The sequence below is a fragment of the Algorimicrobium echini genome, from assembly GCF_900115185.1.
In the GTDB taxonomy this organism is placed as follows: Bacteria; Bacteroidota; Bacteroidia; order Flavobacteriales; family Flavobacteriaceae; genus Algorimicrobium; species Algorimicrobium echini.
The window spans coordinates 24,511-82,181 of the sequence record NZ_FOVN01000003.1 but is presented as its reverse complement, the minus strand read 5'-3'; the positions used below and the strand labels follow the sequence as shown (position 1 = coordinate 82,181).

Genomic DNA, 57,671 nt, shown 5'->3' with positions numbered 1-57,671 from the left:
GTCCCATGGCACCTGTCATACCGGTTTCCTCATCAATTGTAAATAAAGCTTCAATGGCTGGATGTTCAATGTCTGTGCTTTCTAAAATAGCCATAATGGTTGCAACGCCTAAGCCGTTATCAGCACCAAGTGTGGTACCTTTTGCACGAACCCAATCACCATCCACATACATCTCTATACCTTGAGTATCAAAATCGAAATCGGTATCATTATTTTTTTGATGAACCATATCTAAATGCGACTGCATAACGATTGGCGTTCTATCTTCCATACCTTTTGTGGCTGGCTTTTTTATGATGACATTTCCTACGGTATCCTCTATAGTTTCTAGACCCAATTTTTGTCCGAAATCCTTCATAAAGGCAATAACACGTTCTTCTTTTTTTGAAGGTCGTGGTACCGCATTTAAATCGGCAAATTTATTCCATAAGGCTTTTGGTTCTAGTTCTCGTATTGCTTCGTTCATATCTGTATTTTTAAGTTTTACAAAGGTAATTATTATGTACAGAGTAATAAAACAATTCCTTATTTTTGAAATATGCAGAAAAACCCAAAGCTTTTAGTTGCGCTCGCGCTTATTCCACAAATTATACTACTTAATATTTTAGCACAGTTTCCCGAATTTGTAGAAACCTATTATAGCACTGGTATGTATCAATGGATTTCTACTATATCCCGCTTGGTGTTTGGTTGGATACCATTTTCATTTGGGGATATTTTTTATGCAACTGCTATTATTTTTATAATCCGTTGGTTAGTGGTTACTAGAAAACGCATTTTCAAAGATTTTAAAAATTGGGTGATTGATATTTTTGCTACTATTTCTCTCATCTATTTTGCTTTTCATCTGTTTTGGGCTTTTAACTATTATAGGTTACCGCTTCATAAAAACCTAAACCTGAAAGCCAATTATACAACCGAAGAACTCGTAACGGTAACCGAAAAATTGATTAAAAAATCAAATGCACTCCATCTAGGAGTCGCCATTCATGACACCTTAAAAGTAGATCTACCCTACTCCAAAAAAGACATTTTAAGCATGGCACCTTTGGGTTATAAAGAATTACAAAAGCAGTATCCGCATTTGGAGTACCACCCAAAAAGCATTAAAATGTCCTTATTTAGCTTACCACTCACCTATATGGGTTTTAGCGGTTATTTAAACCCACTAACTAATGAAGCACAGGTAGACGAACTCATTCCAATTTATAAATTTCCTACAACGGTATCTCACGAAATTGCACATCAGTTAGGATATGCAGCAGAAAACGAAGCCAATTTTATTGGTAGTTTGGCTGCTATGTCTCATGAAGACATTTATTTTAAATACTGCGGTACAACTTTCGCTTTACGGCATTGTTTGTATGAAGTTTACAGACGAAGCCCGGAAAAATATGACACATTATTGCCAACCATTAATAGGGGTATTTTAAAGAATTATCAAGAAGTTCAAGATTTCTGGAATGGCTATCAAAACATCACCGAACCCGTTTTTAAAGAAACTTACAATTCCTTTTTAAAAGCCAATAACCAACAAGGTGGTATGGAAAGTTATAGCTATGTTGTTGCACTTTATGTAAACTATTTTTTATAATACTAAACAAAATGTTAAAAAACATTCAATTCGTTTAGCACCCATTTCTTATTACTTATATTTAATTTTTAAAATTTAAACCAACCTAAACCCATGAAACAACTCCTTATGCTTTTGTGTTTTGTATGCAGTACATCACTGTTTTCACAAAACTATTTTCCAAAAAATGATGGTGTAAAAACTGAAAGTCATAATTACCATGCTTTCACCAATGCAACCATTCACATTTCTCCAACAGAAACAATTAACAATGCCACACTATTAATTAAAGATGGCAAAGTTATTTCTAGTGGAAAGCAAGTTCAAATTCCAGAAAACACAACGATTATTAATTTGGAAGGCAAACATATTTATCCCTCATTTGTAGATATATATTCTTCGTTTGGAACCAAAAAACCAGAACGTGCAGAAAATTCTAATAGCCCACAATATGATGCCTCTCGAGAAGGTTACTATTGGAACGACCACATAAAACCAGAGCAAAACGCTATTGAGGGTTATGCTTTTGATGCTAAAACAGCAACCGAATTACGCGAAGCTGGTTTTGGAACGGTTAACACACATATTCCAGATGGTATTATTCGTGGAACTGGTAGCTTAATTGCCTTATCACCTACTGGAACAGATGCCTCTCGTATTTTGGCTGATCGTTCTGCACAATATTTATCAACACGCAAAAGCATCACGTCTAACCAAGCCTATCCCACTTCTTTAATGGGAGCTATGGCGCTAATCAGACAAGTAAATTATGATGCGGAATGGTACGCTAAAGGCTTGTCTGAAACAAAAGACCGATCGTTAGAAGCGTTCAATAACAATAAAAATTTGGTTCAAATAATTGATGCAGGAAGTAAAATGAACGACTTGCGCATGGACAAAGTTGGAGACGATGTTAAGACGCAGTATGTTATTGTTGGTGGTGGTGATGAATATGAATTAATTCAAGAAATTAAGGCTACAAATGCGTCATTCATCATCCCTATTAATTTTCCAGATGCATTTGATATGGAAGATCCGATTATGGCAAACACAGCATCTTTAGCCGATATGCGTGAGTGGAATCAGAAACCTAGTAATCCTGCTGTTTTACATAAAAATGGTGTGCCTTTTGCCCTCACCTTACACGATTTAAAGAAACCGTCTGAATTTATGCCAAACCTTCAAAAAGCCATTCAATATGGCTTGGATGACATGGCAGCTTTAGCCGCATTAACAACCGTTCCTGCAAGAATTATTGGAAAAAGTAGCGAAATTGGAACCCTTAAAAATGGGTCATACGCAAATTTTTTAATTACTTCAGGAGCCATTTTCGATACTAAAACAACACTTTATGAAAACTGGGTTCTGGGTAACAGACATGAAATTGTTCCGATGAATACAAAAGATATTCGTGGCGATTATGAATTACAAGTTGCTGGAACCACCTACGATTTAAAAATTTCTGGTGAAATCTCGAAGTTGAAAGCTACTGTAAAAACGGATACACAAACGTTAGGCTCTAAAATAGCAATGACTGATGATTGGATGTCATTAGCATTTTCTAGTATAGATACCACCAAGCAAGATTTCGTAAGGCTTTCAGCTAAAATTTCAAATACAGCAAATTTAAATGGGTCTGCCATTTTACCAAATGGTAATGAAACCACTTTTTACGCTAAAAAACTGGAATCTAAAGATGCTGAAAAATCAGATGATTCTGAAAATGAAGACAACAAGGAGTCTAAATCTGATATAAAGATTTTTCCTGTTACCTATCCAAATGAAGCCTATGGTTTTTCGGAAAGACCAAAACAAAAAACTATATTATTTCAAAATGCAACAGTTTGGACCAATGAAGCTTCAGGTATTTTAAAAAACACCGATGTGCTTGTAAAAGACGGTAAGATTGCAAAAATTGGCAACAATCTGAGCGCTGGAAATGCTATGGTTATTGATGCCACAGGAAAACATATTACATCAGGTATTATTGACGAACACTCGCATATTGCAACAGCAGCAGTTAATGAAGCCGGACAAAATTCTACAGCAGAAGTTACTATTGAAGATGTTGTAGATTCAGACGATATAAATATCTATAGAAACTTAACAGGTGGTGTAACAACCATTCAAATTTTGCATGGTTCTGCCAACCCTATTGGAGGTCGCTCTGCAATTATCAAATTGAAATGGGGCGAATCAGCACAAAACTTAATCTTTCCTAATAGTCCTAAATTCATCAAGTTTGCATTAGGTGAAAACGTAAAGCAATCCAATTGGGGCGATTATTCACGTTCACGTTTCCCACAAACCCGAATGGGTGTGGAACAAGTGTATACCGATTATTTTACGAGAGCAAAAGAATATGAGGCTTTAAAGAAAAGCGGCAAACCGTATCGTAAAGATTTGGAAATGGAAACCCTTTCTGAAATTTTAAACAAAGACCGTTTTATAAGTTGCCATTCTTATGTTCAGAGTGAAATTAATATGTTGATGGAAGTTGCAGAACGTTTTAATTTTAACATCAATACGTTTACACATATTTTAGAGGGTTACAAAGTAGCAGATAAGATGAAAGAACACGGTGTCGGTGCTTCGACTTTTAGTGACTGGTGGGCTTACAAATTTGAAGTGAATGATGCCATTCCATACAATGCCGCTATTCTTCATAACCAGGGAATCGTTACGGCTATTAATAGTGATGACGCTGAAATGTCTAGACGATTAAATCAAGAAGCGGCTAAAGCAATCAAATATGGCGGTATTAGCGAAGAAGATGCTTGGAAAATGGTCACGTTAAATCCAGCAAAGTTATTACATATTGACGATCGTGTTGGAAGTGTTAAAGTAGGAAAAGATGCTGATATGGTTTTATGGAGCGGCCACCCAATGTCTGTATATTCTAAAGCTGAAAAAACACTAATTGAAGGAGCTGTATATTTTGATATCGATCGTGATAAACAAATTCGTAACGCTATGAAACAAGAGAAAAATGAATTAACAACCATGATGTTACAAGCTAAAAACAAAGGCTTGAAAACAAAACCAATTGTTAAAAAAGAAGATGAACTTTTCCATTGTGATACGCTTTAATAACTAAAAAGAAAATAAGATGAAACATAATACAATATATATATTCATTATAGTGCTTTTCATGGGAAACTTCTCATTCGCGCAACAAACACCTGGAACCAAACAAACAAAACCCATTGCAATTATTGGAGCAACGGCACACATTGGAAACGGCCAGGTTATTGAAAATTCTGTGATTGTTTTTGAAAATGGAAAAATCACCTCTGTAAACACCACAAATCCCAACACATCAGGCATGACCGTAATTGATGCTAAAGGTAAACACGTGTACCCTGGGTTTATTGCTGCTAATTCTGCTTTAGGGTTAGTAGAAGTAGATGCTGTTAGAGCATCTGACGACCAAGATGAAGTTGGCTTTATGATTCCACATGTACGTAGTTTAATTGCTTACAATACGGAATCTAAAGTAGTAGAATCCATGCGACCAAATGGTGTTTTAATGGCACAAGTTTCTCCTAAAGGTGGTCGTATTTCAGGAACCTCCTCCATTGTGCAATTAGATGCTTGGAACTGGGAAGATGCCGCTATTAAAACAGATGATGGTATTCATTTAAACTGGCCTAGTGCTTTTTCAAGAGGTAGATGGTGGTTGGGTGAGCCTGCAGGTTTAAAACCAAATAAAGATTATGCAGAGCAAATTAACGAGGTTGTTACCTTTATTAACGACAGTAAAGCCTATTTAAAAGGCGATAAAACTCCTAAAAACCTACCCTTTGAAGCGATGCAAGGTTTATACAATGGCAAGCAAAAACTGTTTATCCATGTCAATGATGAAAAAGGAATTACAGATGCTATTCATTTCGCAAAAGATAATAAAATTGATCAATTGGTAATTGTAGGTGGTGCAGAAGCACATAAAGTAACCGACTTATTAAAACAATACAGCATACCTGTTTTAATTAATACACCACATACATTACCAGCCAGTGATGATCAAGACTACGATATGCCATTTAAATTAGGAAAACTTTTATATGACGCAGATGTTCTTGTAGGCATTCAAGTTGGAAATGCGGAAAACTTCCAAACACGTAATTTACCGTTCTACGCAGGAACTTGCGCAGCGTACGGGATGGATAAAGAAGAAGCTCTAAAATTAATCACATCTAACAACGCTAAAATTTTAGGTATTGATGCCTTTGTTGGTACATTAGAAGCAGGAAAAGACGCCACACTTTTTATTAGTGAAGGTGATGCTTTGGATATGCAAACCAATATATTGACACACGCCTTTATTCAAGGTCGTGAAATAAGTTTAGAAAGTCACCAAACAGAATTATGGAAACGTTATTCTGAAAAGTATAAGAATCAGTAACCCGTTATTACTGGAAATAAAAACGAGTCTTCAAAAGACTCGTTTTTTCTATATTCAAGTTCGTAAAATATTATTTTTACCAGTATGATAAAAAAAATAAGCAGCACACAAAATTCTTACATAAAAGAATTGGTGCTTTTAAAAGAGAAATCTAGAGCGCGAAAAAAGTCTGGATTATTTTTAATTGAAGGGGCTCGGGAAATTGGTTTAGCCCTAAAAGGTGGCTATAATTTAGACACTATTATATTTTATCCAGAATTGTTCTCAGAAGCCCAGATAAATCAGTTTGCTGATGGCTCTATAAATTGCATTGAAGTATCCAAGGACGTGTATCAAAAATTAGCACATCGCGATACAACTGAAGGTGTTTTGGCCGTTGCCAAACATAAAGAGCATGCTTTAGAATCGGTTGTATTACATTCCGAAAACCCATTAATCCTAATTGCAGAAGCACCTGAAAAACCGGGAAACATTGGTGCTATATTACGAACTGCTGATGCCGCAAACGTGGATCTTGTAATTATTGCCAACCCAAAAACGGATTTGTACAATCCAAATATTATTCGCTCTAGTGTTGGTTGTGTATTTACCAACCAAATTGCAATGGGTTCAACAGAAGATATCATTACATTTTTAAAAGAAAAGCAGATTCATATTTACTGTGCAGCTTTGCAAGCATCTGTAGATTATCATACGCAAGATTACACCAAATCAACGGCCTTGATTGTTGGTACAGAAGCCACAGGATTAAGTCAAGAATGGCGCGATGCGGCTACGCAAAATATTATTATTCCCATGCGAGGTGAAATAGATTCTATGAACGTCTCTGTTGCCGCAGGAATTCTTATTTTTGAAGCGGTTCGCCAGAGGTTAATGAGTAATTAACAATTAGCGATTAATAATTACCTTATGAAAGATAATATCATAGCAATCAAGTCCTATAACTTTGCGCTATCTATAGTGTTTTTAAGTAAAAAGTTAGTCGAAAATAAGGAGTATGTGCTATCGAGACAAATTTTAAAATCAGGAACATCCATTGGCGCAAATGTTGAAGGAGCCATTGGAGGTATTTCTAAACGAGATTTTAGAGCTAAAATGTCCATTTCATATAAGGAAGCTAGAGAAACACATTATTGGTTAAGACTTTTAAAGGATTCCAAATATATTACTACTGAAAAATTTAACGCTCTTGAAAATGAACTTTCAAGTGTTTTAAAAAAAATATTTAAGATAATTAAATCCTCCAAAGAAAAATTAATTCATCATTAATTACTCATTGTTAATCATTAATTTTTATGACCTCAACCACCCTATTCTACATCATAATCGCCATCATCATAGTCGATTTTCTTGTTGATAAAATCCTCGATGCTTTAAATGCCAAACAGTTTAACAATCCTATTCCTAATGAAGTAAGTGACGTATATAATGCGGAGGATTATGAAAAATCGCAAGCATATAAAAAAACCAATTATAAATTTGGTCTTATAACATCCAGTTTTTCAATGGTGTTAACAGTTGCCTTTTTAGTATTAGATGGTTTTGAGTTTATTGATACCATAGCAAGAAGTTATTCCGAAAGTCCAATTTTAATTGCCTTGATTTTCTTTGGAATGATTATGATTGGAAGCGATATTTTAACCACACCTTTTTCCTACTATAAAACTTTTGTTATTGAAGAAAAGTTTGGATTTAACAAAACGACTAAAGCCACTTTTTTTCTAGATAAACTTAAAGGATGGCTTATGATGGCTATTTTAGGAGGTGGTATTTTAGCACTAATTATTTGGTTTTATCAAGCTACAGGTAGCCTATTTTGGTTATATGCTTGGGGATTGGTTACATTTTTCACCATTTTCATGAATATGTTTTATGCGCGATTAATAGTACCACTTTTCAATAAGCAAACGCCTTTGGAAGATGGTAAACTTCGTGATAAAATTTCCGCCTATGCAGAAACCGTTGGTTTTACGCTGGATAAAATTTTTGTCATTGATGGTTCCAAACGAAGCACTAAAGCCAATGCTTATTTTTCAGGTTTTGGTAGCGAAAAACGCGTAACATTATACGATACCTTGATTACCGATTTAGAAGATGAAGAAATTGTGGCAGTGTTGGCGCATGAAGTTGGTCATTATAAAAAGAAGCATATTATTTTCAACTTGGTAACTTCGGTTTTATTAACTGGATTAACGCTGTATATTTTATCTGTTTTTATCTCAAATCCGCTGCTATCAAATGCGCTAGGTGTAGAAACACCAAGTTTTCATGTCGGTTTAATTGCCTTCGGATTACTATACAGTCCAATTTCAGAAATCACAGGGTTAGTTATGAATTGGTTTTCCAGAAAGTTTGAATACCAAGCTGATAACTATGCTAAAAACACCTATGCTTCAGAACCTTTGATTACGTCGCTTAAAAAATTATCAAAAAATAGTTTAAGCAATTTAACACCACATAAAGCCTACGTATTTGTGCATTATTCACATCCAACCTTATTGCAACGTATTAAGAACTTAAAAACTTAATGTGACTTTTTCCGTTGTGCTTTTGGAGGCATGGTACCAAATATCTGATCCCAAAAGGTATTGGAAACTCCAAAAGCTTTATTAGGATATTGATAATGGTGCAAACTATGATGATGCCATAATTTTTTAAATCGTTTTGGAGGTCGCATGATATGCGTGGCGCGATGCACAAAAGAATACATAAGATATCCTACGAAAAAACCTGGAAAGAAACCATAAACAAGATTAGTAATACCTAAAATCCAAAAAATTAAATAAAAAAAGCCAAATAATAAGGTCGCCAAAATAAGTCCAGGAACTGGCGGCATAAGTAAACGCTCCTCATCTTTTGGATAATGGTGATGAGCACCATGCATGATAAAATGAAATCGTTGTGACCACTGGGCTTCGGTTACCCAATGAAACACATAGCGATGTAACATATATTCAGCAAAAGTCCAAAAAAATAGTCCAACTACAAATAAACCTATAAATTTAAAAAGACTTAATTCTATTATTTCCAATGCTATATACGCCAAAATTACATTTACAACGCCATAAATAAGTATATTTGAAAGCGGATCTGTTTTTGTTAAACGCTCTAAAAATGGATTTTTAAAAATTTGAGCTTTTCCTTGTTGAAAATCGGTAGTTACCTCTGGTTTCATATTCAGTTTTTTATGGTAAAAATCTAACTACTAAAATATTAAATTTCATATAAAAAGTAAAATTTTCATACAAATTCAAGTAATTTTGGAATCTATTAAGCGACTTAAAATATGCGACTATTAAAACTTATTTGGGATTTTAGAGGACCCGACGCTCTGAAGATAGCCGAACATCATGAAATTCATTTAAAGGAATACATTACACGCGAAAATTTAGACCTTGAAATAACTGGTTTTAAAGCCGAGAATGATCTACATGCTATTGCCTTTTTAGTCGTTCAAGAAGACCAAATGAAACCCATTCGTGATGCCTTAAAACCCCACCGTGGGCAACTTTATACCGAAACATTATGATTTTAACAGCTGCTATATTTATTTTATGTGCCATATTAGTCTACAACTTTAAATTCTACGACTTAATTGCAGGCTTCAACACCATGTCTGATGACGAAAAAGCAACTTATAATATTGAAAAAATAGCACGCTTGTTTGCCATAGTCATGTATAGCATGGCTGCCATTATACTTATAGGCTATGCACTTTCCAAATGGTTAGACAATGAACAAATAGGTGCTTATGGCATTTTAATTGCTACTTTATTGGGTGTGCCTTTTCTCTTGATAAAGGCAAATTCCAAGGCGTATAAAAAGGATTCTGAAAACGATTAGTTATCGCGAGTAATTAGGCGATTCTTTTGTAATAGTAACATCATGTGGATGACTTTCATTAATCCCAGAAGCCGTAATTTTCACAAAACGTCCTGTTTCCTTTAAGGTTTCTACATCTTTAGCACCACAATATCCCATGCCTGCACGTAAACCACCAACAAATTGATGAATACTTTCATTCAATTCCCCTTTATAAGGTACACGGCCTACTATACCTTCTGGTACTAACTTTTTAATATCGTCTTCCACATCTTGGAAGTAACGGTCCTTACTACCTTGTTTCATGGCTTCAACAGAACCCATGCCACGATAAGATTTAAACTTTCGACCTTCGTAAATAATGGTTTCACCTGGCGATTCTTTCGTTCCTGCTAAAAGGGAGCCTAACATAACTGAATCAGCTCCAGCTGCAAGCGCTTTAGGAATATCACCTGTATACCGAATACCGCCATCTGCAATAACGGGAACACCGGAACCTTTTATGGCTGCTGCTACCTCTAGTACGGCTGAAAACTGCGGAAACCCAACACCTGCTACCACACGTGTTGTACAAATGGAACCTGGTCCTATACCTACTTTTACGGCATCTGCACCTGCTTCTACTAAATATTTGGCTGCTTCAGCTGTGGCTATGTTTCCAACAACTACATCTAACTGCGGAAATTTAGCTTTTACTTCCTTTAAAATAGTCACAACGCCTTTAGTGTGTCCATGAGCTGTATCAATAATAATCGCATCTACACCAGCCTCAACCAATGCTTCAGCTCGTTCTAGAGCATCTCCAGTAACACCAATTGCGGCTGCTACGCGCAATCGTCCAAATGAATCTTTATTGGCATTCGGCTTTTGTGTGAGTTTTGTAATATCGCGAAATGTAATTAAACCAATCAGTTTATTGTTTTCATCAACAACCGGTAATTTTTCAATTTTATTTTCTTGTAGAATACCTTCTGCATCTTGCAATGAGGTGCCTTTTCCGGCAGTGACCAAATTTTCAGAAGTCATGACTTCTATAATTGGTCTATCATCTTCTTTTTCAAATCGTAAATCTCTATTGGTAACAATTCCTTTCAACACACCATGGTCATCCACTATTGGAATTCCGCCAATACTATATTCTGCCATGTTCTGTTTGGCATCACGCACGATAGCAGTTAAAGGTAATGTTACTGGATCGATAATCATACCACTCTCGGCACGTTTTACTTTTCGAACTTTAAATGCTTGCGCCTCAATGGTCATATTTTTGTGCAAGACTCCAATACCCCCTTCTTGAGCCATAGCAATAGCCATTTTACTTTCAGTTACCGTATCCATAGCGGCCGATACAATAGGAACATTTAAAGTAATATTTCTTGAAAATTTGGATTGAATGCTAACTTCGCGAGGTAAAACTTCAGAAAATGCAGGAACTAATAAAACGTCGTCGTACGTTAATCCTTCTCCTAAAATTTTGTTGGTGTGTGCTATCATGATGCAATTACAGTTATAATTGCGTGCAAATATACAATTTAAATAAAGAAATTAGTTTTAAGTTGGCGTTAAATTATTTTTTAGATTTCAGTTTCAAGAAATAAGATTTGATATACAGCTTACTAACACCCCTTTTTCTGTATGTCTTAAAAAATAAAAATCTATTTAAATAGAATAAAACATATGGGCTGGGTTTCATTTGATTATGTCAAAACATTATTTATTAATAAATAAAATCCAACTAGAATTACAGAACAAAAACCTCAACTTGTAGATAATTTAATCTAACAAAAACTTAAATCCTACCGAAGCTATATGAGCATAGAGTCCATTACTCCTATCATAATATCCATAGCGAAAATCTATACTTTTTAAACCCAGTTTCCAGATATGAGCGGAAGCAAAAATATCCGTATAACTAAAACCAAAACCATACTGATTACTATTGAATTCAGACAAATCATAATCAGAGGTATAAAACGTTTCCGTTGACAAATGTGCGTTGTATGGAGCAAAATAATCGGCTGCTGTTTGTGTATAATAACGATAAAGTGGATACACGGTAAACTTTTCTGATATCTTGAAAGGTAATTCTATACTTGCTGTATGCGAATTCACCCCCCAATCATCATAATAATAGCGGTAATAAGTTCTAATCGTTAAGCGTTCATTTAAAAAATAATTAAAACGCGCTCCTATTGGCATTTTAAAGCGTGTATCTGGTAAGCGTTCGACGTCATCCGCTAAATGAAAATCGTCAATAAAAAAATCAGGTTGATCTTGAAAATAAACTCGCTGATGTGGTGTAGATAATAATCCATTTTGCTGAACAAGATCTATAAAAACGGACGCCTGAAAGTTTTTAGACAGAATTTGTGAAAAAATAAAGGATATACTGTATGAATTTCGAGACTCATCTGTAAACGCTTCATATTTAAAAGGATCATATATACCTGAACCTATAATATTTGTGTTTGAAAAATCAGGTCGTAATTCAATAGGGTACTGCGGATTCCAAGTATCTAAAAACACATTTGCTTTAATGGTTAATTCCGTATTTTTTTCATTAAACAAATGTGTATAACTTCCTCCAAAACCAATTGAAAAATAATCATATTCAGATGCCACACTTATATGCCCTTCAACAATATTGTTTCGGTCATCCGAACTGTGTGCATAACTAAAATTACCGTTAACCCATACATCTGAAGCCGAAGCACCTGAAGAATCCGAATATGGACTAGCAGGATTTGAAGAATCAAAAGGGTTAATATTGCTTGAAGAAGCTGAAGAATATGCTGAAATTCCAGCGTCAACCGTTAAAACATCGTCGCTATTTAGAGGGATTGCAATTACAAATGTTGGCGTAATATCTGTTAATTCTTCGGTACCAATTCCTCCAGACACGGCAGCATTATTACCATCTTGGGTATAGTAACTCATTAAAAAATCGACTTCAGCTGTTTCTAAAACACGCTTTTTATATGTCGATATACTATCCGTTTTTTTAGACTGCCCAAAAGTTGCTAGACTAAAAACGAATATAAATATGTGAGCTAATTTTCTCATATTAATTACAACCACAGCCACCTCCTGTTTTTCCTCCATTTGCACCAGAAGATGCTTCACGATATAATTGAAAATTAGTTTCAAAACGCTCTATTTTTTTTGCCGAAAGCACCATCTCTGGATCGTTAATATTCACTTTATCATATTCTTTAACGGTTACGCAAGAATTAAATAAACTCCCAAATACCACAAGTACTAAAAGTTTTTTCATTGTTTTGGTTGAATTTTATCAGAATAAAAAATTTCACCTGATTCATTAATTATAATACAATCAATAGTTTCTAGTTGGTTTACAAAGTTGAGACCCACATCTTTACCCATAACAAATATGGAGGTTGCCAACGCATCAGCAAGTTCTGCTTTTGGAGCTAAAACACTCACACTTATGATACCAGTACTTGGATAACCGGTTCTAGGATCAATAATATGAGAATATCGAATGTTATCAAATTTTACAAATTTCTCATAATTTCCAGATGTTACTATAGCACGATTATCAACTGGTAACATAGCAAACACCTTGTCCTTATTTAGCGGATTGGTTATAGCTATTTTCCAAGTTTCACCTGTTGTTTGAAAACCCCAAGTATTCATGTCGCCAGACGCATTTATGATTCCAGCTTTAACACCTCTTTGCTTCAGTAAATCTTTAGTCTTGTCCGCTGCATAGCCTTTTCCTATGGCTCCAAAACCAATTTTCATTCCAGCTAGCTTCAGGAAAACACTAGTCTCTTCTTTATTTAAAATAATGTTTTGATAACCAACTTTTACAACGGATTCTGAAATTTCAGAATCAGTCGGTTTTTCAGTCATACTGCCATCAAATTTCCAAATTTTATCCATAGATGCATACGAAATATCAAAAGCGCCTTGCGTGAGTTTTGATATACCAATTGCACGTTCAATAAGATGATATAATTCTTTATCTACAACTACAGGTTTTATACCTGCATTCCTATTGATTAGCGATGTTTGGGAATTAGCGTCCCAAGAAGATATTAAACGTTCAATCCGTTCAATTTCGCTAACGGCTTGGTCTATAAAACCATCAGCTTGAATTTGCGAATCTGCAATTACAGTAATATCAAAGCGACTTCCCATTAATTTCATGGTGCGCTTATAAGTACCTTGTGCAAAGGTAATTGTTGAGAGTAAAAAAAAACAGTATGCTGTTACAATGACTTTCATTTATTTTACAAATGCTTGAAGCTTATTCACGTAATCTTGTGGTTCAATTTTTTCATAACCTAGTTCACCTAAAACAACACCTTCAGCATTTAGCATTAAAACAAACGGAAAAAAGCCATTTGGGTTATACCTGTCTGCTAGTTTTCTGTTTTGTTCTTGTAGTGTTTTAGATAAGGCATTTTCCTTCTTCCTTGGAAAATCGGCGCGAACTAAAATAGCATTTTCAGTGGCATAAATTTTAAACGTATCAGATTGAAATATTTGTTTATCTAATTTAATACATGGTGAGCACCAATCTGTTCCAGCAAATACAAGAATAATCGGTTTTTTTGATTGCAATGCTTCTTGTTGAGCGGCTTCAAAATTAGTCTTCCAGTTTTGTGAGAAAACACTATTTGAGACAATAACAAATAATATTAGCAATACAGAATTTTTCATAGTGTATAGTTGAAGATTTTATGTAACGATGGATAACGCAAAGTTTGTGTAATTATTGTAATCTGAACGTAACAAATGTTACACAACTGTAAAAAGATCAATGCCTGTTACTTACAGATTTTATTTTTATTTGTTCTAAATAAACTTGCAGAAACCCATTTTTGACTCTATTTTTGCAGCCTGAAAAAAACTATTCATAATAAGTCTAAATAAAAATGAGGATCAAGTTATCACTAATCGCGGCCTTATTCGGTGTATCATTAGTAGCACAGGAAAAAAAAGAGACCGATTCTATTCAAAATTTAAACGAGGTTATTATTTCCACCAATGTCATTTTTGGTAATAAATATGTAGCACAAAACAGGACAGGTTCTGCTTATTATATTTCACCAAAAGAATTAGCTAAATTTAATTACACAGACATAAATCGTGTGTTACGAACCGTACCTGGTGTTAATATTTATGAGGAAGATGGTTTTGGATTAAGACCCAATATTAGTCTTCGAGGCACATCGCCAGAGCGTAGCGCAAAAATATCAATTATGGAAGATGGTGTACTTATTGCACCTGCGCCTTATAGTGCGCCAGCTGCTTATTATTTCCCTTCTATAGCCCGTATGGAGGCAATAGAAATTTTAAAAGGTAGTAGTCAAGTTCAATATGGTCCATTTACTACAGGTGGCGCTATAAATATGGTGTCTTCACAAATACCAGATTCGTTTTATGGTCGCGTTTTTGGTAGTTATGGTTCATTTGACACTGGACAGTTTCAAGCCAAAATTGGAGATAGCAAAGAGAATTTCGGCTATATGGTTGAGTATTTAAATTTCAACTCAGATGGTTTTAAAAACCTATTAGATAATAGGAATACGGGTTTTGACAAAAATGATGTCGTTGCTAAATTCCGAATAAACTCATCTAAAACTGCAAAAATAAGACAAGCCCTAGAAATGAAATTTCAATATTCCGATGAAGTATCAAACGAAACCTATTTAGGTTTAACAGATGCTGATTTTAGTGCCAATCCTTATAACCGCTATGCAGCTTCGCAAGAAGACCAAATGAATGCAGAACATGTTCAATTTACAGCAACACATAAACTTGATTTATCATCAAAATTCAGAATTACCACAACAGGTTATTACAACCGATTTAAGCGAAATTGGTATAAATTAAATGATGTAACTCTAAATGACACTAAAGTTGGGATTGCAGATATTGTTAGTGATCCAATAGTATATTCAAATTATATGGATGTGCTGCGAGGCGAAGTAAATTCTGCTGATAACGCATTAAATGTAAAAGCTAATAATCGTTTATACAACGCTAAAGGCATTCAAACTAAATTAGATTACCACTTTAATGGTGAAAACACATTTCATGATATCGAAATTGGTTTACGTTATCATTATGATGAAGAAGATCGTTTTCAATGGGTTGATAAATTCGCCATTAATTCCAATGGTATCATGACACAAACCGAAGCTGGTATTCCAGGAACAGATGCTAACAGAGTTAGTTCTGCCAAAGCGTTTGCTGCATTTGCTATGTATAAGTTTCGCTATAACAAACTAACCATTACACCAGGTTTACGTTATGAAAACATAGTTTTATTACGAGAAGATTTTGACAAAAATGATGTGTCACGAACCGGAAATGATTTAGCTTCTAGAGAAAATAAAGTAGATGTTTTCATTCCTGGTGTTGGCTTTAATTATAAGTTCAATAATCAGGCTACCATTTTTGGAGGAGTACACAAAGGGTTTTCGCCACCAAGCAATCAACCTGGCCAAGAACCTGAAGAAAGTATAAATTACGAATTAGGCTCACGATTTTCAATTTTTGGAATAAAAGGTGAAGTGGTAGCTTTCTATAACGATTATAGTAATTTATTAGGAAGTGATTTAGCCGCAACTGGCGGAACTGGTTCCTTGGAACAATTTAATGCTGGTGAAGTGGCTGTAAAAGGTATTGAAGCTTTGTTTAATTACGATTTATTAGTATCAAACAACACCTATTCTTTACCTATTTCTTTTGGTTACACATATACAAATACCAAGTTTTTAAATAGTTTTGGAAGTAGTGAGGACCTTTGGGGAACGGTTGAAGCCGGTGATCAACTACCCTATATCCCTGAACATCAGTTCAACCTGATGCTATCTTTAGAACATGAAAAATACGAACTAAATGCCAGCAGTCGTTATTTAGGTGCTTTTAGAACCCAAGCAGGTACAGGAGCCATTCCTGATAATGAAAAAGTAGATTCGAATTTTGTTGTTGATTTTTCAGCTAAATATCATATCAACCAACATTTAAGTCTAACATCAAACATTATTAATGTATTTGATGCTACTTATGCAGTTTCTAGAGTACCAGCAGGATTGAGACCTGGTCATCCGTTTGGAGCTAATTTAGGATTAGAATTTAGGCTTTAGAAATAATTAATCATTCGAGATAATCCAAAAAAACATATTAAAAGAAGAGTCACTTGAAACAAGTGACTTTTTTTGTTAATGATATACAGAGAATAGTTTAGTTGCTTCGTTATAAGCACTTTCAAAACTTAACGCATTTAACCCTGAATGTTTTTTAGTGGTAAAATATGACAGTAATTTTTCGGTTGGCATATTTCCTGTTAAATCGTCTTTAGCCATAGGGCAACCACCAAAACCTTGAATAGCACCATCAAAACGCATACAACCTGCTTGATAGGCTGCATCCACCTTTTCAAACCAAGTTGTTGGTGTGGTATGCAAATGGGCACCGAATTCTATTTGTGGATATTTAGGAATTAAATTAGAGAATAAATAATCAATATTTTCAGGGTCAGACGTTCCAACGGTATCGCTTAAAGAAAGTATTTTAACACCCATGTTGCTTAACGTTTCCGTCCACGCTCCTACTATATCAACATTCCAAGGATCGCCATACGGGTTACCAAAACCCATAGAAATATAAACAACCACTTCTTTTTTATAGGTGTCAGCTATTTCTAAAATTTCCTGTAAGGTTACCACAGACTCAGCAATGGTTTTATGCGTATTTCGCATTTGAAAATTTTCAGAAATTGAAAACGGATAACCCAGATATTGAATGGGTTCATGTTTAGCTGCATCCTGTGCACCACGCGTATTAGCTATTATAGCCAATAACTTACTGGTGGTTTTGCTCAAATCTAACTGCGCTAAAACGTCTGCTGTATCTACCATTTGAGGAATAGCTTTAGGGGAAACAAAACTACCAAAGTCAATGGTATCAAATCCAACTCGTAGTAACGACTGGATATATTGCACCTTTTGTTCCGTTGGAATAAAGGTCTTAATGCCTTGCATGGCATCTCGTGGACACTCAATAATTTTAACTAATTCACTCATGGTTTTCAAAGATACTAAAGAATTGTATCTACAAAAATGTTTTCGTGAAAACTACACTAAAATTAAAACAGCAATACCAATAAAAACAATTATTTGAAGCCATTTTAAGTACAACCCTAAATGCTTATGAGATTTTATATATTCTGAAATGTTACCAGCTAAAACAGCAATAACAGAAAAAATCAGTAAAGATACTGCCATAAATAAAAAGCCTAAAATATAGAATTGCCATATGGTTGATAAGGTTTCGCTAAATAAAAAGCCTGGAAAAAATGCTAAAAAGAAAATACTCACTTTTGGGTTTAAAACATTCATTATAAAACCCTGTTTAAATAATTGTCCTACTGATTTTTTTGGAACCTGTGTTTCCGATAAGGTTAAATCATTAGAACTTTTGAAAACCTGATAAGCTAAATAAACAAGATAGCCTGCACCAAATAATTTAATACCAAAAAACACAGTATCATTATTCTTTATTATAGCCGACACACCAAAAGCTAAAAGGGTTGTATGAATAATACAACCGGAAATTAAGCCAAAAACAGTTGCTAAACCATATTTTTTACCATGTGCAATACTTTGCATCAACACATAAATATTATCAGGTCCTGGTGAAATAGCCAAAGCTGCTGTAGCTAAAATAAACGATATAAGCGTGTCGTAGTTCAGTGTGAGAAATTTTTATTGTCAAAAATAGCTAAAACAAATGGCTTAAATCTATAAAAATGTATTTGCTATAATTTGTATATCTTGCATGTGCTAAACAAATCTCTCAACCTATGAACATTACTACTTTAAACAAATTACTATTATTTCTAACAGTAGCACTGTTTTTTCAATTGCCATTATTTTCTCAAGATAAAAATTGTGGTACAATTGAAACACCAGAATCCTTACGTTTTTTTCAAAATAACAAACAACAACTATTAGAAATTGAAGAAACCTTTTTGAACAACCCCCAATTCCGTGCTTCAAATCCTATAACTTCTGTTCCAGTTAAAGCACACATTATTAGAACCTCTAGCGGTACAGGAGGATTAACAACCACAGAGTTAAATGATGCCATAACTACTATGAATGCATTTTACGCCAATGCCAATTTAGAATTCTTTATTTGCGATGGTATAAATTATATTGATAACGATACTTATTATGATTTTCAAGATGACCAAGAAGGAATTTTAACAGCTACCCATAGCGTTTCAGGTTTAATCAATATTTATTTTGCAAATACGGTTACTAAAGTAAGTACTGGAAGTTCACTATGCGGTTACGCTTATTACCCTGGTGGTGATGACACAATTTTAATGGTCAACTCATGTGCTACTAACGGAAGTACACTAGCACACGAAATGGGGCATTTTTTTAATTTGCGCCACACACATGGTGGCACACCAAATGAGTTGGTTAACGGTTCCAATTGCACAACCGAAGGCGATTATATATGCGATACACCTGCAGACCCAACCTTATCCTATTCTAATGTAAATTCATCATGCAATTATACGGGTACTGATGTAGATGCCAATGGCGACTTCTATATGCCACAAACTAATAATATTATGTCTTATTCTAGAAAAGAGTGTCGGGATCTTTTTACGCCTCAACAATATGCTAGAATGTATGCAACATATGCCCTAACAAGAAACAATTTTAATTGTGCCAGTATTAGTGTCGATTTTACAGCAGATATCACGCAAAGTTGTCAAAGTTCATTAACCGTCGCTTTTTCTGAAACAACCGTTGGAGCAACAAGTTGGGCTTGGGATTTTGATGGTGATAATATTACAGATTACACCACTCAAAACCCGACACACACCTATCTGTCATCTGGACTTTATGACGTTAAATTATCAGTATCTAATGCGCAAAATACTATTTCTAAAAGTTATACAGAGTATATAAAGGTTGGCGCTACAGAAACACTTCCGTTAAGTCGTGATTTTGACGCGCTAACAGACATTACGGAAAATGGTTGGACTGTGAAATCAAATTCAACAGCTAATTTTACATGGGTATTAAATTCAGGCACTACACCATCTACTGGTAGTGGCCCATTAACAGATGCATCTGGTACAGGAAATTACATTTTTGTGGAAGGATCTAATGCCGTTTCAGGGGAAGTAGCGGAATATATAACACCTTGTGTAGAAATTAATACAGTGAATGGTGTTTTGGAATTCGATTACCACATGTTTGGATTGTCAATGGGCGAATTACATGTAGACATCGATACTGGTTCTGGATTTACAAATGATATTACACCAGCAATTATAGGACAACAACAAGAAACTAATGGTGAGGCTTATTTAACAAGACAAGTAGATTTATCCAGCTATTCAGGACAAACGGCTCGTTTTAGGTTTAGAGCTATAAGAGGTTCCAATTGGAGTAGCGATATTGCTATTGATAATATTACAATTCAAAACACATTAAGTAGAGAAACTTTTAATAGCGAATCGGTTAGCATATTTCCAAACCCTGTTTCTAATACTAACTTACGTGTAAAACTTCCAAACAATACTCAAGAAACAACTTATCAAATTACAAATATGCTTGGGCAGAAATTAACCTCTGGAACATTTACAGAAATAATTGATGTATCAGATTTAAGTGCTGGTACATACTTTTTATTAATACATGTTAATGGCAACAAAGTTACCAAGAGATTTATAAAAAAGTAAAGTTTGCTTAATAACCAAAAAACACGCTAATAGCGTGTTTTTTGGTTTAATAAAGCCTTATTAATGGTTTTAACCAGTTTAGGGCCTTCATATATAAAACCCGTATATATTTGAAGCAAATCAGCGCCAGCATCTATTTTTTCCAAGGCATCTTGAGCAGAATGAATACCACCCACACCAATTATAGGGAATGCTTTATGACTCTTTTCAGAAAGATATTTTATAACGGCAGTAGATTTATCCTTAATTGGTTGTCCACTTAAACCACCATTGCCAATTTCTGCTAATAATTCAGGAGATGCTTTCAAACCAGTTCTATCTACAGATGTGTTACTGGCTATTACACCATCCAGATTTGTTTCCGCAATCAGTTCAATAATTTCATCTAACTGGGTTGTGTTTAAATCGGGTGCTATTTTAAGTAAAATTGGTTTTTGAGTTTCAAAAGTCCTATTGGCCTTTTGAACAGTGTAAATTAACGTTTCTAAATAGTCTTTATCATTAAGTTTGGCATGACTCCCAACATTAGGGCAACTAACATTTAACACAAAATAATCCACATACGGATGCAAAGCGTTAAAGCAGGTAAGGTAGTCTTTGGTATAATCTTCGGGTTTGGTTTGTGTATTTTTTCCAATATTACCACCAATTATAACGTTTCCTTTATTTTTCTTTAATTGAGAAATGGCTGCATCTAGACCTTCATTATTAAAACCCATACGGTTAATTATACCTTGGTCATCCTTTAAACGAAACAAGCGTTTTTTAGGGTTTCCCACCTGCCCTTTTGGTGTAACTGTTCCTATTTCAATAAAACCAAAACCAAAATTGGCTAACTCATTATACAGAACAGCATTTTTATCAAAACCAGCCGCTAAACCAACTGGATTTTTAAAAGTCAGTCCAAAAATTTGGCGCTCTAATTGCGCATCTTCAACAACATAAAGACTTCTAAACAAAGCTGAAATACCAGGTATTTTAGAAGTGTATTTAATTAGTGAAAACGTAAAATAATGGATTTTCTCCGGATCGAAAAGAAAAAATAAAGGACGAAGTAGTACTTTGTACATGTTTCAATGTTTGCGCAAAAGTAATTCTAAATAAAAAAGTGCGCAATTCAAATGATAAAAATTTCAATAATTGTAAATTTGCTATTACAGTATTTAAACCATCAAATTCATTTCAAATGATATCAAAAGAACACATTATTAAACGATTTGTAAGTTATGTTACAGTAGATACGGAATCCGATTCTAATTCTAACACAACCCCAAGTACAGCAAAACAATGGGATTTAGCAAATACGTTGGTTAAAGAGTTAAAAGCCATTGGCATGCAGGATGTTACTATTGATGAAAACGCTTACATCATGGCAACACTTCCAAGTAATGTGAATCATGAGGTTCCTACCATTGGTTTTGTCTCTCATTTTGATACAACCCCAGATTTTACAGGTGCCAATGTAAACCCGCAAATTCATGAGAATTACGATGGAAAAGATATCATTTTAAACGCTGAACAGGACATCGTATTATCACCAGATTATTTTGATGATTTATTACAATATAAAGGTCAAACCATTATTACCACAGATGGCACAACCCTTTTAGGTGCCGATGATAAAGCTGGTATTACCGAAATTATTTCTGCCATGGAATATTTAATTCAACACCCAGAAATTAAACATGGAAAAATTCGAGTAGGTTTTACACCCGATGAAGAAATAGGTCGTGGTGCTCATAAATTTAACGTAGAAAAATTTGGAGCCGACTGGGCTTACACCATGGATGGTAGTCAGATTGGCGAATTAGAATACGAAAATTTTAATGCCGCTGGAGCTGTTGTTACTATTAAAGGTAAAATTGTACATCCGGGTTATGCCAAAGGTAAAATGGTTAACTCCATGTACATTGCTACCGAGTATATTAATTCCTTACCCAGACTTGAAACACCAGAACATACCGAAGGTTATGAAGGTTTTTTCCATTTATATGCCATTACGGGTGAAGTAGACAGCACCAAACTAGAATACATTATTCGAGATCATGATAAAGGCCATTTTGAAGCCCGTAAAGAAGTCATGCAAAAATTAGCAAATGAAATCAACTCCCAATATGGTCGAGAAGTCATATCAATTGCTATAGAGGATCAGTATTTTAATATGAAAGAAAAGGTAGAACCTGTTATGCACATTGTTGATATTGCTGAAGAAGCGATGATACAACTTGGAATAAAACCACTTATTAAAGCTATTCGTGGTGGCACGGATGGCTCCCAATTAAGTTATATGGGATTACCTTGCCCTAATATTTTCGCAGGTGGTCATAATTTCCATGGCCGTTATGAATATGTACCTGTGGAAAGTATGATAAAAGCAACAGAAGTAATTTGTAAAATCGCAGAACTAACAGCAAATAAACACCGCATATAACAGCATGAAAAAGGTGAATTCAGTTGAGGAATATTTAGAGGTTCATGCTCACTTTTCAAAGGAGTTAGAGCTATTACGTAACATCATATTAAAAACCGATTTAGAAGAATCTATTAAATGGAATGCACCAGTATATTCATGGCAAGGTAAGAACATTCTTGGTTTAGGAGCCTTTAAGCATCATTTTGGAATTTGGTTTTTTAATGGTGTCTTCTTGAAGGATGAACAAAACTTATTAGAAAAAGCTCAAGAAAAAACAAAAGCCTTACGACAAATGCGCTTTAAATCTGGTAGAGATATCCATGCAGATGCCGTTTTAAGTTATGTAAAAGAGGCTATTAATAATCAAAAAGAAGGTAAAGAGTTACAACCGGTTAAGAAAGAAAAAACGATACAGCTTCCTAAAGAACTGACGGATTATTTAAATAGTCACAAGGAAATGAAATTAGCATTCAAAAAATTAACACCTGGAAAACAACGTGAATATAGTGAGTATATTGATTCGGCAAAACGAGATACCACCAAATCAACACGTTTAAAAAAAATACATCCTATGGTGTTGGAGGGTATTGGGCTACATGATAAGTATAAAAACTGCTAACTCCAATTTATAATAAAAAGCGGTAATTTAAGGACAGTAACACCGACTTTCTATTTCCTAAAACACCTAATTCAGTTCGAAACATCCATCTTTTATTTGGTTGATATTGTGCTCCAATAATACCATTCCATTTTTGTTGAACTTGTTTATCCAGGCCATACTTTATAATAGCTTCGCCATCAGCAGCTGCTAGACGTTCAACAATAGGCGTTAAAATTTGATCAGCAACCACTTTTTGTGGAATACTAGCTTCATTTTCATACCACGTATAATAATTAGCTACTATTTCGTCTCGTTTTACACCATCAGCACTAGATAAGGCATCTTTTAGTTTTAACTGTCCCGAAGTATCACTACCAGTTTCCATAAAAAAACCACCAACCCAAATAGCTATATTTCTATCAGGTCTATCTTTAAAAACATGGCTATGCCCAAAGCGAATTCCTGTTACACGAACGGGAACGGCTTCATCTAAAAGTTCGGGTTTATTCCAAGTAAAATTGGCATCAACAGAGAAAAAAACAGGCCCAACAGCGCCTGCAAACATGATACCAACACCGACACTTGAAACGTTTTGCTCAACTATAGATTGTAAATTTATTGGATATACTAAATTAATCTCGGTACGCGAATGCCCATAACCAAAAATACCATAAACATTTAGAAACGGGAAAAGCCAAACATCTGGTCTAACATTAACCGTATAGGTTGTGTTTACATTATTACCAAACTGTATAAAATTTACGGGAGTTAATCCTATATTGAAATTTTTAGTTTCTAACCCTAACTGTAAATTATCAACAGTTATTCCTTGCTCCATAAACATGAAATTACCCATAATTCCAATGGGATAAGGAATATCAAATCCTTTATTATAGGCTCCTTGACCAAAAATTGGGAATGTATAATTGTAATCTACTTGCTTTAAGCTATCACGATACTTTTCAAACTTTTCCCGTACCTTGGTACTTGGCTGTTGGGCAAATGAAAGATTGGCAAAAATAAGAACAAAAAAATAATATGTGAATCGTTTATTTAAACTCATAGTTAATTAATTGTGGTATTTGAATCCATCAAATGATCATCCTGATTTTGCTTGGCACTTTTTTTTGCGCCTATTGGCAGATTTAACTTTAAAAATGCAGCATTATTTTTAGTGTTTGAGTTTGACTTATATACATTTACAAAACCTTGGAAATAGTTTAATCCAACAGACAGACCTCCTATTTTTTTAAACTTGTAACCCATGCCTATCCCTACACCTGCTTCAATAGGATTGATGGCACCTTTATTGTCTTGCCGTATGCGTGTATCCACGCCATCTGTTTCATTTACATACTCCACATAGGCTTTGTACCGTAATCCCAATTGAGGTCCAGCTTCAATATAAATATTATTTCCAAATACATATTTAGCGTGTATAGGTACAATAAAATAATTTATTCGTTGGGAATAAACTCCAGAACTACCAATAAAACTCACTCCAGATGTTTCTAAATCTGAAATACTCAAGGCCTTTACTCCTAAATTCGATTTTACCAATACACCTGTATATAAATAGAACTGCTCCTTCAGTTTAAAATTAAAATAAAAACCTAAATTAAAAGTCCCCAATCGTTTGGAACTTTCTAAACCAGAAATTTGCGAAAAATTATAACCTCCTTCTAAACCGAACTCTATATTTGGAGAATTTAATTTTTCTCCAAAAATCAAGGTTAATAAAACTTGTGAGGAAGCCGCATGCACGGAAAATAAAAACAATACAATAAATAGAATTTTCCGCATTTTATGCTTGATATTTTAAACAATATCGGAATTTTTTAAAATCTTTCAAATAAAAAAAGCCACATTAAAAAGTGGCTTTTTTTTATTGTTTCATTAAAATTATTTTGCTTTCTCTGGTTCGGTGAGCTTTTTACTCATTTCCATAGAGATAGCAGAACGATCAAATTTTATTTTACCTGCAAGGGTTTCAATAATACAGCTAGCATCCTTATCATTAAAGTCTACAACTTTACCATGCATACCACTTTTAGTAATAACACGATCGCCACGTTTTAATTCGGCTGCGAATTTTTTTTCTTGTTTAGCACGTTTCATCTGTGGCGCTATCATGAAGAAATACACGACAACAAACATCAAGATAAACGGTAAAAACGTATTTAAACTCTCTCCCATCTAATTAATTAATCGTGGTTATGGCCTTCATGACCTGGTTGTGTACTATATTTTCTTGGTGCTTGTTCAGTTTGAACGGCTCCAGCTGGCATTTGTCCTTGATTTGTTATAGCTGGTGCAGATGCTTTTGCTGGTGCATTAGGGTCTGGTTTAACAAAAGCTGAAATTTTTACTGTTTCTTTACCCATTTCAGTATTAGCTGTTACAGTTACCGTTTTTGTAACTTTATTAGCGCCTGTACCGTTAAATTTAACAGTAAACTCACCACCTTCTCCTGGTGCTAACGGTTCTCTACTCCAGTCTTGAGGCACTGTACAACCACAAGAACTCTTAATATCTGTAATAACTAATGGTGCATTACCAGTGTTTTTATATTTAAATACGGTTTCAACATTCGTTTTTGATTCTATTTCACCAAAATCATGTTCAGTTTTTTCAAAAGTTAAAACAGGAAAGTTAGTTGCTTGAGCATCTCTGTCTGCCGCTTCTGCTACATTATTTTCGTCAATTTTTTTTGTTGCATCTTCTTTACAAGATGTAAAAGCTATTAAGCAAATGGCGCTTAATCCTAAAATTACTTTTTTCATAATAATAAATTATTTTTTGTTCGGGCTGTAAATGTATGAATAATTTCTTATTACATCAACCCTCGTCCTACTTTATTTAACTTTTCAGCTTCGCTATATTCCTTCACTAATTTATCTAAAATACCATTTATAAAAACACTACTTTTTGGTGTAGAATACTCTTTTGCTATCTCTAAATATTCATTAATGGTTACTTTTACAGGAATAGAAGGGAAATTGGTTAACTCACAAATGGCCATTTGCAATAAAACCGTATCAATATTTGCTATACGATCGGCATCCCAATTTTGTGTTTTTTCAGCAATTGTTTCATTCAAGCTATTTTGTTTTAAAATAGTTTTCTTAAACAAATCTAAAGCGTAGGCTCTATCATCTTCATCTTTAAAAAGTTTTGGCAAGAAAAAGGCATCAGGTGAGCTTGGTTTAACCTTCCGCAACAATTTAAGGATGGCTGTGTTAACCACTGGTAAATCGTCTGTCCATGTTAAACTTTGGTCTTCCAAATAATCATAAAGTTTATCATTGGGCGCAATGATATCTTTAAATAAATCTACAATAAAGTTTTTATCTTCTGCAAAGGTAGATGTTCGGGTTTGCATATATTCAGCATAGAGATCTGAGGCTAACATATTTTTAAAAATAACATCTACATATTCGCTATCCAACTCCCAATTGGTAATTTTATGATCCTCGAAAGCATCTTTTAAACGAATATTACTTTTTAAGGCTACTAATAATTCGTTATTGCTAAATTTTTTGTTCGGATTTTTATCGTCGGAAGTTGCTAATTGTTTTTGTTGCGTTTTCATAACGAAATCTTCAGAACGTTCCTGCAACTTAATTAATAAGGATACTTGTAATAGGTACAAATTGTACATGTTTTCAATACTTCGTAATAAAAACGTTTGATCGGCTTTAAAATCGCCTCCCTCTCCTCCTTTATAGGCGTAGATGGTTTGCATTACTTTTATACGAATATGTCTTCTGTTTAGCATACTTCCAAAGAACTTTAAATTTAAAGAGGCGAAAGTTGTCCTTTCGCCTCGCAAAAATAATATTTATTTAATCGAATTACTTCGAATTCTCATTTTTTCTTGCATCAATTCTAGCTTGTGCTATATTTAATGCCGCATGATTAGTGGTAATATTGTGCGTGTTGGCATTATTTAATATTTCCAATGTTGTATTGTAAATATTTTCTGTTTTACGCATAATTTCTTTACGGTCATACCCTTCTAATTCGGCATAAACATTAATAATACCACCTGCGTTAATCAAAAAATCTGGTGCATAAACAATACCGCGTTCCTGAAGAATTTTACCATGCTTCTGTTCTACCGCTAATTGGTTATTGGCAGCTCCTGCAATGACTTGTGCTTTTATTTTATAAATCGTATCATCATTTATGGTTGCGCCTAAAGCACAAGGTGCATATATATCCATAGCTTCCGAATAAATATCATGTCCGCCATAAATAGAAACCGCATATTTAGAGCGAACTTCTTCTAAACGTTCTTGACTAATATCTGAAATGGTAACATTAGCGCCTTCATCTACTAAATGTTCAACCAAAGCTTCACCGACGTTTCCAATTCCTTGAACAAATACAGATTTTCCTTCTAAGACATCACTTCCAAATTTGTATTTTGCGGCAGCTTTCATACCCATAAAAACTCCATAAGCTGTTATCGGTGATGGATTTCCAGCGCCTCCTAAAGATTCAGAAATTCCTGTAACATAGGGTGTTACTTCACGAACAGTATCCATATCAGCTGTGGTCATACCAACATCTTCAGCTGTAATATATTTACCACTTAAGGAGTGTACAAACTCACCAAACTTACGCATCAATTCTGGCGTTTTTTGAGTTTTTGCGTCGCCAATAATAACGGCTTTTCCACCACCAAGATTTAACCCTGTAATGGCCGATTTATAGGTCATACCTCGTGATAGCCGCAAAGCATCGTTTAAAGCTTCCCATTCATTCACATAATTCCACATTCTTGTACCACCTAAAGCTGGACCTAAAACGGTATTATGAATTCCAATTATTGCTTTTAAACCTGTATCTTTGTCGTTGCAAAAAACAACTTGCTCATGATTATCAAAGGATTGTTGTCCAAAAACAGGATCCATTTTATGTAATTCATTTGCATTAATAACGTCTGTTACCATGTTAATTTTAGTTTAATGTTATGTGTGTTTTGTACTATCTGTAAAAACAACGTGCAAAATTAAAGGAATATTAATGTTTAAACAACATAAATAATATTAAAATACGAATTTGTTAAAAACTTTATACAAACCCAAACCTATTAATGAAAGAATTAAAGCATCTAAATAAGTACTTTTTAAAGTATAAATGGAAAGTTATTATTGGTATAATAATCACTATTGTTTCCAAGATATTTTTACTTTTCACACCAGAACTCATTGGGTCATCCATTGATGTGGTAGATGATTTTAGAAAAGGCATTATTACAGATGTATCTGTAGTTAAAACAGAACTACTAATCAATATCCTTTATATAATTGGTGCGGCCATTATTACGGGTATCCTAACATTTTTCATGCGGCAAACCATAATCAATGTTTCGCGCTACATAGAATACGATTTAAAGAATGAAATATATCAGCAATACCAAAGATTATCACTCAATTTTTACAAAAAGAACCGAACTGGTGATTTAATGAACAGAATTAGTGAAGATGTGAACAGCGTCCGCATGTATGCAGGTCCAGCTATCATGTATAGCATCAATACCATAACTCTATTTGTAATCGCCATATTCTTCATGTATCGCCAGGCTCCAACGCTTACCTTATACACCATAATACCCTTACCTATTTTATCGGTTATTATCTATAAATTAAGTAAAACCATACATAAACGCAGTACCATCGTACAGCAATACTTATCAAAGCTCTCCTCATTTACTCAAGAAACCTTTAGTGGCATTGCCATTATTAAATCTTATGGCATGGAACAACAATCGGCTTTGAATTTTGATGAATTAGCAACCGAAAGTCGTGAAAAGCAATTGGATTTAGTTAGAATCAATGCTTTTTTCTTTCCCATGATGATATTATTAATTGGCTTGAGTAATTTAATTGTTATTTATGTCGGTGGATTACAATACATTTCTGGAGAAATAAGCTTAGGGGTAATAACCAAATTTATTATTTATGTAAATATGTTAACTTGGCCAGTAGCTACGGTTGGTTGGGTAACTTCAATTGTACAAACGGCAGAGGCATCGCAAAATCGTATTAACGAATTTTTAAAAATCTCACCAGAAATACAAAATAAGGCAACACTTCCGTCAGATATTAAAGGGGCAATAACATTTAAAAACGTCTCTTTCACTTATGATGACACCAATATTCAAGCATTAAAAGATGTTTCGTTTACATTAAAAGGAGGCGAAACTCTTGCCGTAATTGGCAAAACAGGTTCTGGAAAATCAACCATATTGGATTTAATTGGCAGATTATATGATATTGATTCGGGTGAATTACTCATTGATGGCCAACCAATAGACCAAGTAAATTTAGACGACCTTAGAGATGCAATTGGCTATGTACCACAGGATGCCTTTTTATTTTCAGATACCATAAACAATAATATTAAGTTTGGTAAGGAGGATGCTACACATCAACAAGTAATTCAAGCTGCTAAACACGCCCAAGTTCATAAAAATATTATAGGTTTTTCTAAGGGGTATGAAACGGTTTTAGGCGAACGCGGTATTACTCTTTCAGGTGGACAAAAACAACGCGTTTCCATTGCAAGAGCCATCATTAAAGACCCACAAATATTATTATTCGACGACTGCTTATCGGCTGTAGACACCGAAACGGAGGAAAAAATACTAAATAACCTAAAAAAACTAACAGCTGGTAAAACCACCATTATAGTAAGTCACCGAATTTCTGCTGCTAAAAATGCCGATAAAATAATTATTCTTGATGCTGGTAAAATTGTTCAAGCAGGAACACATGAAACGCTAATAGAAACAGATGGTTATTACAAAAACTTGTATGAGAAGCAATTGAGCGAATCTTCAAACGCATGAGTTTGATAAAAATACAACCTATTTAATGATTTCATTTTTAACAACTTAAACAGGTTTTAACGAGATAGCTAAAAGAAAATTCATAATTTGTTGGTTGGTATCTGATTTTTTTAGATTTTTGAGGAACTTATAATTTATGTTTTTATAATATATATGATTATGGATAATAACGGAATGATGGAGAAAGAAGAGATTTTCTCAAAAGTATTACGAGCCGGAAGACGAACGTATTTTTTTGATGTCAGATCTACAAAAGCAGGAGATTATTACTTAACCATTACCGAGAGCAAAAAATTCACAAATGATGACGGCTCTTACCACTACAAAAAACATAAAATTTACTTATACAAGGAAGATTTTTCAGAATTCAATACCATTCTTAAAGAAATGACTGATTACATCATTAACGAAAAAGGGGATGAAGTTATCAGTGAACGTCACCAAAAAGATTTTAAGAAAGAAGAATATACAGGAGAATCAGCGGTTTCTGATGAAACGTCTAAATCCGCAGAACGTTTTACAGATATTGATTTTGATGATATTTAAACATCCTATAAAACCTCATAATAAAGCCACCTTTTATAGTGGCTTTTTTTATACCTATAATTTAACAGCCAATAGCGTTACCAATAAGGTCAGGACCAAATAAACCAATGCTATTTGTATGCCGAAACCTACCATTAAAAATATCAAGATACCTAGTAGCCATAATGGCACCAAACTAATTGCCAAACCAAACCGAAAGGTGGCAACAAACTCAACTTCCTTAATTTTAGGCTCTGCCAAAAATTTCCATATTACATAGGGCCCAATCAACAAAACAATCATAAAAAACTTAAAAAATGCTTTCAGTTTTTGGGGTTGTGGTATTCGATTAAATGAACAGCTTTGAAAATCAGAATTTATACAGGAATTAACAGCTTCAGGATTCAGAAAATCAGCACCAAGCCCATGTAACTTTTGCAAAGATTCTTGATAGGCATCAACGGGAATATGAGTTGTTAGTTGGGTTATAGCTTGCCAAACATCATTTTTTAAGCGACGCGCTTCTACTGCTTGGTCAAGTCCTAAATAATCAGTAGCTAAAAGTGCTTTACCAAAACAAAGTGTAACACTATCAGCAAACGCATCAGCTTGTTCATAATTTAAACCTATGGGAATGAGTTTTAAATTAGTTGAAGGAAATCGTGACATGGTTTCAAAAACAATTCTAGTGAAACCCTTACTTAATGGTCTAACTGTTCTGTTAATATGATGATTGCCTTCTGGAAAAAGAGCCACAGCTTCACCTGCTGACAAACAAACACTACAGCTTTCAAAAATAGCAGTATTATGAGATACGGTATTCCAACCATCACGTATTCTATATACAGGCAACATATTTAAACTCCGTAAAAGCGCATTTACTAGAGGTTTTTTAAAAACACTGGCGCGCGTTAAAAAATAGGAAAAACGTCCAGACTGCGTAGCAATAAGCAAGGCATCTATAAGCGCGTTATTATGGTTAGACACAAAAAGTAAGGGCCCTTTTTTCGGTATGCATATGGTTTTTTTAACATGAATTCGTCTGTAATAAAAAAATAAGCCTATTTTAATATACCATCGGACACTATGTAACCAGAGCGTTTTCAAACGGTTTGAGTTTTAGTTTGCAATTTAGAGGACCAAAAATAAGACAACAACATGCCGGAAACAATATGCCAAACTCCCCAAAAAGCGGCCATAATAGCCATGCCACCTAACCCGTTAAAGAATGTAAAAATTAATAAAAGTCCAATTCCTGAATTTTGAATACCGGTTTCTATAGTTAGCGTTTTCTGGTTTTCAAAAGATAATTTAAAAACCCGAGCAATTAAAAAACCTAATAAAAAAGCAAGAAGGTTATGGCTAATACCAAGTAATAATACGTGGTGTATATATTCAGAAAAAACAGCTAAATTATTTATAAGTGCAATTATAACAATCCCAACAAATACCAAAATAGAAAATGGCTTTAACCAAGATGCCAAACGAATAGCTATTTTAGGGAATTTATAACGCACAAACATACCACAAAGTAACGGAATCCCTAATATGAGCAACACGATTTGGACCATATCAAATGGGTTTAAAGAAACATCCTGTAGTAAGGCTGCCGTTGGTTGATACAAATTACCATAAAACTCAAAATTAAAAGGTGTCATGATAATGGCAATAAACGTAGAAAAGGCTGTTAAACTTACCGAAAGCGCTGTATTACCTCCTGCCAAATGGGTCATGAAGTTAGATATATTACCACCAGGACAGGCAGCCACCATCATCATACCCAAAGCAATGCTTGGTTGTGGGTTTAGAACAAGTATAAAACCAAAAGTTAAAAGTGGTAAGAAAACAAATTGCGATAATAATCCAATCAAAACCACTTTTGGTGTTTGCATTAATGCTTTAAAATCACGAAGTGAGATTCCCAAGGCCACACCAAACATAACAATTGCAAGGGCTATATTAAGAAGCCATAAATTATTGGTGTCAAAATGAATTTGAACTTGGTCAAGCTCTTGCATGAATAGATTGGCGTTAGTTAGTTGGCTTTTTAAAGTGGTAATATGATAGTAAAAATTTAATTTAGCAAATCAATTGTCTATAAATTCAAAAAAAACACCAGGCACTAACACGGTTTGTTTTTATTAAGAGAGAAAACAAATTGGGCATAAATCAAATATTATGTAACTTTATCTCACTAAAATTAGTTTAGAATTATGGCTCAAACAGCATCAAATATGCTTCCATTAGGTAGCAAAGCTAAAAATTTCAACTTAAAAGATACCGTTTCTCAAGACATGGTTAGTTTAGATAGTGCTAAAGGACTACATGCCACGGTAATTATGTTTATTTGCAACCACTGTCCGTTTGTAAAACACGTAAACGCTGAACTTGTAAAAATGGCAAAAGCATACACCAGTAAAGGTGTAAATTTTATAGCTATTTCTAGTAATGATGTGGAGAAATATCCACAAGATTCACCAGATAAAATGGCACAGAATGCTATTGAAGAAGGCTATATTTTTCCTTATTTATACGATCAAACACAAGAAGTAGCTAAAGCCTATCAGGCAGCTTGTACACCAGATTTTTATGTGTTTGATAAGGATTTATTATTAACTTACCGTGGTCAACTGGACGATTCACGTCCTGGAAATGATATACCAGTTACAGGTTCTGATTTACGTCATGCTTTAGATTGTGTGCTTGCTAATACAGAAAATAAGCAAGAGCAAAAACCAAGTATAGGCTGTAATATCAAATGGAAAGTGTCTTAATTACTCTTCAATATGATAAGCTTGAATGAATTTTTTAGCACGCCGATTACTAGGATTTAATTGTAAAGCCTTTTTAAAATTGGTCCATGCTAATAAACTATCACCTTGATTTAAATAACCTTCTGCCAAACTATCAAAAGCGTTATCACTTTCCGGATGTAACACGGTATTTATTTTAAAAACGGCTATGGCATCTTGATAGTCTTTGTTTCTCATTAACTCATAACCCATACTATTAAAGGCACGTTCGTTTAGTAATTCCGAGGTAGAATCTTGCGCTTTAATAGCTTCAAACCCCTGAAGTGCTGCCTTATAATTCTTATTCTCTAAATGCATAGAGGGCGTATTAAATGTGTCGGACACTTTAACATAAGCATAGGTTAGAGCGTCTTTTTCATTTTCTGGAATAATAGCTAAATACATTTTTTGGGTTTCTGGATGCTGAACAAATCGTAATTTCTGATACATATCAGGAACAAAAAAGGTTTTCTCATCCAGTGCAACGGGCTTTATTTGAGCGCCTCTCCAGTTTAAATATAAATTATCCTCTTCATAAAAAACATCAATTATAGCATCAGGATGGTATAAATAACGTCCTGAAGTTTCTGCTTTAATAGCTTCTGTATACGTTATGCTATTGGAACAGCTAAACACTAAAAAAAGAGTAAACACGAACAGGTATGCGAATTTTAACTTCATGGAATAAAATATGTTGAATGATTAAATGATTATTGAAAATTTAGCAAAAAAAAACGTCCCATACAAAATGAGACGTTTTTTTCACTATTTGTTACACAGACAAATAGATTTCTTTTTAAAATTATAAAACATTAACCAGTTCGACATCAAAAATTAAAGTCGCATCTCCAGGAATCACACCTCCTGCACCACGTGCGCCGTAACCTAAATGACTTGGTATAACCAATCGGGCTTTATCACCTACTTGCAATAAGCAAATACCTTCATCCCAACCAGCTATTACTTGACCAACGCCTACTTGAAATTCTAAAGGTTCTTTACGCTTGTAGGATGAATCGAAAACAGTTCCATCGGCTAATTGTCCTTTATAATGTACCGAAACCTTCTGGCCTTTTTGAGCTTGGGCTCCGGTTCCTTTTTGAAGAATTTGATACCGTAAACCACTTTCTGTTTTTTCAAAACCAGCGGCTAATTTATCAAGCTCTGCTTCGGCAGCAGCTTTTTCTTCAGCTAATCGTTTCTCACGGGACCCTTCAAAAGTTCGGAATGCTTCAACAGCATTAAAGTTTTCAGCATCTGCGCCTACTCGGATAATTTCTAATGTTTCAAGGATATCACCTTGCGCAATAGAATCTACAACATCCTGACCTTCTTGAACCTTTCCAAAAACGGTATGATTACCATCTAACCAAGGTGTTTCTACATGTGTAATAAAAAACTGACTTCCATTAGTACCTGGTCCTGCATTAGCCATAGATAAAATTCCTGGAGCATCATGTTTTAAATCTGGGTGAAATTCGTCATCAAATTTATAACCCGGATTTCCTGTTCCAGTGCCTTGCGGACAACCACCTTGTATCATAAAATCGGGAATAACACGGTGAAATTTTAACCCATCATAATAGGGACTCCCTTGTTTTTTTGCCGAATTCTCTAAATTACCTTCAGCTAAAGCAACAAAGTTACCTACAGTTCCTGGCGTTTTTTTATATTCTAAAGCGACTAATATGTCCCCTTTACTGGTATGAAATTTTGCGTACAATCCGTCTTGCATGGTATATTTTTTTAATGAGCCGCAAAGATACGGAATGATTTGAAATTACCGAATTCCGATTTAGTAATTTAAAAACTGAACACTAATTCGCTACCTCACTAATAAACTTAATACGGTATAAACGCAACTCTTCATCGTCATAATCACCATCAAACTCATCAATTGCCACGTCTATTTTATCAGTATCCGATTCCATAAAGTAATCATGAATTTCTTCCTGCTGATCTTCGTCTAAAATATCTTGAATCCAGTAATTAATATTCAATTTGGTACCAGAATAAACAATAGCCTCCATTTCCTTTATAAAATCGCTCATGGACATCCCCTTGGCAGAGGCAATGTCATCTAAAGGCAGTTTTCTATCTATGTTTTGAATGATATAAAGTTTAAGCGCAGAATTTGTTCCTGTAGACTTAACAATCATATCGTCGGGACGAACAATATCGTTTTCAGCTACATATTTGGCTATTAATTCCACAAAATCTTTACCGTATTTTTTAGCTTTTCCTTCACCAACACCATGTACATGTCCCATTTCTTCAATTGTTATAGGATATTTCAAAGCCATATCTTCTAATGAAGGGTCTTGGAAAATTACAAAAGGGGGAACACCCAATCGTTTTGCGTTACGTTTGCGTAAATCTTTAAGCATATTCATCAGAGCAACATCAGCAACCGCATTGCCGCCTTTGGATGCGGTAACAATAGCGTCATCAACTTCTGAATTAAACAAATGGTCTTCCGTCATCATAAAAGATTCTGGATGCTTCATATACGCCAAACCAGCTGGTGTCAGTTTTATAACGCCATAAGTTTCAATATCTTTTTTAAGGTAACCAGCAACTAAAACTTGACGCGTTAAAGCCATCCAGTATTTATCAGTTTCAGATTTACCAAGCCCAAAAAACGGTTGTTCGTTGGTTTTATGGGACTTTATCAAAGCATTTTCTTTACCTATGATAACTTGAACTAAATCTTTAGATTTATATTTCTCATTCGTTTTAGAAACCGTTTCTAATAAAAGCAATACGTTTTTTTGTGCTTCGTGTTGTTTCTTCGGGTGGCGCATATTATCGTCCATATCAGCACCTTCACCCGTTTCTGAATCAAATTCTTCCCCAAAATAATGAAGAATAAATTTTCGCCTAGAAATAGATGTTTCAGCATAGGCTACGACTTCTTGAAGTAAAGCATGTCCAATTTCCTGTTCGGCAACAGGTTTACCTGACATAAACTTTTCTAGTTTCTCAATGTCTTTGTAGGCATAAAAGGCCAAACAGTGCCCTTCTCCACCATCACGCCCAGCACGTCCAGTTTCTTGATAATAACTTTCAATACTTTTAGGAATATCATGATGTATTACAAACCGGACATCTGGTTTGTCAATTCCCATTCCAAAGGCAATAGTAGCAACCACAACATCAGCATCTTCCATTAAAAACATATCTTGGTGGCTAGCACGCGTTTTGGCGTCCAACCCAGCATGATAAGGAACAGCTTTTATACCATTCACTTGAAGTGTCTGTGCCAATTCTTCAACGCGTTTACGACTCAAACAATAAACTATTCCAGATTTCCCTTCATACTTCTTAACGAAGCGAATAATATCGGCATCCACATTTTTGGTTTTCGGGCGGACTTCGTAATATAAATTGGGTCTGTTAAAGGATGCTTGAAATGTTACCGCATCATGAATACCTAAATTTTTAAGAATATCCTCTTGTACTTTAGGGGTTGCTGTAGCGGTGAGACCAATAATAGGAATGTCATCACCAATCCGTTCAATAATACTTTTTAAATTTCGGTATTCTGGTCGGAAATCATGACCCCATTCACTTATACAATGAGCCTCATCTACAGCCATAAATGAAATTTTTACCGAACGTAAAAACTCCACGTTTTCTTCTTTGGTAAGCGATTCCGGAGCCACATAAAGCAATTTGGTTATTCCGGATGTGATATCGTGTTTAACTTGTTTAATCTCGGTTTTATTCAAAGATGAATTTAACACATGAGCAACGCCATGATGATCAGAAACCCCACGAATGGCATCAACTTGATTTTTCATTAAAGCAATTAAAGGTGAAACGACTATAGCGGTCCCTTCTTGCATCAACGCTGGCAACTGGTAACATAACGATTTTCCACCACCTGTTGGCATAATGACAAATGTATCTTTTCCCGATAAAATACTTTTTACTACTGGTTCTTGCAGACCTTTAAAAGCATTAAAACCAAAATAGGTTTTTAAAGCAGCATGCAAGTCTTTTTCATTTACAGACATGTATCGTTTTTAAAATTTTATTTTCCCTCATTTAAAACGCACTGTATTGAATTTTGCTATTAATTAATTACGAGTGCATTTACAGAACTCTCATAATTATTTTTGTTAGCTTTGCAACATTCAAAAACCAACAAATTAATTATTTAGTTTGAATAACTTTAAAGATAATAAAATCTTTAAAAGCATCAACCCAAAAAAATAATAAATTTTGAAAACTCAAAATACAATCTTACAGACTGCTAAACAGACAATTGACATGGAAAGTCAGGCCATTGCTAACCTTTCCGCTTTGTTAGACACCAATTTTTCGGATGCAGTTACCTGCATATTTAATTCCAAAGGCCGTGTAATTATTACAGGAATTGGTAAAAGTGCCATTATTGCAACTAAAATTGTGGCAACCTTAAATTCCACTGGAACACCTGCTGTTTTTATGCACGCAGCCGATGCCATCCATGGCGATTTAGGTTTAATTCTTAAAGAAGATGTCGTTATTTGCATTTCTAAAAGTGGTAACACGCCTGAAATTAAAGTACTTGTTCCATTAATTAAACGAGCTAAAAATAAAATGATTGCTATTACGGGTAATCGCGATTCATTTTTAGGAAAAAATTCAGATTACCTACTCAATACTTTTGTTGAAAAAGAAGCCTGCCCTAATAATTTGGCACCAACTACAAGTACAACAGCCCAATTAGTTATGGGTGATGCATTAGCAGTTTGCTTATTAGAGCTTCGTGGTTTTACAAGTAATGATTTTGCTAAATACCATCCAGGTGGCGCATTAGGCAAAAAATTGTATTTACGGGTAAGTGATATGAGTGATGTAAATGAAAAACCACAAGTTAATCCAAACACCAATATTAAAGAGGTAATCATTGAAATTTCCGAAAAAATGTTGGGCGTTACAGCAGTTGTAGAAAATAATCAAGTTGTTGGAATCATAACGGATGGCGATTTAAGGCGTATGTTGACAAAATCAAACGATTTTAGTCATTTCACGGCAAAAGATATCATGGGTGCAAACCCAAAATGTATAGATGCCAATGCCATGGCTGTCGATGCTAAAGAACTCATGGAGTCTAACGGAATTACCCAGCTACTAGTTGAAAAAAATGGGCAATATGCTGGTGTGGTTCATATTCATGACCTCATTAAAGAAGGTATTATATAATGGCAAAGAAGAGCATCAATGACATGTCGTTTCTAGACCATCTGGAAGATTTAAGATGGCATTTAATTCGGGCAACTGTGGCAGTCTTAATAGCTGGAACACTTGCTTTTTTAATGTCTAATTTTATTTTTGAAACCATTATTTTTGGTCCAAAACGCATGACTTTTCCTACCTATCAATGGTTATGTCAGGCATCACAGTTTATAGGTGTAGACACAACGTTTTGTTTGGAGGAGTTTCCTTTTAGAATTCAAAACCGGACTATGGCAGGACAGTTTTCTGCACATATTTGGACCTCCATTTATGCCGGATTAATAATTGCTTTTCCGTATGTGGTCTATCAATTTTGGAAGTTTATAAGTCCAGGTTTAAACCCAAATGAACGCAAACATTCTCGTGGTTTCATCATTATTACATCCTTATTATTTTTCATTGGTGTCCTATTTGGCTACTATATTGTAACCCCTTTATCCATTAACTTTTTAGGAACCTATAATGTCAGTAGCGAAATTTCTAATGAAATAGATTTGAGTTCCTACATCGCACTTGTTAGATCGTCATCATTAGCTTCTGGATTGGTATTTGAATTACCAATTGTTATTTATTTTTTAACTAAAATAGGATTGGTAACACCACAAATACTAAAAAAATACCGCAAGTTTGCTTTGGTTATTGTGCTAATTATTTCAGCTATTATTACACCTCCAGATATTGCGAGTCAAGTTATAGTAGCTATTCCAATATTAATACTGTATCAAATAAGTATTTATATTTCTAAAATAGTTGTTAGAAATCAAGCGAAACAAGCAAAAAAGAATTTGAAAAAACCGTAATTTTTAAACTTAAAAGGCGTTAAACTTTATTTAAATTAAATTAGAAACATAAAATTCTCGCCACGATTTTACTATTTTAGCCTAGAGTATAAACCTATGAAATTAAAAGCAGAGCATTTAATGAAGTCCTATAGCGGCCGAAAAGTCGTTAAGGATGTATCTTTAGAAGTAAATCAAGGGGAAATTGTTGGTCTTTTAGGGCCTAATGGTGCTGGTAAAACCACTTCATTTTACATGATTGTGGGATTGATTAAACCCAATGGTGGCAGCATTCACCTAGAAAACACCAATATTACCAAATACCCTATGTATAAAAGGGCTCAAAATGGTATTGGCTATTTAGCGCAGGAAGCTTCTGTTTTTAGAAAATTAAGTATAGAAGATAATATTTTAAGTGTCTTACAACTTACCAAGTTAAGCAAGAAAGAGCAACAACATAAAATGGAGTCGCTTATTGATGAGTTTAGCTTAGGGCATATCCGAAAAAGCCGAGGCGATTTGTTATCAGGTGGTGAACGTCGTCGTACAGAAATTGCACGCGCTCTAGCAACCGACCCTAATTTTATCCTTCTAGACGAACCCTTTGCCGGAGTAGACCCTGTAGCCGTTGAGGATATACAGCGTATAGTAGCACAGTTAACCAAAAAGAACATTGGTATTCTTATTACCGACCATAACGTACAGGAAACATTAGCCATTACGGATAGAACGTATCTAATGTTTGAAGGTAGTATTTTGAAAGCTGGTGAACCAGAAGAATTGGCTAACGACGATATGGTTCGTAAAGTGTATTTGGGTCAAAATTTCGAATTGCGTAGAAAGAAAATTAGGGAGTAGTTGTTAAGTAAACTATTTGAAACGTATTATCAAATATTGAATAATAGAGGTATAACAAATACACCAACATAAATAGCCAAAAACCCTTCCTGACACTGTTTAGAAGTACCCTTAAAACCTTTAAACACCCAGGTTATGATAGCCCCTAAATCTTCGAAAGCGGTAAAGCTTCCCTTCCTATTTTTTTCATTTGGTAAATAAGACCTGTTTTCTCTAAAATAATAATCTTATATATTTAATTCTATATTTCTTTCAACCTCAAACCTCACTCTACGCAACCACAACGCAACAACTTTACGGCTCCTAACACCCTAACTTCGCGGCTTCTTATGAAATCACAATTCAACCTAATAGCTAACAAATACACAACTTAATGCCATTTCTAACCACGAATCCTTCCAACAAGCCACAAAACAAACTTAAAAATTACCACCGCTAAAATACCAATGGCTAAACCAATTAAGAATTCCCTAATAATAGCTGGCCAAGATACCAATACGTGATGAAAGAAGTCTATATTATGCGCAAAAATACCACCAGAAACTAATAGTAAAGCAATTGTTCCAATTACAGAGAGACTTTTTATTACATAGGGTAAAGCATTAACTAAAATAGTTCCGAATCCATGCATAAAACCCGCTCCATTACTTTTCGCTACGAGTTTTAAACCAAAATCATCCATTCTAACAATTAAAGCTACTATACCATAAACACCAACCGTGGCTATAATAGCAACTATAGAAACAACCATAATTTGAATCAGTAGCGTTTGTTCTAAAACAGCACCTAAAGCGATAATGACGATTTCAACCGACAAAATAAAGTCCGTTATAATTGCTGATTTTACTTTCGATTTCTCCACATCCAGAATAGCCGCTTCTGAAGGCACTTCAGTAACAGGTAATTTAGCTGCAACAGGCTGCTTATGGGGTACAACGTATTCATAAATTTTTTCAGCACCTTCAAATGCTAAATAAATACCACCAAGAACCAAAATGATTGTAATGGCTTTTGGCAAAAAAGCGCTTAATAAAAAAGCTATTGGTAGAATAATTAACTTATTAAAAAAAGAGCCTTTGGTAATGGCCCACAAAACAGGCAATTCTCTGGAGGACACAAATCCCGAAGCTTTTTCAGCATTAACCGCTAAATCATCACCAAGAATACCGGCTGTTTTTTTAGTAGTAACTTTACTTAAAACAGCCACATCATCCATGAGAGCTGCTATATCATCAAGTAGGGCAAAAAATCCTGAAGCCATAAATTGTAAAAATTAATTTAATTAAAATCCATTACGCATGAATGCTTTTAGCTGTAAATAAGGACATTAGTACGTATAACAAAATAACCAACGGAATAGCCGCAAATTGCAAAACAATTAACAAAACAACCGTAGCTATTAAAAATACGTAGCGGGATATGTTCGACTGAAAGTCGTAGGTTTTAAATTTTAAAGCAAATAATTTTATCGGCGCATTCAACATAAAAGTGCTAACCAACGTCATACCTACTAAAAACCAAGGGTTTAAAATAAGGGCATTCATACCATCGTGATTCTGCAATTCTATAATTAGTGGCAAAGATAAAATAAGTAGCGCATTAGCTGGCGTTGGTAAGCCTTTAAAATAACTTTGCTGCTCATCGTCTATATTAAATTTCGCCAAACGATAAGCCGATGATAGGGTTATAAAAAATCCCAGATAAGCCAAGGGTGCATAAGGCAATGCATCAAAAAAACCAGAGGAACTCCAAAGTGTTTCAGCATCTTCCAAAGCCAACGCACCACTTGCTATATGCAAAAGTTTAAACATCACTATTCCCGGTACCAAACCACTTGTTACCATATCAGCAAGCGAATCCAACTGGACACCTAGAGGACCTTGCACATTTAGTTTGCGAGCAAAAAAACCATCAAAAAAATCAAAAAATATGCCTAAAAACACAAATATAGCCGCCATTACAAATTGGTTGTTTACGGCTAATACAACGGCTATACAACCACTTAATAAATTTAAAAGGGTAATAAAATTAGGGATATGCTGTTTCATAGTTTAAGTTGATAATCGTGTAAAAATAACAAACTATTTACGTCTAAAACAAGAATTAGACAATAACTCAACGATTTTCAAGTTTAATATGTTGAAAAATTGTAGCATATTTGCAAAAAAGAATTGTATTTGAAAGCATTACGAATCACAGTACTCGTTTTTTTAGTTTCTGTAACAGTTTATGGTCAAGCCGTCCGAAAGTATTCTAACGAATTTATGAATATTGGTGTGGATGCGGCTGCATTGGGCATGAGTAATGCCGTTACAGCACATTCAGCCGATGTTAATTCAGGCTACTGGAATCCAGCTGGACTGGTAAATATTGAAGACAAGCAATTAGCGCTTATGCACTCTAGCTATTTTGCTAATATTGCTAATTATGATTATATGGCATTTGCCATGCCTATTGATGACAGGTCCGCAATTGGAATATCTGTTATCCGTTTTGCGGTAGATGACATTTTAAACACCACCCAATTAATTGACGATGAAGGAAATATAAACTACGATAGAATAAGCCTGTTTTCAACTGCAGATTATGGCGTCACTTTTTCCTATGCTAGAAAACTCCCGCTAGACGGTTTAAATTATGGGATTAATGCCAAAGTAATCCGTAGGATTATTGGCGATTTTGCTTCGTCTTGGGGTTTTGGCCTAGATGCAGCTATTCAGTTTGAAACGGATAGCAACTGGAAATTTGGTGTCATGGCGCGCGATATTACAACCACCTTTAATGCTTGGGCTATAGATGAAGAAGAGTTTGCAACCATACAAAATGCCGTGGAAGGACAAAACCAAGAACTCCCAGAAACAACAGAGATTACCATACCAAAATTACAACTAGGCGCCTCTAAAAAATTTATCATCCGGTATGATTACTCGCTACTGGCCGAAGTAGATTTAAACATTCGCTTCGAACAAAACAACGATATTATTTCAACATCTTTTGCCAGCATCACGCCAGCTGTCGGTTTTGAATTTGGCTATCTGGATATGGTGTTTCTACGCACAGGTGTTGGTAACTTTCAAAACGAATTACAAATAGACAACAGCGAACGCGTGTCTTTTCAACCAAGCATTGGATTAGGATTTAAATACAAGGGGATTCAAGTAGATTATGCCTTTACCGATATTGGCGACCAAAGTGTGGCCCTCTACTCCAATGTCTTTTCTTTAAAATTAGATTTTAGCATCTTTAGATAACCGGTTTTTATGAACATCCGTATTTTAGGTCTTTTTCTCGTACTAGGTTTTCAACAGGTTTTCAGCCAGCAATTATCAACACAAGCAGAAGTTAGTGTCATAACCATTGGTCCTGGAACCTCTTTAAACGATGCATTCGGTCATAATATTTTCCGAATACGCGATCGGGCTAACGGCTTAGATGTCGGTTACGATTATGGAAGATTCCCGTTTAACGAACCTGGTTTTTACTTGAATTTCGCCCAAGGGAAACTCAACTATTCTATTGGGAAAAGTAAATTCCAAGACCTGAAAGATTTTTACATCTGGCAAAACAGAACCATCACAGAACAAGTATTAAATATAACATTAGAAGAAAAACAAGCCTTACTTAATTACTTAATTACGAATTACAAACCAGAAAACCGAGACTATTTGTACGATTTCTTTTTTGATAATTGTGCCACTAAAATTAGGGATGTACTACAAGTCGTCTTAAATAACAACATCACCTTTCACGAGCCAGAAAATTTCAAGCCACAAACATTTAGAAGCCTTATTCGCGACAAAGTACCAGCAAATTCTTGGGGAAGTGTGGGAATTGATCTTGCTTTAGGCTCCGTAATAGACCAACAAGCAACCGCAGAAGAGCACATGTTTTTACCGGCTTATATCCAAGCATTTTTTAGTCAAGCAACTATAGGCGACAGGAAATTGGTTAAGAGTGAAGAAACCATATATCAGGAAAAACCAAACCCATCCAACTTAGACGTTCTATGGAGTCCCTTGGTTATGTTCAGCATCATAAGTGTAATAATGTTAAGTATAACGTATTCAGATTTTAAAAAACTAACAAGAAATAAGATTTTAGATGCTACCATACTCATAATAACAACCTTGCTTGGTATACTTATTTTACTATTATGGTTTGCAACAGATCATCAAGCTACTGCTCAAAACTACAACCTCTTATGGGCTTTTCCCTTAAATGTAGTATTGGCATGGCACATTAACAAAACAGACCCAAGACCTTGGGTATTAAAGTTTTTAAAATTTTTAATAATCATGCTGTTTTTAATGAGTTTTCATTGGATTGTAGGCATACAAGTATTTGCTCCGGCATTAATTCCGCTGTTGGTAGCGCTATTTATTCGGTACAGTTACCTCATTATTTACTTTAAGCAGCGAGTAGAATTAAACTAGCAATGGCTATTAGCGTGTCAACCAAAGAAATTGGTCCTTCAAACCAAAACGTATTGAGAAGCACGTCTGGGCGCATCTTCAGAAAAATCTCAAACCACAAGCTCTGCACCTTTCCCGTTTTACTTATAAGTTATAAATTTTCACCTCTAAAACAAACACCTAAACAACTACTGACCCCTAAAATAAACCATGGTCCCAATAGTTTTCACCATGACATTAAAATCCAGGAAAAAGCTGCGATGTTTAATATAATACAAATCATATTGTAATTTTAATAAACTATCGTCAACCGAATTTCCGTAACGAACGTTAACCTGAGCCCAACCTGTTAATCCAGGTTTTATAATATGACGGGTTTCATAAAACGGAATCACTTGAGACAGTTCTTTAACAAAATAAGGCCGTTCAGGTCGTGGACCAATCAAGCTCATATCACCCATTAAAATATTTAAAAATTGAGGAACTTCGTCCAACCGTGAACGTCTTAAAAACTTTCCAAATGGTGTAATCCGACTATCATTTTTTGTTGCCCAAACGGCACCGCCAGTTTCTGCATGATTAACCATGGTACGGAATTTAATAATTCGAAATAAATGACCATTTTTTCCAACACGTTCTTGTAAATAAAACAACGGACCTCTATTACCAATTAAGTTCCCAATTAAAATAAGAGGCACAAATAAAAGACCTAAAAAACTACCTATTAGGGCTAGAATCAAATCAAACGTCCGGTGAAAAAACAAGTACAGTTTATTTTGGTTGCTCCTGCTAAACGGAAAATATTTATAAAAATCTTTCCCTACAAACTGAACGGGAACGCGGTAAGTAATATCTTCATACACTTGCGTGTACTCTTTTATAGGAAAACCACGCTCTAACAAAGTAATTAAATCATAGTAAATATCAGAAGTAATCGTTTCAGCATTATAGCTAGCTACAACTATTTCAGATATGGACTGCTCTTGTATAACTTGATGGAGGGCTTCAGGAGGATATTCAACAATATCATGAAACCTAATACGGTCTTGCATAACTTGCTCACAGTTAATATAACCCACGATTTTATAACTTGGATCCGCATGCTTAAAAGCATTTACTATGGTCTCAATATTGGAAGTCTCTCCTACAATCAGCACTTTTTTATAAAACCGAGGTGATGTAATAAAATAAACATACACCAACCGCCAAAGGCACAGCGCTACTATAATAGCCAGATAAAAATAAAGAATCTGTAACCGGTTGGAAGGTAATAAAGGGGTTAAAAAAGGGGTCAATAAATAAAACAGAACGGTTACCGATACCGTTAAAACAATATTAGCAAATACTTTGTCAGGTCTACTCGCTTTCTGTAAATCATACAGTTCAAAAACTGTCCCAAAAATAGTTATATAAACGACTAAAACGCCTACCCATGTCCAATTTTCAGGTGTAATGGTAAAATAATCAAAATGAAACCAATTACTAACAAAATACAGCGATAGCAGAATACTAAAAACATCTACCAATCGCAAAAGCAACTTGCGTTCCGATATATTAAAGTGAATAGTCTGTTTTCCCATGAATGTATTAATAGCTTGGTAAAGATAATAAGTTCACAAAATCTTGCAAGTTTATTTACAGTTTGTAGTTTTAGAACACAGACATACTAGTTCAAAATAACAAAGCCCTCACCAGAATACCTGCTTGTCCCTAATCCCAACCGCAACAATGTACAGTCTTCAACCCGAATTTTCAGCCTGTCACTTTTCATTATTCATTATTCATTTTTCACTTGTCACTCAACACCTAATGCCTAATGCCTAATAATTTTCTCACTTCCAACTAGAAACCTTACCTGCCTGCCAAAAAAAAAAAAAACTAGCAAGCACAAACTACATATCCAAAACCTCAAACCACTTACCCTTAACAACCGTCCAATCAAACTCCTCAACCATATCGCGGGCACGTTTAGTCATCGTGTGAGTCGCTTCCCTATCAGATACCAGCTGTACTATAGCGTTTTCAAAAGCTACAGCATCATTTGGTGGCACCAATAAGCCGGTTTCTCCATGGTTTATTAGATATGGCAAACCACCTACATCAGTTGATACTATGGGCAAGCCTAATGCCATGGCTTCTATGACACTCACCGGCATATTATCAAAACGAGTGGTATTGATAAACACATTATAATCAGCAGCTAAAGCCAACCAATCCGCTTTCGGTAATTTCCCGGGAAACCGCACGGATACAGCCATATCTTCGGCTAATTGCTGGGTAGCTTGAAAGCTTCCATCACCAGAATCTGGACCTACCATACAGAGCTCACAATCATAACCAGCATCCTGTAAACGCTTTAAAACCCGAATAGCGAGTTGGGGGTTATAAATAGATGAAAAAGAGCGTACCCAAAGCAGGCGAATGCTTTCATACTGTTTCTTTTGATAAGGATAATACCCAATAGAAAGCGAATTAGGAATATACACTACGGGTGCAAAGCGAGTCCGATTAAAAGCAACCTGTAAAAATTTGGAAGGAGAAACCAACCGGTAAGCATACTTAAATAGTAAAGCACTTAATTTTGGCGAACCCGCTAATCGGGTTAGTAATTCGCCACCATGCAATATGGGGATATAAGCAAGTCCTAACAAGCGGCAAAGCTGACTTACCAGTAACGCATAATAAAAATTACTGGTGCTATAAGTATCTATTAAAACCACGTCAGTACGTTTCGCAAAGTAGCAGACGCTGCAAAGCATATCCAGCAAACGTAACAGTTTGTTGGGTTGAGACGACGCATAATGCACGGTATAACCTTCGGCTTCAAGCAAGGGCCCTAAAACAGCAATGGCAGAAATATTAGTTTGTGCTGTTCGTAAGTTGTTTCCTATGTATAGGACGTTTGTCATGTGTTACGTGTAAAAGGGCTAATCCATAGATAAATGCTGGCATAGCAATCCGCATGGACATATGATTAATAGTTAAAAACCAAAAGGCTAAAAAGGCATAAAAATAGTAGTTCTGCCGGTTTTTAGCGCGCATGTCTAAAGGCTTAAAGATAAGGATCAGGAGAATGACCACGCCAAAAATACCATGTTCAGCTAAAGTACGACTTAACTCACTATGAGACGTAACCCCTTGCCCATCCTCTTCTATCCGTTGATCTTTGGCCCGACTGGAGCCAATGCCCCAAAAAGGGCTAGCTACAAAACCTTCCAATTCTTCTTCAAACAACTCAGCACGCCCTGTGGTTAAACCTTGTTTATCACGACCTAAATGATCTTTATTGGCATACCGCAAATTTACCAAGCCATCGGTTTGATTGATACTCACAAACCAAGTCATCACCAAACTAATACAAAACAATCCAAAAATAGCAATAACTTCATTACGCTTTTTGGCTCGGGAATGACGATAATAGTAAAATAAAAAAATCAAAATAGCCATAACAGCAGCTATCACACCGCCACGGCTCAAAGTGGTAATAGCCCGAAAGGTTATGAGGCCTAAAATAGTGGCGTTCAACAGTTTCAATCCTAAATTAGGAGATTTAGTAAACAACCGCACAGCCATAACAAACATTCCCAAACCTAAAGCTGCAGCAACTTGATTAGCGCCCCAGCCGCCAGAGGCTGCTCGATTAGAAGCTGCACTGGTTAAAACATCCCGTAAATTAGGCGTATATAAATAAACATAGGCCGTATGGGCTATAATAGGCAAAGCCATAAACAGCATAATTTGAGACATTTGATGAAACGTCACCCGCTTATCATAACAAAACAAAGCGGCAAGCCCCAAACAAACCGGGCCACTCAAAACAAAGGCAATGTTCGTTCTAAAGTTGGCATCAAAACTCAAGGTGGTTGAGGCCACAAAAATGGAAGGTATTAAAAACATGAGGTAAATAAAATAAGGGTAGCCCTTACCAGATAGCCCTTTATAAAACATCCCAATAAGAATAAAAACAATAACGATATACTTTCCAGCTTCGTAAGAAATGGCCCCTTTGGTGGTTCTCAAAAACACCTCGGCACCAACAAAATAAGCACAAGCCTTCAAAACTTCATACGTTTTTAAGGAATCCGCAACAGATATAATTCGATATAAAAAATAAAAAACAGCACCAAAAAAATAGACTTTAGCAAGCGTTTCATTCAAATAAATGAAAACACCCAAAGCGGCATGAAATCCAATGGCACTGATATAGGTTATATTGGTTTTCAAAGAATCAAATATAAATATTAAGTATGATTAAAGGACTGCAAGGTAATACAAAATGGCTAATTGAAAGACAGGGATAATAACAAACAAACATTTAATCAAATATCTTTTTATAGTTATCCAGTGGAAATTTATAATGATAACTCTTACCCATGACATACACCATAAAATGAATCATAAAAACTGGAAAAAGAGGTCGAGCACGTTTTAAATACCAATCGTAAATAGTATTCCGATAATTACAAATTAAAAAAGGAATGATATCAGGATTCAAATAGTTCGTATCCACCTGTTTCCATGAAATGGTTTGGTTGGGAATAAAAGAATCATAAACAACAGATTGTCCGGAACGGATGGATTCATATACTTCAATAACAGAAAGTGGCCTACCTGTGGCGTTAAAAAATAAAACACCCCAGGACGGGTCTACTAAAACCCACTTTTGAAGTTCCTCAATATACACCTCATTAAAAGAATGTCCACCATTGGCTCGATTAAAGGGGGCACTCGTGGTGCCCCATTCCCGAACCTGAATATCATTTATAACACAAAAATTATTAAAAACTTGGGCCATATCACTACAAACGCCACCGGCACCATGTAACAAGGTTTCTAATGCCTTATCTGATGGCTCACTAAGACCAGGCCCTACTTTACTGTTCGCAACGAGCCAAATAACCAATTGCTTAACGACCATTAAATCAGATTCTGGTTTACCAGTATTAAAAATTTCTGAATTCACGGCATGATAAAAAATAGGAATATCAGATTTCTTATTTAAGGCATTGTAACAACAAGAATCTATTGCCGCCTGGTTAGAATTTTTGGATAAAAGTCGAAATCGCGTAACATATAAAAAAGGATGACGCTTTAAAGTCCAATGCAGTTTTTTAAAAATCATTAACTAGATGACCTATAATTAGTTTGGTTTAAAAATATCATTTTTTTTTTAATAGACCGTCTTTATTTAAAAAAATGACAACTTATAATACAGATTCCAAAAGACGTTGATTATAAAAGGAATAACTAAAACGGTTCATATCAGCTAACGAGTGCGCTTTTAAACCAGTATAGGCTCCTGGTTTCAAGCTTAAAAATTGGGCAAGACATGCTATTAAACATGGAACATCCAAGGTTTCCATTAAAAAACCATTAACACCATGATGCACATAATGACTTATAGATGATACATTGGAGACAATAGGAACACAGCCAAAATTCATAGCCTCGGCTATCACTTTGGGAAATCCTTCAGAAGCAGAGGGTAATACGATACCATGGCAGCGTTTATAAATAGCATGTACGGCATCACGAGACAAATAGCCATGAAAAATGACAGGCATGGCTAAAGCACTAGCTTCAGCTTCATAGTAAGCCTGCAAGGCTCCAGTACCCACGATATGGATGGTACCGATTCTTGGTAACAAAGTCCTATCCATTTGAGCAAGGGCTTCTAGTAAAAAATCCAAACCTTTAGCAACTTCCAAACGGCCTACAAAACAAAAATCAATAGGATATTGAAGAACCTTTTGCCGAATGGTGGCCTGTCCGTCTAGGATATTTTGTGCTGTTAAACAAGGGTTTTCAAAAGACAAACAATGGGACGGCTGATCATCCCAAAAACCATTGATAGTAACGGGTCGCGACTGTTTTTCCAACAGCCATTTTTGAAATCGATAAGCCAAGGGTGGATGTGGTTGTTTCCAATTACCAGCATATTTAAACCAACCTGACTTGGATGTAAACCATACCAAATAAGGAATAGTAAAAACGCCTATTCCGGTAGGTGCCCGAAATTGAAAATAATCGGATTGGTTTAAGGCCGTTCGAACGCGGAATAAAATGGTAGGAATATGAAATACTATACCCAGTTTAGCTTGCCACCCGGTTCCACCAACAGCGGGTAAACTCACAAATGCTATCCGTTCTGAAACATAAGGAATGGCACTTGGTGGTGCAACACTGGTATGAAGCATAGCCACATGAATAATACGATCAAAAACAGCTAAAAGCTCATTAATTTCAGTCACCGTGGACCCGAGACCAACAATAGTACCATCGGCTCGTAAATAATGTTCTGTATGCGAAATGATGGTTAAAGTTTTCATCGAATAAAAGCAATATAGTGTAATATAATTTGGTTCCAGTCATGTTGTTCAGCCCAGCTCCGAGCTTGTTCACGGTAAACTAATGGTTCCGCTAAAATACGGGATACATAACGAGTAACAGCTGCAGCATCAAAGTCAGGTACTAAAAATCCAGAAAACCCATCTTCTATGGCATCTGCAATACCACAGTTTTTAGAACCAATAGCAGGAATTCCTAAAGCATTCGCCTCTAAAATAGCAATTCCAAAACCCTCCACATCGCCCGTAGGACTCTCGGTACTCAACATAACAAAAACATCGGTAGCTTGGAGAGTGGCTTGTAAGGCATCATCAGATAAAGCACCATGAAATGTAACATGCAATTCAACACCTAAAGCTTGAGCCTGTTTTAAAAACGCAGGGGCTTCAGTTGGGATGCCAACACAATGATATTGAAGGTTTGGATACCATCGAAGTAAATCGGGCAACAAATGAATAACTTGCAATTGTCCCTTTCGGGTACTCACACGCCCAACAGTTGTTAAAACAGGACTACCAGGTAATGTGGTTTTTTTGGTTGGTATCATAGGCCATTTCTCAAGAGCAATACCGTTTGGTATTACGGTTACATCACGGTGTAAATGGGCAATTAAAGCCTTGGTGTAATGAGAAACCGCTACCAAATTATCAAAGCGCTTTAACGATGCTTCAATGGCTTTTTGAGTAGTTCGTGTTTTAAAATTTACTTCACTTCCATGCAAAACGGCTAGTGTAGAGCGTTTATAAATCAGGCTGCAAAAGGCAACATTCCACAAGGAAAACTTACCTGTAGCAATCACCAAATGTGCGCGCTTAAAAGAGCGGAGGGTTTTTAAAATCCGATTAAAATACATGAGAAACCGTGGTTGTCTCAAGGCAATGCGTTGCACTGCAAAGGGTAAAATCGCATCAAACGCAACCTCTTCCGCATTTTCGGCATCGCGCTGATCGGCTATCACATGAACCTCATATTGGTTTTTAGCCAAATACAAAGCCAAATGGTAGGCATGATTACCTATACCACCCGGTTGTGGTGGAAATTCAGACGTAACAATAAGAATGCGTTTTTTATTCAACCTACTAAATTTTGATACGTTTTAACTAGTAACTACTCACTAGTAACTATTAACTATTAACTATTCTCCATTCACTATTAATTTTTCAAGCTTCAATCTCCAACCCCTAATCCCCAATCCCAACTTTTCACGCGCCACTATTAACCATTCACTAATCATTCTAAAAATCCAATCCTATCACCTGCCTCCAATTTTCTACTTGCCAAACGCCAGGAACTAAAAACCTGAACCAAAACCACAGGAACCAGTAACAGGCTTAAAAAAGCACCAAAAAGTAACAAGAACCGATTGGTTTTAAACTGATAGGGCAAAATAGAAGTCGGTATGGTGCGCCATAAAGCCAAACGTGCCGCAGTATTCCCATAATAGTTTCTAAAATAATACAACACACTGGGTATGGGTCTAGGTGCAAAAAAAGTGGACGGCCTAAAAGCATCCCAACTCCCCATCTCGCGCAAACCACCGGTTCCCGCTTTCACATCAATACAACTCGCATAAGGATTCGAAATGCTGCGAATCCCTGCTAAATAAACCCGCGCACCAAACTCCCCATCACCCATACGTTGTTTTTCAAACTGCCGATCAAACAAACCAACCTCCTCAAAAACAGACCGATACAATAGCGCATTTCCAGTTGCAAACTGGGTAGCTATAGCAAAAAAAGAGCGGGCTTTAGGTATGCTATGCCCTTCCGGGTAAAAAACACCTGCTGATACCTGCGCATCAAAAAAATCAAGACAAGCTATGTGTTTAGAAAGCCAGTCTGAGGGAATCCGTACATCGTCTTCAGATAAGGCTATTAATGAACCCTTTGCGGCCTGTATAGCCGTGTTTCGTGCCAACCATAAAGCTTTTTCTTCTTGGCGTATCACACGAATAGGTAAATCAAACGCTTGGTAAAAATCAGCTTGAAAGGGTTCCGATTGATCCACAACAAGCAATTCAAAGTGCAGATAATCTTGCTTCTCAAAATCTAATAAAACGGCTTTTAAATAGGAATACCGATTCAAAGTAGGAATCACCACACTCACCAAAGGACTTTTAGCAAGAAGTTCAGATTGATAATGATTCCAATCAGAATACAAAACAGGCGTAATAGCAGTAACCCGTTTAATATGGGAGGTTTGAATCCAAGCACGAATATCGGTTATGGGATTATGAAACGTAAACAAACGCACCAACAGAACATAAAACACCCATACCGGATGAAACTGCTTACGAATAAAGTGATAGTTATCCCGCACCGAAACTTTTTTAAAGTGAGTATAATAGGACACATCACCTATAAATCCAGATTGAACGGCTTGCCAAGACAAATCATAATCCTGCGCTTGTTTTGAACGATAACGCGTATCAACCTCAAACTGGTTGATAACGGATGGCGGTAAAGCATCTACGCGCGGAAAAGCACTATTACCAGCATCCGTAAATAACCGGAAGTAATGGGTGGGCTGTAAGTATGTTAAAAAAGCAAATGGCATGATAGGGTTCAGTCTTTTAATAGGATATTTTGCAAACGGCCAAATATGAGATCTTTGTCAAAATTTGTAATATACAAATCCTTAAAATAACTGGAAGGCAAACCAGAGTTATTAAAATAAGGGGTTAAACGTTCAATGAGTGAATCCCTAGAAAGTGGATCAAAAGTAATTTGTTGTAACAGGTCTTTTTTTTCAATAAATGTCAACGCACCAAATTTAGAAGACACAATAACAGGTCTGCCTAATGAAATGGCCTCTATAAAAACCAGTCCAAAAGCCTCTGCCAAACTTGGTAAAATAATAACGTCCATTTCTTGGTAAAAGGTAATCATATCCACAGCGGATAAATGCCCTCTAAAGACAAGTTGACTTTCAATGGATAATTGAGCAGCCTGATCTCGTAATTTAGGCTCATTGGGACCACTCCCAGCTATATGACATTCATAATCATTTTTATTAAAACAAGCTAAAGCCTCTAGAACTAACGATTGATTTTTATGATCAACCAACCGGCCAGGACATCCTATTTTAAGATATGGAGTCGAACGGTCCGTTTTCGTGCCCATAACGTCTTGATCTGAAATATGCGACCAAAATGGAACGGTTTCAATTTTGGCTTGTGGCACCTGAAAAGCGGTACATAATTCGTCTTTAGTATGGTGCGAGTTGGCAATGACAATATCTGCTAATTGCAAAAAGCAACGCTTAATAAATATATTAATAGCAGTAGCATTGGTCTGTTCGTTTAGGGAATGAAACCAAACAATATTTTTTTGGACCTTAAATAACCTACCAAAAAGCAATGCTGGATTCACATAACTGAAATTCGATAAAACGACATCGGGTTTTACCGTTTTAATAATTTTAAAAACTTCATAATAATTTTTCAAGTAGCCACCCTTCTTTTCTACAGTAAGTAAAACCTGATTGTTAGCATCTTGATAGGCTCGAGATTTTAAGGAAAAATTATGAACCTCATGACGGTCTTCCGCCAAACGCACGGAAACCTCTTCAAAAAATTGAGATAGATAACCTTGATTTCGTGTATAAAACAGTAAAACAACCATGATATCTGTTAATAATTCTTTTTATAGTTCCAATAAAAGGATCGCAAGTCTCTATACAGTTTGTAGTTTGGTAATTGGCGTTTCTTATTATTTCTAGCATGCGGAAAGGCATCTTCAGGAATCGTTTCTATATGTAAAAAATTGCAAAGTGTAGGATAATCAAAATTCACACCCATTTCCATGACTAAAAAATTTGGCTTATTTTTAAAAAAATTTAGAACTTCATTATTGTGTTTTTCAAATAAGGTCTTATACTCATTTTCATAGCCTTCCGCACAGGGTACCTGATATATTTTCTGGTGGAAAGGAATTCGAATACTACCAAAAAACCTTTTTACACTATTGAACCAATCATCAGTCTCCCGTATTGTTAATATAAATTTAGCATCAGGATACAACTCATAAAGCTCTTGATAAAAAAGCGGCCAAGGCATATCTTGAACAGCATCCCAATTTTCTAGCGTATTTTGAATATAGTTTTTTAATTCACCTGTTTTTTTAAATTTCAATAAATTTTTATCAACACAATATACTTTATATCCAAGTCTCTGTAAAGCTAAATCCAAAGAAGTGGTGCCTGTTTTTTGAAACCCAATAACAAAAACTTTTTGTTTCATTCTAAATCCATATTTCCTATTAATTATATAGTAACGAATAGGCTTTCAAATCCACTTTTATAAACCAGATATTTTTTAGACAAACCTGTGTTTATTAGGTTCTGGTTATAGCTGTTAAAACTGAAAAACACCTTTATTTATTAAATTTTTGTGAATTTCAACATAACTTGTTGCTTATCAGAATTCTTTCCTGTATCATGTCCTAAACTCAATAAATCTCCCAAAACATCTACTTTCATTCCATTTTTGGCCGCCAATGTATTATAAAATTCAAGACTACGAAAAACAATTGGAAACTCTAACCAAGTACCATCTTTAAAATCTGCCAAATTAACATTAGCATAAAACTCACCATCAGCAGCTAAATATTTCGAAACAAACTGAAAACAGCTTTCTGCAATGGCATCCTCCAAATGAATTAAAACAGAAAATGCAAACATCACATTGAAAGTCACATCAAATTCTACTTCTGAAAAATGATTAAATGCAATTAAATTCGGTTTTTTACCTTCTAATTTAGCGGTTCTAATTTCGTCTTTACCTTCTTTCAAAACTTCATCGCGGACATCCATTCCATAATAATTACCAGTTACAAGATAATCTATTAATGGAATACCACCTCTAAGAGTTCCGCAACCAATATCCAGGAATGTATCCGTTTTTTGAAGTCCTTGTTCTTTTAAGAATTGAAATTGAAAATCTCTTGTATATTTCCATACATTAGGAGCACCAACAAGTGAGTGTCTTATTTCTTGTTTAGATTTTACAATCCTTTTAATAACCCTTTTAACTCCTAAAAATGCTTTTTTTGACATATATTTCGTTTTAAAATAATAAATACGGGTATAACCAGTCCTATTTATAAGCCACAGCTATCAAATGAGCCGTATGCTCCGCACGCGTTTCCACGCCTTTAGACTGGAATCTATTAACAACCGTACCTACTAATGATTGTACAAATCGAACAGGATTAATCGTTTTCAAGCTTTGCAAGCTCCAAACTCGGTACCTACCAGTGCTTACAGCATAATGAACCTCAACCGTATCAAAATAATGGGACAACAAATCATGCAACCCTTGTCGTGTGTAATGCCGAACATGATCCGGATTTTTTCCTGGCCCTTCATTTTTAATATAATCACCATTGGGTGTGGTAAAATACGCCCAGCCACCTTTTTTAATCACCGCTGCAATGTGTTTTACAAATAAAACATCGGCTTCCACATGCTCAATCACTTCGATACTCACCACGGCATCAAAACGGGCTTCTTCTATGGTAGATTGTGTCATATCCTGAATGATAACATCTGTTATATTGGAGCGTTTTTTCTGAATAGTAGTTAAAATAGAATCCGTAAAGCCTAAATTCAAGGCTTCTTTCGTTCCCGCTTCTTGTGGCACATCCAACAAGGTAACTGCGGCTGGTAAATTAATGGTATAAGGCGATTTCCGGCCACCCACATCCAAAATAGAAAAGGGTTTTCCAGATGATACACCAGACTTTATAAGCCGTTTAATGTCATTACGTACCGTAACCAAATGGGTTGTCATCAAAGGAAACGTCAGCCAACGCATAAATTCGTAGGTGGTCATGAATATAATATTACGTTTTAGGTTACAATAATAAGTGTTATCTGCAAGATTTCCACAAGGTTTCGTAAAAAGCTCTAATTTTTTAAAAATCTAAATTAACAATAACAAAATCAACAGAGTCATAATCAATTTTTCTAATGCCTTAATCGAATACTGTTTTAGAAAATTAACGAGCGCTTTAGCCTGGGCGTATGCTGTTTAAAATATACCAAACTGGGCCTATCGAAAATGTGTCCTATTAGCTGTGTGCCAAAGGAAGGAACTAGAAACCTTAAATTTCTAATACGTGAACCCAAGCGTTTTAAGAAATAGCAAACTACAAAATTAAGTGAACCATCAAATGACAAAGTGATTATGAATTAAACTCATAAAATGAACAGACCCAAACGGCCTACGTTTCGTTTCCGTAGTAAAACAAATAAAAGCCGCAGTAAGGACAGCGGAGGATGGCCTAGCGCAGCGGTTGCCATCCGCAGGC

The 57,671-nt window shown here is 35.2% G+C and carries 54 protein-coding genes (1 of these 54 running past the window's edge); 20 read left to right on the top strand and 34 right to left on the bottom strand.

What is annotated here, in order from left to right; genetic code table 11:
• Nucleotides 1-466: the 5' end (the start) of an aminoacyl-histidine dipeptidase gene (locus BM239_RS09010; RefSeq protein ID WP_092207772.1), read on the bottom strand. Its footprint begins 998 nt before the window's first position; only the first 466 of its 1,464 coding nucleotides appear in the window; it begins with the start codon at nt 464-466; its stop codon lies off the left edge, out of view.
• A 72-nt stretch (nt 467-538) separates the two neighbouring features.
• On the opposite strand from BM239_RS09010, the gene BM239_RS09005 reads away from it, so the two are divergent.
• The 6 genes from BM239_RS09005 (at nt 539) to BM239_RS08980 (ending at nt 8,506) form a co-directional block, all read left to right on the top strand.
• A complete protein-coding gene (locus BM239_RS09005) occupies nt 539-1,594 on the top strand; it encodes a DUF3810 domain-containing protein (RefSeq protein WP_092207770.1) in 1,056 nt (351 codons plus the stop codon).
• Nucleotides 1,595-1,687: 93 nt separating this feature from the next.
• A complete protein-coding gene (locus tag BM239_RS09000) occupies nt 1,688-4,663 on the top strand; it encodes an amidohydrolase family protein (protein ID WP_092207768.1) in 2,976 nt (991 codons plus the stop codon).
• Between the two features lie 19 nt (nt 4,664-4,682).
• Entirely contained in the window at nt 4,683-5,978 is a 1,296-nt protein-coding gene (locus BM239_RS08995) for an amidohydrolase family protein (protein WP_092207766.1), read from the top strand.
• Between the two features lie 84 nt (nt 5,979-6,062).
• Nucleotides 6,063-6,863: a TrmH family RNA methyltransferase gene (locus BM239_RS08990; protein WP_092207764.1), complete on the top strand. Its 801-nt coding sequence runs from the start codon at nt 6,063-6,065 to the stop codon at nt 6,861-6,863.
• Nucleotides 6,864-6,887: 24 nt separating this feature from the next.
• Nucleotides 6,888-7,247, top strand: coding sequence for a four helix bundle protein (locus BM239_RS08985; RefSeq protein ID WP_092207762.1), 360 nt, complete (start codon nt 6,888-6,890; stop codon nt 7,245-7,247).
• Between the two features lie 26 nt (nt 7,248-7,273).
• Complete coding sequence (locus BM239_RS08980; protein ID WP_092207760.1) at nt 7,274-8,506, top strand: M48 family metallopeptidase; 1,233 nt, start codon at nt 7,274-7,276, stop codon at nt 8,504-8,506.
• On the opposite strand, the gene BM239_RS08975 is transcribed toward BM239_RS08980, so the two are convergent.
• Nucleotides 8,503-9,153: a sterol desaturase family protein gene (locus tag BM239_RS08975; protein WP_092207758.1), complete on the bottom strand. Its 651-nt coding sequence runs from the start codon at nt 9,151-9,153 to the stop codon at nt 8,503-8,505. The two genes, BM239_RS08980 and BM239_RS08975, sit on opposite strands and share 4 nt — an antisense overlap.
• A gap of 111 nt (nt 9,154-9,264) precedes the next feature.
• Here BM239_RS08975 and BM239_RS08970 point away from each other — a divergent pair, with 111 nt between their 5' ends.
• Both BM239_RS08970 and BM239_RS08965 read left to right on the top strand, forming a co-directional pair.
• A complete protein-coding gene (locus tag BM239_RS08970) occupies nt 9,265-9,507 on the top strand; it encodes a hypothetical protein (protein WP_092207756.1) in 243 nt (80 codons plus the stop codon).
• Nucleotides 9,504-9,821 carry a DUF3784 domain-containing protein gene (locus BM239_RS08965; RefSeq protein WP_092207754.1) on the top strand — a complete coding sequence of 106 codons (318 nt, stop codon included), beginning with the start codon at nt 9,504-9,506 and terminating at the stop codon, nt 9,819-9,821. The genes BM239_RS08970 and BM239_RS08965 overlap by 4 nt, the downstream gene beginning before the upstream one ends.
• On the opposite strand, the gene guaB is transcribed toward BM239_RS08965, so the two are convergent.
• From guaB to BM239_RS08940, 5 genes are all read right to left on the bottom strand, one after another.
• Nucleotides 9,822-11,294: an IMP dehydrogenase gene (guaB, locus tag BM239_RS08960; protein ID WP_092207752.1), complete on the bottom strand. Its 1,473-nt coding sequence runs from the start codon at nt 11,292-11,294 to the stop codon at nt 9,822-9,824.
• A 279-nt stretch (nt 11,295-11,573) separates the two neighbouring features.
• Entirely contained in the window at nt 11,574-12,863 is a 1,290-nt protein-coding gene (locus BM239_RS08955; RefSeq protein ID WP_218151654.1) for a DUF3570 domain-containing protein, read from the bottom strand.
• A gap of 1 nt (nt 12,864) precedes the next feature.
• Nucleotides 12,865-13,074 carry a DUF4266 domain-containing protein gene (locus BM239_RS08950; RefSeq protein ID WP_092207748.1) on the bottom strand — a complete coding sequence of 70 codons (210 nt, stop codon included), beginning with the start codon at nt 13,072-13,074 and terminating at the stop codon, nt 12,865-12,867.
• Complete coding sequence (locus BM239_RS08945; protein WP_092207746.1) at nt 13,071-14,051, bottom strand: FAD:protein FMN transferase; 981 nt, start codon at nt 14,049-14,051, stop codon at nt 13,071-13,073. The genes BM239_RS08950 and BM239_RS08945 overlap by 4 nt, the downstream gene beginning before the upstream one ends.
• The gene (locus BM239_RS08940; protein WP_092207744.1) at nt 14,052-14,489 is read right to left on the bottom strand and encodes a thioredoxin family protein; all 438 of its coding nucleotides are present in this window, start codon (nt 14,487-14,489) and stop codon (nt 14,052-14,054) included. It abuts the gene before it with no gap.
• Nucleotides 14,490-14,704: 215 nt separating this feature from the next.
• On the opposite strand from BM239_RS08940, the gene BM239_RS08935 reads away from it, so the two are divergent.
• Nucleotides 14,705-16,924 carry a TonB-dependent receptor family protein gene (locus BM239_RS08935; RefSeq protein ID WP_092207742.1) on the top strand — a complete coding sequence of 740 codons (2,220 nt, stop codon included), beginning with the start codon at nt 14,705-14,707 and terminating at the stop codon, nt 16,922-16,924.
• Between the two features lie 75 nt (nt 16,925-16,999).
• Here BM239_RS08935 and BM239_RS08930 read toward each other — a convergent pair whose 3' ends face one another.
• A complete protein-coding gene (locus tag BM239_RS08930) occupies nt 17,000-17,863 on the bottom strand; it encodes a hydroxymethylglutaryl-CoA lyase (protein WP_092207740.1) in 864 nt (287 codons plus the stop codon).
• A 51-nt stretch (nt 17,864-17,914) separates the two neighbouring features.
• Nucleotides 17,915-18,532, bottom strand: a complete 618-nt coding sequence (locus BM239_RS08925; protein ID WP_092207738.1) for a LysE family translocator — start codon at nt 18,530-18,532, stop codon at nt 17,915-17,917.
• Nucleotides 18,533-18,642: 110 nt separating this feature from the next.
• Here BM239_RS08925 and BM239_RS08920 point away from each other — a divergent pair, with 110 nt between their 5' ends.
• The gene (locus BM239_RS08920) at nt 18,643-20,547 is read left to right on the top strand and encodes a T9SS-dependent choice-of-anchor J family protein (protein ID WP_092207736.1); all 1,905 of its coding nucleotides are present in this window, start codon (nt 18,643-18,645) and stop codon (nt 20,545-20,547) included.
• Between the two features lie 26 nt (nt 20,548-20,573).
• Here the strand turns inward: BM239_RS08920 and BM239_RS08915 are convergent, their stop codons facing one another.
• Nucleotides 20,574-21,617 (bottom strand): quinone-dependent dihydroorotate dehydrogenase, encoded by a 1,044-nt coding sequence (locus tag BM239_RS08915; protein ID WP_092207734.1) that lies wholly within the window; start codon nt 21,615-21,617, stop codon nt 20,574-20,576.
• A gap of 116 nt (nt 21,618-21,733) precedes the next feature.
• Between BM239_RS08915 and pepT the strand changes: the two genes are divergently transcribed.
• Both pepT and BM239_RS08905 read left to right on the top strand, forming a co-directional pair.
• Entirely contained in the window at nt 21,734-22,978 is a 1,245-nt protein-coding gene (pepT, locus tag BM239_RS08910; protein WP_092208162.1) for a peptidase T, read from the top strand.
• 4 nt (nt 22,979-22,982) lie between these two features.
• Nucleotides 22,983-23,579, top strand: coding sequence for a YdeI/OmpD-associated family protein (locus BM239_RS08905; protein WP_092207732.1), 597 nt, complete (start codon nt 22,983-22,985; stop codon nt 23,577-23,579).
• A 7-nt stretch (nt 23,580-23,586) separates the two neighbouring features.
• Here the strand turns inward: BM239_RS08905 and BM239_RS08900 are convergent, their stop codons facing one another.
• The 6 genes from BM239_RS08900 to BM239_RS08875 form a co-directional block, all read right to left on the bottom strand.
• Complete coding sequence (locus tag BM239_RS08900; RefSeq protein WP_092207730.1) at nt 23,587-24,624, bottom strand: hypothetical protein; 1,038 nt, start codon at nt 24,622-24,624, stop codon at nt 23,587-23,589.
• Between the two features lie 2 nt (nt 24,625-24,626).
• Entirely contained in the window at nt 24,627-25,364 is a 738-nt protein-coding gene (locus BM239_RS08895; protein WP_092207720.1) for a porin family protein, read from the bottom strand.
• A gap of 99 nt (nt 25,365-25,463) precedes the next feature.
• Nucleotides 25,464-25,757 (bottom strand): preprotein translocase subunit YajC, encoded by a 294-nt coding sequence (gene yajC, locus BM239_RS08890; RefSeq protein WP_092207718.1) that lies wholly within the window; start codon nt 25,755-25,757, stop codon nt 25,464-25,466.
• A gap of 8 nt (nt 25,758-25,765) precedes the next feature.
• Nucleotides 25,766-26,344: a DUF1573 domain-containing protein gene (locus tag BM239_RS08885; protein ID WP_092207662.1), complete on the bottom strand. Its 579-nt coding sequence runs from the start codon at nt 26,342-26,344 to the stop codon at nt 25,766-25,768.
• 50 nt (nt 26,345-26,394) lie between these two features.
• Complete coding sequence (nusB, locus tag BM239_RS08880) at nt 26,395-27,339, bottom strand: transcription antitermination factor NusB (RefSeq protein ID WP_092207660.1); 945 nt, start codon at nt 27,337-27,339, stop codon at nt 26,395-26,397.
• Between the two features lie 76 nt (nt 27,340-27,415).
• A complete protein-coding gene (locus BM239_RS08875) occupies nt 27,416-28,519 on the bottom strand; it encodes a Glu/Leu/Phe/Val family dehydrogenase (RefSeq protein WP_092207658.1) in 1,104 nt (367 codons plus the stop codon).
• A gap of 143 nt (nt 28,520-28,662) precedes the next feature.
• On the opposite strand from BM239_RS08875, the gene BM239_RS08870 reads away from it, so the two are divergent.
• On the top strand, nt 28,663-30,420 hold the full coding sequence (locus tag BM239_RS08870) for an ABC transporter ATP-binding protein (RefSeq protein WP_092207656.1): 1,758 nt from the start codon (nt 28,663-28,665) through the stop codon (nt 30,418-30,420).
• A 159-nt stretch (nt 30,421-30,579) separates the two neighbouring features.
• Nucleotides 30,580-30,966, top strand: coding sequence for a PUR family DNA/RNA-binding protein (locus tag BM239_RS08865; protein WP_092208160.1), 387 nt, complete (start codon nt 30,580-30,582; stop codon nt 30,964-30,966).
• Nucleotides 30,967-31,020: 54 nt separating this feature from the next.
• On the opposite strand, the gene BM239_RS08860 is transcribed toward BM239_RS08865, so the two are convergent.
• A complete protein-coding gene (locus tag BM239_RS08860) occupies nt 31,021-32,052 on the bottom strand; it encodes a lysophospholipid acyltransferase family protein (protein WP_245758218.1) in 1,032 nt (343 codons plus the stop codon).
• Nucleotides 32,049-32,963, bottom strand: coding sequence for a bile acid:sodium symporter family protein (locus BM239_RS08855; RefSeq protein WP_092207654.1), 915 nt, complete (start codon nt 32,961-32,963; stop codon nt 32,049-32,051). The genes BM239_RS08860 and BM239_RS08855 overlap by 4 nt, the downstream gene beginning before the upstream one ends.
• A 195-nt stretch (nt 32,964-33,158) precedes the next feature.
• On the opposite strand from BM239_RS08855, the gene BM239_RS08850 reads away from it, so the two are divergent.
• A complete protein-coding gene (locus BM239_RS08850) occupies nt 33,159-33,719 on the top strand; it encodes a thioredoxin family protein (RefSeq protein ID WP_092207652.1) in 561 nt (186 codons plus the stop codon).
• Here the strand turns inward: BM239_RS08850 and BM239_RS08845 are convergent, their stop codons facing one another.
• The 3 genes from BM239_RS08845 to BM239_RS08835 form a co-directional block, all read right to left on the bottom strand.
• Nucleotides 33,720-34,418: a tetratricopeptide repeat protein gene (locus tag BM239_RS08845; protein ID WP_092207650.1), complete on the bottom strand. Its 699-nt coding sequence runs from the start codon at nt 34,416-34,418 to the stop codon at nt 33,720-33,722.
• A gap of 121 nt (nt 34,419-34,539) precedes the next feature.
• Nucleotides 34,540-35,472, bottom strand: coding sequence for a peptidylprolyl isomerase (locus tag BM239_RS08840; protein ID WP_092207648.1), 933 nt, complete (start codon nt 35,470-35,472; stop codon nt 34,540-34,542).
• An 82-nt stretch (nt 35,473-35,554) separates the two neighbouring features.
• Complete coding sequence (locus BM239_RS08835) at nt 35,555-37,756, bottom strand: RecQ family ATP-dependent DNA helicase (protein ID WP_092207646.1); 2,202 nt, start codon at nt 37,754-37,756, stop codon at nt 35,555-35,557.
• 256 nt (nt 37,757-38,012) lie between these two features.
• Here BM239_RS08835 and BM239_RS08830 point away from each other — a divergent pair, with 256 nt between their 5' ends.
• The 3 genes from BM239_RS08830 (at nt 38,013) to lptB (ending at nt 40,600) form a co-directional block, all read left to right on the top strand.
• Nucleotides 38,013-38,930, top strand: coding sequence for a KpsF/GutQ family sugar-phosphate isomerase (locus BM239_RS08830; RefSeq protein WP_092207644.1), 918 nt, complete (start codon nt 38,013-38,015; stop codon nt 38,928-38,930).
• Nucleotides 38,930-39,763: a twin-arginine translocase subunit TatC gene (gene tatC / locus BM239_RS08825; protein ID WP_092207642.1), complete on the top strand. Its 834-nt coding sequence runs from the start codon at nt 38,930-38,932 to the stop codon at nt 39,761-39,763. The genes BM239_RS08830 and tatC overlap by 1 nt, the downstream gene beginning before the upstream one ends.
• A gap of 96 nt (nt 39,764-39,859) precedes the next feature.
• Nucleotides 39,860-40,600, top strand: coding sequence for an LPS export ABC transporter ATP-binding protein (gene lptB, locus BM239_RS08820; RefSeq protein ID WP_092207640.1), 741 nt, complete (start codon nt 39,860-39,862; stop codon nt 40,598-40,600).
• A gap of 382 nt (nt 40,601-40,982) precedes the next feature.
• Here the strand turns inward: lptB and BM239_RS08815 are convergent, their stop codons facing one another.
• Both BM239_RS08815 and BM239_RS08810 read right to left on the bottom strand, forming a co-directional pair.
• Entirely contained in the window at nt 40,983-41,861 is an 879-nt protein-coding gene (locus tag BM239_RS08815) for a DUF808 domain-containing protein (protein ID WP_092207638.1), read from the bottom strand.
• Between the two features lie 31 nt (nt 41,862-41,892).
• On the bottom strand, nt 41,893-42,648 hold the full coding sequence (locus BM239_RS08810; RefSeq protein WP_092207636.1) for a CDP-alcohol phosphatidyltransferase family protein: 756 nt from the start codon (nt 42,646-42,648) through the stop codon (nt 41,893-41,895).
• A gap of 129 nt (nt 42,649-42,777) precedes the next feature.
• Here BM239_RS08810 and BM239_RS08805 point away from each other — a divergent pair, with 129 nt between their 5' ends.
• Both BM239_RS08805 and BM239_RS08800 read left to right on the top strand, forming a co-directional pair.
• The gene (locus BM239_RS08805) at nt 42,778-43,851 is read left to right on the top strand and encodes a putative type IX sorting system protein PorV2 (RefSeq protein WP_092207634.1); all 1,074 of its coding nucleotides are present in this window, start codon (nt 42,778-42,780) and stop codon (nt 43,849-43,851) included.
• 9 nt (nt 43,852-43,860) lie between these two features.
• On the top strand, nt 43,861-45,033 hold the full coding sequence (locus tag BM239_RS08800) for a lipoprotein N-acyltransferase Lnb domain-containing protein (RefSeq protein ID WP_092207632.1): 1,173 nt from the start codon (nt 43,861-43,863) through the stop codon (nt 45,031-45,033).
• Nucleotides 45,034-45,200: 167 nt separating this feature from the next.
• Here BM239_RS08800 and BM239_RS08795 read toward each other — a convergent pair whose 3' ends face one another.
• From BM239_RS08795 to BM239_RS08745, 11 genes are all read right to left on the bottom strand, one after another.
• On the bottom strand, nt 45,201-46,592 hold the full coding sequence (locus BM239_RS08795; RefSeq protein ID WP_092207630.1) for a sugar transferase: 1,392 nt from the start codon (nt 46,590-46,592) through the stop codon (nt 45,201-45,203).
• A 312-nt stretch (nt 46,593-46,904) separates the two neighbouring features.
• Nucleotides 46,905-47,921 (bottom strand): glycosyltransferase family 4 protein, encoded by a 1,017-nt coding sequence (locus tag BM239_RS08790; protein ID WP_177209014.1) that lies wholly within the window; start codon nt 47,919-47,921, stop codon nt 46,905-46,907.
• Nucleotides 47,872-49,236, bottom strand: coding sequence for an O-antigen ligase family protein (locus tag BM239_RS08785; RefSeq protein ID WP_245758216.1), 1,365 nt, complete (start codon nt 49,234-49,236; stop codon nt 47,872-47,874). Before BM239_RS08785 ends, BM239_RS08790 begins: the two co-directional genes overlap by 50 nt.
• A 91-nt stretch (nt 49,237-49,327) precedes the next feature.
• Nucleotides 49,328-50,134, bottom strand: coding sequence for a transglutaminase-like domain-containing protein (locus BM239_RS08780; protein WP_092207627.1), 807 nt, complete (start codon nt 50,132-50,134; stop codon nt 49,328-49,330).
• A gap of 82 nt (nt 50,135-50,216) precedes the next feature.
• Nucleotides 50,217-51,341, bottom strand: a complete 1,125-nt coding sequence (locus BM239_RS08775) for a glycosyltransferase (protein ID WP_092207625.1) — start codon at nt 51,339-51,341, stop codon at nt 50,217-50,219.
• On the bottom strand, nt 51,338-52,435 hold the full coding sequence (locus BM239_RS08770) for a glycosyltransferase family 4 protein (RefSeq protein WP_092207623.1): 1,098 nt from the start codon (nt 52,433-52,435) through the stop codon (nt 51,338-51,340). Before BM239_RS08770 ends, BM239_RS08775 begins: the two co-directional genes overlap by 4 nt.
• Nucleotides 52,436-52,590: 155 nt before the next feature.
• Complete coding sequence (locus BM239_RS08765) at nt 52,591-53,916, bottom strand: glycosyltransferase family 2 protein (protein WP_092207621.1); 1,326 nt, start codon at nt 53,914-53,916, stop codon at nt 52,591-52,593.
• Nucleotides 53,917-53,924: 8 nt separating this feature from the next.
• A complete protein-coding gene (locus BM239_RS08760; RefSeq protein ID WP_092207619.1) occupies nt 53,925-54,983 on the bottom strand; it encodes a glycosyltransferase family 4 protein in 1,059 nt (352 codons plus the stop codon).
• Nucleotides 54,984-54,991: 8 nt separating this feature from the next.
• Nucleotides 54,992-55,600 carry a sulfotransferase family protein gene (locus BM239_RS08755; RefSeq protein WP_092207617.1) on the bottom strand — a complete coding sequence of 203 codons (609 nt, stop codon included), beginning with the start codon at nt 55,598-55,600 and terminating at the stop codon, nt 54,992-54,994.
• Between the two features lie 140 nt (nt 55,601-55,740).
• Nucleotides 55,741-56,415, bottom strand: a complete 675-nt coding sequence (locus BM239_RS08750) for a class I SAM-dependent methyltransferase (RefSeq protein WP_092207615.1) — start codon at nt 56,413-56,415, stop codon at nt 55,741-55,743.
• A gap of 40 nt (nt 56,416-56,455) precedes the next feature.
• On the bottom strand, nt 56,456-57,193 hold the full coding sequence (locus BM239_RS08745) for a class I SAM-dependent methyltransferase (RefSeq protein WP_092207613.1): 738 nt from the start codon (nt 57,191-57,193) through the stop codon (nt 56,456-56,458).
• Nucleotides 57,194-57,671 lie beyond the last annotated feature (478 nt).

Bases quoted from the DNA above. Each gene is read 5' to 3' on its own strand.
- BM239_RS08990 (WP_092207764.1), top strand. From the start codon at position 6,063: ATGATAAAAAAAATAAGCAGCACACAAAATTCTTACATAAAAGAATTG.
- BM239_RS08870 (WP_092207656.1), top strand. From the start codon at position 28,663: ATGAAAGAATTAAAGCATCTAAATAAGTACTTTTTAAAGTATAAATGG.
- BM239_RS08875 (WP_092207658.1), bottom strand. From the start codon at position 28,519: ATGGTAACAGACGTTATTAATGCAAATGAATTACATAAAATGGATCCT.
- yajC (WP_092207718.1), bottom strand. From the start codon at position 25,757: ATGGGAGAGAGTTTAAATACGTTTTTACCGTTTATCTTGATGTTTGTT.
- lptB (WP_092207640.1), top strand. From the start codon at position 39,860: ATGAAATTAAAAGCAGAGCATTTAATGAAGTCCTATAGCGGCCGAAAA.
- BM239_RS08835 (WP_092207646.1), bottom strand. From the start codon at position 37,756: ATGTCTGTAAATGAAAAAGACTTGCATGCTGCTTTAAAAACCTATTTT.
- BM239_RS08940 (WP_092207744.1), bottom strand. From the start codon at position 14,489: ATGAAAAATTCTGTATTGCTAATATTATTTGTTATTGTCTCAAATAGT.
- BM239_RS08840 (WP_092207648.1), bottom strand. From the start codon at position 35,472: ATGCAAGACGGATTGTACGCAAAATTTCATACCAGTAAAGGGGACATA.
- BM239_RS08905 (WP_092207732.1), top strand. From the start codon at position 22,983: ATGAAAAAGGTGAATTCAGTTGAGGAATATTTAGAGGTTCATGCTCAC.
- BM239_RS08930 (WP_092207740.1), bottom strand. From the start codon at position 17,863: ATGAGTGAATTAGTTAAAATTATTGAGTGTCCACGAGATGCCATGCAA.
- BM239_RS08915 (WP_092207734.1), bottom strand. From the start codon at position 21,617: ATGTACAAAGTACTACTTCGTCCTTTATTTTTTCTTTTCGATCCGGAG.
- BM239_RS08955 (WP_218151654.1), bottom strand. From the start codon at position 12,863: ATGAGAAAATTAGCTCACATATTTATATTCGTTTTTAGTCTAGCAACT.
- BM239_RS08780 (WP_092207627.1), bottom strand. From the start codon at position 50,134: ATGATTTTTAAAAAACTGCATTGGACTTTAAAGCGTCATCCTTTTTTA.
- BM239_RS08985 (WP_092207762.1), top strand. From the start codon at position 6,888: ATGAAAGATAATATCATAGCAATCAAGTCCTATAACTTTGCGCTATCT.
- BM239_RS08765 (WP_092207621.1), bottom strand. From the start codon at position 53,916: ATGCCATTTGCTTTTTTAACATACTTACAGCCCACCCATTACTTCCGG.
- BM239_RS08760 (WP_092207619.1), bottom strand. From the start codon at position 54,983: ATGGTTGTTTTACTGTTTTATACACGAAATCAAGGTTATCTATCTCAA.
- BM239_RS08965 (WP_092207754.1), top strand. From the start codon at position 9,504: ATGATTTTAACAGCTGCTATATTTATTTTATGTGCCATATTAGTCTAC.
- BM239_RS08980 (WP_092207760.1), top strand. From the start codon at position 7,274: ATGACCTCAACCACCCTATTCTACATCATAATCGCCATCATCATAGTC.
- BM239_RS08865 (WP_092208160.1), top strand. From the start codon at position 30,580: ATGGATAATAACGGAATGATGGAGAAAGAAGAGATTTTCTCAAAAGTA.
- pepT (WP_092208162.1), top strand. From the start codon at position 21,734: ATGATATCAAAAGAACACATTATTAAACGATTTGTAAGTTATGTTACA.
- BM239_RS09000 (WP_092207768.1), top strand. From the start codon at position 1,688: ATGAAACAACTCCTTATGCTTTTGTGTTTTGTATGCAGTACATCACTG.
- BM239_RS08750 (WP_092207615.1), bottom strand. From the start codon at position 56,415: ATGTCAAAAAAAGCATTTTTAGGAGTTAAAAGGGTTATTAAAAGGATT.
- BM239_RS08935 (WP_092207742.1), top strand. From the start codon at position 14,705: ATGAGGATCAAGTTATCACTAATCGCGGCCTTATTCGGTGTATCATTA.
- BM239_RS08745 (WP_092207613.1), bottom strand. From the start codon at position 57,193: ATGACCACCTACGAATTTATGCGTTGGCTGACGTTTCCTTTGATGACA.
- BM239_RS08950 (WP_092207748.1), bottom strand. From the start codon at position 13,074: ATGAAAAAACTTTTAGTACTTGTGGTATTTGGGAGTTTATTTAATTCT.
- BM239_RS09005 (WP_092207770.1), top strand. From the start codon at position 539: ATGCAGAAAAACCCAAAGCTTTTAGTTGCGCTCGCGCTTATTCCACAA.
- BM239_RS08900 (WP_092207730.1), bottom strand. From the start codon at position 24,624: ATGAGTTTAAATAAACGATTCACATATTATTTTTTTGTTCTTATTTTT.
- BM239_RS08795 (WP_092207630.1), bottom strand. From the start codon at position 46,592: ATGGGAAAACAGACTATTCACTTTAATATATCGGAACGCAAGTTGCTT.
- BM239_RS08970 (WP_092207756.1), top strand. From the start codon at position 9,265: ATGCGACTATTAAAACTTATTTGGGATTTTAGAGGACCCGACGCTCTG.
- BM239_RS08755 (WP_092207617.1), bottom strand. From the start codon at position 55,600: ATGAAACAAAAAGTTTTTGTTATTGGGTTTCAAAAAACAGGCACCACT.
- BM239_RS08775 (WP_092207625.1), bottom strand. From the start codon at position 51,341: ATGAAAACTTTAACCATCATTTCGCATACAGAACATTATTTACGAGCC.
- BM239_RS08945 (WP_092207746.1), bottom strand. From the start codon at position 14,051: ATGAAAGTCATTGTAACAGCATACTGTTTTTTTTTACTCTCAACAATT.
- BM239_RS08830 (WP_092207644.1), top strand. From the start codon at position 38,013: ATGGAAAGTCAGGCCATTGCTAACCTTTCCGCTTTGTTAGACACCAAT.
- BM239_RS08995 (WP_092207766.1), top strand. From the start codon at position 4,683: ATGAAACATAATACAATATATATATTCATTATAGTGCTTTTCATGGGA.
- BM239_RS08895 (WP_092207720.1), bottom strand. From the start codon at position 25,364: ATGCGGAAAATTCTATTTATTGTATTGTTTTTATTTTCCGTGCATGCG.
- BM239_RS08920 (WP_092207736.1), top strand. From the start codon at position 18,643: ATGAACATTACTACTTTAAACAAATTACTATTATTTCTAACAGTAGCA.
- BM239_RS08790 (WP_177209014.1), bottom strand. From the start codon at position 47,921: ATGACAAACGTCCTATACATAGGAAACAACTTACGAACAGCACAAACT.
- BM239_RS08810 (WP_092207636.1), bottom strand. From the start codon at position 42,648: ATGAAACAGCATATCCCTAATTTTATTACCCTTTTAAATTTATTAAGT.
- BM239_RS08815 (WP_092207638.1), bottom strand. From the start codon at position 41,861: ATGGCTTCAGGATTTTTTGCCCTACTTGATGATATAGCAGCTCTCATG.
- BM239_RS08850 (WP_092207652.1), top strand. From the start codon at position 33,159: ATGGCTCAAACAGCATCAAATATGCTTCCATTAGGTAGCAAAGCTAAA.
- BM239_RS08845 (WP_092207650.1), bottom strand. From the start codon at position 34,418: ATGAAGTTAAAATTCGCATACCTGTTCGTGTTTACTCTTTTTTTAGTG.
- BM239_RS08855 (WP_092207654.1), bottom strand. From the start codon at position 32,963: ATGCAAGAGCTTGACCAAGTTCAAATTCATTTTGACACCAATAATTTA.
- BM239_RS08800 (WP_092207632.1), top strand. From the start codon at position 43,861: ATGAACATCCGTATTTTAGGTCTTTTTCTCGTACTAGGTTTTCAACAG.
- guaB (WP_092207752.1), bottom strand. From the start codon at position 11,294: ATGATAGCACACACCAACAAAATTTTAGGAGAAGGATTAACGTACGAC.
- tatC (WP_092207642.1), top strand. From the start codon at position 38,930: ATGGCAAAGAAGAGCATCAATGACATGTCGTTTCTAGACCATCTGGAA.
- nusB (WP_092207660.1), bottom strand. From the start codon at position 27,339: ATGCTAAACAGAAGACATATTCGTATAAAAGTAATGCAAACCATCTAC.
- BM239_RS08975 (WP_092207758.1), bottom strand. From the start codon at position 9,153: ATGAAACCAGAGGTAACTACCGATTTTCAACAAGGAAAAGCTCAAATT.
- BM239_RS08885 (WP_092207662.1), bottom strand. From the start codon at position 26,344: ATGAAAAAAGTAATTTTAGGATTAAGCGCCATTTGCTTAATAGCTTTT.